The organism is Pantoea sp. X-Soil-MYKO-1289 (genome assembly GCF_059730625.1).
The window spans coordinates 171,040-227,557 of sequence record NZ_AP036004.1; the positions used below are offsets into that span (position 1 = coordinate 171,040).

The 56,518-nt window shown below is 61.5% G+C and carries 49 protein-coding genes and 1 pseudogene (2 of these 50 running past the window's edge); 31 read left to right on the top strand and 19 right to left on the bottom strand.

All coding sequences use genetic code 11. The features are described 5' to 3' along the window. From AC6I7Z_RS00790 to AC6I7Z_RS00800, 3 genes are all read right to left on the bottom strand, one after another. Positions 1-697: the 5' portion of a glutathione S-transferase family protein gene (locus AC6I7Z_RS00790; RefSeq protein ID WP_497812823.1), read on the bottom strand. Its footprint begins 245 nt before the window's first position; only the first 697 of its 942 coding nucleotides appear in the window; it begins with the start codon at positions 695-697; its stop codon lies beyond the left edge, outside the window. A gap of 76 nt (positions 698-773) precedes the next feature. Continuing rightward, a complete protein-coding gene (locus AC6I7Z_RS00795; protein WP_497812824.1) occupies positions 774-1,697 on the bottom strand; it encodes a LysR family transcriptional regulator in 924 nt (307 codons plus the stop codon). 39 nt (positions 1,698-1,736) lie between these two features. Beyond that, complete coding sequence (locus AC6I7Z_RS00800) at positions 1,737-2,561, bottom strand: oxidoreductase (RefSeq protein ID WP_497812825.1); 825 nt, start codon at positions 2,559-2,561, stop codon at positions 1,737-1,739. Between the two features lie 144 nt (positions 2,562-2,705). On the opposite strand from AC6I7Z_RS00800, the gene AC6I7Z_RS00805 reads away from it, so the two are divergent. Then, the gene (locus tag AC6I7Z_RS00805; protein ID WP_497812826.1) at positions 2,706-3,626 is read left to right on the top strand and encodes an AraC family transcriptional regulator; all 921 of its coding nucleotides are present in this window, start codon (positions 2,706-2,708) and stop codon (positions 3,624-3,626) included. A 73-nt stretch (positions 3,627-3,699) separates the two neighbouring features. Next, complete coding sequence (locus tag AC6I7Z_RS00810) at positions 3,700-4,824, top strand: GNAT family N-acetyltransferase (RefSeq protein WP_497812827.1); 1,125 nt, start codon at positions 3,700-3,702, stop codon at positions 4,822-4,824. Here AC6I7Z_RS00810 and AC6I7Z_RS00815 read toward each other — a convergent pair. Further along, on the bottom strand, positions 4,821-6,653 hold the full coding sequence (locus AC6I7Z_RS00815; protein WP_497812828.1) for an ABC transporter ATP-binding protein: 1,833 nt from the start codon (positions 6,651-6,653) through the stop codon (positions 4,821-4,823). The genes AC6I7Z_RS00810 and AC6I7Z_RS00815 overlap by 4 nt on opposite strands. Before the next feature lie 63 nt (positions 6,654-6,716). Between AC6I7Z_RS00815 and AC6I7Z_RS00820 the strand changes: the two genes are divergently transcribed. The 3 genes from AC6I7Z_RS00820 to AC6I7Z_RS00830 all read left to right on the top strand — a co-directional run bounded on the left by AC6I7Z_RS00820 (position 6,717) and on the right by AC6I7Z_RS00830 (position 10,413). Continuing rightward, on the top strand, positions 6,717-7,223 hold the full coding sequence (locus AC6I7Z_RS00820; RefSeq protein ID WP_497812829.1) for a GNAT family N-acetyltransferase: 507 nt from the start codon (positions 6,717-6,719) through the stop codon (positions 7,221-7,223). 520 nt (positions 7,224-7,743) lie between these two features. Next, entirely contained in the window at positions 7,744-9,135 is a 1,392-nt protein-coding gene (locus AC6I7Z_RS00825) for an MFS transporter (RefSeq protein WP_497812830.1), read from the top strand. Positions 9,136-9,249: 114 nt separating this feature from the next. Further along, a complete protein-coding gene (locus AC6I7Z_RS00830; protein WP_497812831.1) occupies positions 9,250-10,413 on the top strand; it encodes an HD-GYP domain-containing protein in 1,164 nt (387 codons plus the stop codon). Here the strand turns inward: AC6I7Z_RS00830 and AC6I7Z_RS00835 are convergent. Beyond that, entirely contained in the window at positions 10,410-12,500 is a 2,091-nt protein-coding gene (locus tag AC6I7Z_RS00835; RefSeq protein ID WP_497812832.1) for a TonB-dependent siderophore receptor, read from the bottom strand. The genes AC6I7Z_RS00830 and AC6I7Z_RS00835 overlap by 4 nt on opposite strands. After that, positions 12,497-13,594: an ABC transporter substrate-binding protein gene (locus tag AC6I7Z_RS00840; RefSeq protein WP_497815377.1), complete on the bottom strand. Its 1,098-nt coding sequence runs from the start codon at positions 13,592-13,594 to the stop codon at positions 12,497-12,499. Before AC6I7Z_RS00840 ends, AC6I7Z_RS00835 begins: the two co-directional genes overlap by 4 nt. A gap of 239 nt (positions 13,595-13,833) precedes the next feature. Here AC6I7Z_RS00840 and kdpF point away from each other — a divergent pair, with 239 nt between their 5' ends. Genes kdpF through AC6I7Z_RS00870 form a run of 6 tightly spaced genes read left to right on the top strand, consistent with a single transcriptional unit; the run spans position 13,834 to position 21,466 of the window. After that, a complete protein-coding gene (kdpF, locus tag AC6I7Z_RS00845) occupies positions 13,834-13,923 on the top strand; it encodes a K(+)-transporting ATPase subunit F (protein WP_033753373.1) in 90 nt (29 codons plus the stop codon). Then, positions 13,923-15,611, top strand: coding sequence for a potassium-transporting ATPase subunit KdpA (gene kdpA, locus AC6I7Z_RS00850; RefSeq protein WP_497812833.1), 1,689 nt, complete (start codon positions 13,923-13,925; stop codon positions 15,609-15,611). The genes kdpF and kdpA overlap by 1 nt, the downstream gene beginning before the upstream one ends. After that, positions 15,608-17,653, top strand: coding sequence for a potassium-transporting ATPase subunit KdpB (gene kdpB / locus AC6I7Z_RS00855; RefSeq protein WP_497812834.1), 2,046 nt, complete (start codon positions 15,608-15,610; stop codon positions 17,651-17,653). Before kdpA ends, kdpB begins: the two co-directional genes overlap by 4 nt. Positions 17,654-17,663: 10 nt before the next feature. Beyond that, the gene (kdpC, locus tag AC6I7Z_RS00860; RefSeq protein ID WP_497812835.1) at positions 17,664-18,227 is read left to right on the top strand and encodes a potassium-transporting ATPase subunit KdpC; all 564 of its coding nucleotides are present in this window, start codon (positions 17,664-17,666) and stop codon (positions 18,225-18,227) included. Between the two features lie 8 nt (positions 18,228-18,235). Further along, entirely contained in the window at positions 18,236-20,908 is a 2,673-nt protein-coding gene (gene kdpD, locus AC6I7Z_RS00865) for a two-component system sensor histidine kinase KdpD (protein WP_497812836.1), read from the top strand. 54 nt (positions 20,909-20,962) lie between these two features. Continuing rightward, positions 20,963-21,466 carry a TIGR00645 family protein gene (locus tag AC6I7Z_RS00870; RefSeq protein WP_497812837.1) on the top strand — a complete coding sequence of 168 codons (504 nt, stop codon included), beginning with the start codon at positions 20,963-20,965 and terminating at the stop codon, positions 21,464-21,466. 23 nt (positions 21,467-21,489) lie between these two features. Here the strand turns inward: AC6I7Z_RS00870 and AC6I7Z_RS00875 are convergent, their stop codons facing one another. Next, positions 21,490-22,431: a LysR family transcriptional regulator gene (locus AC6I7Z_RS00875; protein ID WP_497812838.1), complete on the bottom strand. Its 942-nt coding sequence runs from the start codon at positions 22,429-22,431 to the stop codon at positions 21,490-21,492. Positions 22,432-22,526: 95 nt separating this feature from the next. On the opposite strand from AC6I7Z_RS00875, the gene AC6I7Z_RS00880 reads away from it, so the two are divergent. The 4 genes from AC6I7Z_RS00880 (at position 22,527) to AC6I7Z_RS00895 (ending at position 26,587) form a co-directional block, all read left to right on the top strand. Beyond that, positions 22,527-23,735, top strand: a complete 1,209-nt coding sequence (locus tag AC6I7Z_RS00880) for an MFS transporter (RefSeq protein ID WP_497812839.1) — start codon at positions 22,527-22,529, stop codon at positions 23,733-23,735. 59 nt (positions 23,736-23,794) lie between these two features. Continuing rightward, complete coding sequence (locus tag AC6I7Z_RS00885) at positions 23,795-25,144, top strand: cation:proton antiporter (protein ID WP_497812840.1); 1,350 nt, start codon at positions 23,795-23,797, stop codon at positions 25,142-25,144. A 29-nt stretch (positions 25,145-25,173) separates the two neighbouring features. Beyond that, entirely contained in the window at positions 25,174-25,524 is a 351-nt protein-coding gene (locus AC6I7Z_RS00890; RefSeq protein WP_497812841.1) for a hypothetical protein, read from the top strand. Between the two features lie 166 nt (positions 25,525-25,690). Further along, positions 25,691-26,587, top strand: a complete 897-nt coding sequence (locus tag AC6I7Z_RS00895; RefSeq protein WP_497812842.1) for an alpha/beta hydrolase — start codon at positions 25,691-25,693, stop codon at positions 26,585-26,587. Here the strand turns inward: AC6I7Z_RS00895 and AC6I7Z_RS00900 are convergent, their stop codons facing one another. Further along, positions 26,588-27,502, bottom strand: a complete 915-nt coding sequence (locus tag AC6I7Z_RS00900; protein WP_497812843.1) for a bestrophin family protein — start codon at positions 27,500-27,502, stop codon at positions 26,588-26,590. A 235-nt stretch (positions 27,503-27,737) separates the two neighbouring features. Between AC6I7Z_RS00900 and AC6I7Z_RS00905 the strand changes: the two genes are divergently transcribed. Both AC6I7Z_RS00905 and AC6I7Z_RS00910 read left to right on the top strand, forming a co-directional pair. After that, complete coding sequence (locus AC6I7Z_RS00905) at positions 27,738-28,379, top strand: hydrolase (RefSeq protein WP_497812844.1); 642 nt, start codon at positions 27,738-27,740, stop codon at positions 28,377-28,379. Positions 28,380-28,519: 140 nt separating this feature from the next. After that, positions 28,520-29,426, top strand: a pseudogene (locus tag AC6I7Z_RS00910) (Rpn family recombination-promoting nuclease/putative transposase). Positions 29,427-29,465: 39 nt separating this feature from the next. Here AC6I7Z_RS00910 and gorA read toward each other — a convergent pair. Beyond that, complete coding sequence (gene gorA, locus AC6I7Z_RS00915; protein ID WP_497812845.1) at positions 29,466-30,818, bottom strand: glutathione-disulfide reductase; 1,353 nt, start codon at positions 30,816-30,818, stop codon at positions 29,466-29,468. Positions 30,819-30,942: 124 nt separating this feature from the next. Between gorA and rnz the strand changes: the two genes are divergently transcribed. Further along, the gene (rnz, locus tag AC6I7Z_RS00920; RefSeq protein WP_497812846.1) at positions 30,943-31,854 is read left to right on the top strand and encodes a ribonuclease Z; all 912 of its coding nucleotides are present in this window, start codon (positions 30,943-30,945) and stop codon (positions 31,852-31,854) included. Between the two features lies 1 nt (position 31,855). Here rnz and AC6I7Z_RS00925 read toward each other — a convergent pair whose 3' ends face one another. Then, a complete protein-coding gene (locus AC6I7Z_RS00925) occupies positions 31,856-32,698 on the bottom strand; it encodes a 23S rRNA (adenine(2030)-N(6))-methyltransferase RlmJ (RefSeq protein ID WP_033753328.1) in 843 nt (280 codons plus the stop codon). Between the two features lie 224 nt (positions 32,699-32,922). Here AC6I7Z_RS00925 and prlC point away from each other — a divergent pair, with 224 nt between their 5' ends. Both prlC and rsmJ read left to right on the top strand, forming a co-directional pair. Further along, entirely contained in the window at positions 32,923-34,965 is a 2,043-nt protein-coding gene (gene prlC, locus AC6I7Z_RS00930) for an oligopeptidase A (RefSeq protein ID WP_497812847.1), read from the top strand. 8 nt (positions 34,966-34,973) lie between these two features. Then, complete coding sequence (gene rsmJ, locus AC6I7Z_RS00935) at positions 34,974-35,726, top strand: 16S rRNA (guanine(1516)-N(2))-methyltransferase RsmJ (protein WP_497812848.1); 753 nt, start codon at positions 34,974-34,976, stop codon at positions 35,724-35,726. A gap of 53 nt (positions 35,727-35,779) precedes the next feature. Here rsmJ and uspA read toward each other — a convergent pair whose 3' ends face one another. After that, positions 35,780-36,217: a universal stress protein UspA gene (uspA, locus tag AC6I7Z_RS00940; RefSeq protein ID WP_081136391.1), complete on the bottom strand. Its 438-nt coding sequence runs from the start codon at positions 36,215-36,217 to the stop codon at positions 35,780-35,782. A 425-nt stretch (positions 36,218-36,642) separates the two neighbouring features. Between uspA and uspB the strand changes: the two genes are divergently transcribed. Continuing rightward, on the top strand, positions 36,643-36,978 hold the full coding sequence (uspB, locus tag AC6I7Z_RS00945) for a universal stress protein UspB (protein ID WP_033753315.1): 336 nt from the start codon (positions 36,643-36,645) through the stop codon (positions 36,976-36,978). A gap of 43 nt (positions 36,979-37,021) precedes the next feature. Here the strand turns inward: uspB and pitA are convergent, their stop codons facing one another. Continuing rightward, on the bottom strand, positions 37,022-38,524 hold the full coding sequence (pitA, locus tag AC6I7Z_RS00950) for an inorganic phosphate transporter PitA (RefSeq protein WP_497812849.1): 1,503 nt from the start codon (positions 38,522-38,524) through the stop codon (positions 37,022-37,024). Between the two features lie 241 nt (positions 38,525-38,765). Here pitA and AC6I7Z_RS00955 point away from each other — a divergent pair, with 241 nt between their 5' ends. The 5 genes from AC6I7Z_RS00955 to AC6I7Z_RS00975 all read left to right on the top strand — a co-directional run bounded on the left by AC6I7Z_RS00955 (position 38,766) and on the right by AC6I7Z_RS00975 (position 42,681). After that, positions 38,766-39,950, top strand: a complete 1,185-nt coding sequence (locus AC6I7Z_RS00955; protein WP_497812850.1) for a BaiN/RdsA family NAD(P)/FAD-dependent oxidoreductase — start codon at positions 38,766-38,768, stop codon at positions 39,948-39,950. A 214-nt stretch (positions 39,951-40,164) separates the two neighbouring features. Then, positions 40,165-40,362, top strand: coding sequence for a hypothetical protein (locus tag AC6I7Z_RS00960; RefSeq protein WP_033753308.1), 198 nt, complete (start codon positions 40,165-40,167; stop codon positions 40,360-40,362). Position 40,363: 1 nt separating this feature from the next. Continuing rightward, entirely contained in the window at positions 40,364-41,170 is an 807-nt protein-coding gene (locus tag AC6I7Z_RS00965; RefSeq protein WP_497812851.1) for a hypothetical protein, read from the top strand. Positions 41,171-41,279: 109 nt separating this feature from the next. Then, complete coding sequence (locus AC6I7Z_RS00970) at positions 41,280-41,942, top strand: SDR family oxidoreductase (protein WP_497812852.1); 663 nt, start codon at positions 41,280-41,282, stop codon at positions 41,940-41,942. 79 nt (positions 41,943-42,021) lie between these two features. Continuing rightward, positions 42,022-42,681 carry an epoxyqueuosine reductase QueH gene (locus AC6I7Z_RS00975; RefSeq protein WP_033753289.1) on the top strand — a complete coding sequence of 220 codons (660 nt, stop codon included), beginning with the start codon at positions 42,022-42,024 and terminating at the stop codon, positions 42,679-42,681. A 52-nt stretch (positions 42,682-42,733) separates the two neighbouring features. Here AC6I7Z_RS00975 and AC6I7Z_RS00980 read toward each other — a convergent pair whose 3' ends face one another. Continuing rightward, positions 42,734-43,225, bottom strand: coding sequence for a helix-turn-helix domain-containing protein (locus AC6I7Z_RS00980; protein ID WP_497812853.1), 492 nt, complete (start codon positions 43,223-43,225; stop codon positions 42,734-42,736). Positions 43,226-43,640: 415 nt separating this feature from the next. Between AC6I7Z_RS00980 and AC6I7Z_RS00985 the strand changes: the two genes are divergently transcribed. Then, entirely contained in the window at positions 43,641-44,663 is a 1,023-nt protein-coding gene (locus AC6I7Z_RS00985) for an alpha/beta fold hydrolase (protein ID WP_497812854.1), read from the top strand. Between the two features lie 57 nt (positions 44,664-44,720). Here AC6I7Z_RS00985 and hemB read toward each other — a convergent pair whose 3' ends face one another. From hemB to AC6I7Z_RS01005, 4 genes are all read right to left on the bottom strand, one after another. Further along, positions 44,721-45,698, bottom strand: coding sequence for a porphobilinogen synthase (hemB, locus tag AC6I7Z_RS00990; protein ID WP_048783308.1), 978 nt, complete (start codon positions 45,696-45,698; stop codon positions 44,721-44,723). 114 nt (positions 45,699-45,812) lie between these two features. Further along, a complete protein-coding gene (proP, locus tag AC6I7Z_RS00995; RefSeq protein ID WP_497812855.1) occupies positions 45,813-47,318 on the bottom strand; it encodes a glycine betaine/L-proline transporter ProP in 1,506 nt (501 codons plus the stop codon). Between the two features lie 328 nt (positions 47,319-47,646). Then, positions 47,647-48,603 (bottom strand): D-2-hydroxyacid dehydrogenase family protein, encoded by a 957-nt coding sequence (locus tag AC6I7Z_RS01000; protein ID WP_497812856.1) that lies wholly within the window; start codon positions 48,601-48,603, stop codon positions 47,647-47,649. Continuing rightward, positions 48,581-50,185 (bottom strand): EAL domain-containing protein, encoded by a 1,605-nt coding sequence (locus tag AC6I7Z_RS01005; protein WP_497812857.1) that lies wholly within the window; start codon positions 50,183-50,185, stop codon positions 48,581-48,583. Before AC6I7Z_RS01005 ends, AC6I7Z_RS01000 begins: the two co-directional genes overlap by 23 nt. Before the next feature lie 236 nt (positions 50,186-50,421). Here AC6I7Z_RS01005 and AC6I7Z_RS01010 point away from each other — a divergent pair, with 236 nt between their 5' ends. Together AC6I7Z_RS01010 and AC6I7Z_RS01015 are read left to right on the top strand one after the other, a co-directional pair. Beyond that, the gene (locus AC6I7Z_RS01010) at positions 50,422-51,186 is read left to right on the top strand and encodes a class II aldolase/adducin family protein (RefSeq protein ID WP_497812858.1); all 765 of its coding nucleotides are present in this window, start codon (positions 50,422-50,424) and stop codon (positions 51,184-51,186) included. Between the two features lie 9 nt (positions 51,187-51,195). Then, complete coding sequence (locus tag AC6I7Z_RS01015; RefSeq protein ID WP_497812859.1) at positions 51,196-52,143, top strand: ABC transporter substrate-binding protein; 948 nt, start codon at positions 51,196-51,198, stop codon at positions 52,141-52,143. 48 nt (positions 52,144-52,191) lie between these two features. Here AC6I7Z_RS01015 and uxuA read toward each other — a convergent pair whose 3' ends face one another. Beyond that, the gene (gene uxuA / locus AC6I7Z_RS01020) at positions 52,192-53,376 is read right to left on the bottom strand and encodes a mannonate dehydratase (protein WP_497812860.1); all 1,185 of its coding nucleotides are present in this window, start codon (positions 53,374-53,376) and stop codon (positions 52,192-52,194) included. A 167-nt stretch (positions 53,377-53,543) separates the two neighbouring features. Here uxuA and AC6I7Z_RS01025 point away from each other — a divergent pair, with 167 nt between their 5' ends. Continuing rightward, positions 53,544-54,227: a FadR/GntR family transcriptional regulator gene (locus tag AC6I7Z_RS01025; RefSeq protein ID WP_497812861.1), complete on the top strand. Its 684-nt coding sequence runs from the start codon at positions 53,544-53,546 to the stop codon at positions 54,225-54,227. On the opposite strand, the gene AC6I7Z_RS01030 is transcribed toward AC6I7Z_RS01025, so the two are convergent. Continuing rightward, positions 54,224-55,270, bottom strand: a complete 1,047-nt coding sequence (locus AC6I7Z_RS01030) for an AI-2E family transporter (protein ID WP_033753264.1) — start codon at positions 55,268-55,270, stop codon at positions 54,224-54,226. The two genes, AC6I7Z_RS01025 and AC6I7Z_RS01030, sit on opposite strands and share 4 nt — an antisense overlap. Before the next feature lie 320 nt (positions 55,271-55,590). Here AC6I7Z_RS01030 and AC6I7Z_RS01035 point away from each other — a divergent pair, with 320 nt between their 5' ends. Continuing rightward, positions 55,591-56,518 carry the 5' portion of an MFS transporter gene (locus AC6I7Z_RS01035; protein ID WP_497812862.1) on the top strand. 290 nt of this gene lie beyond the right edge of the window, so only the first 928 of its 1,218 coding nucleotides appear in the window; it begins with the start codon at positions 55,591-55,593; its stop codon lies off the right edge, out of view.

The following is a 56,518-nucleotide window of genomic DNA, read 5'->3' on the forward strand; positions in this document are numbered from 1 at the left end:
CCGTCTCGGTGACGCGCTCGCCGAACAGAAAGGTGCGGCCGTCCGCCAGTCGCGTTTCCAGCTCGCCGAGCTGCTCAAATACCTCGCTGTAGGCCTGTTGATAGCTGAGCTGGGTGGTGGCAAAACCGGCGCGGTAAACGCCGTTGTTCAGGCGCGGATAGATCGCCGCATTGAGCGTTTCAATCTCGTCGCGCAGCGCGTCGGGAAAGAGATCGACACGGTTATCGGCAAGATCGCCGAAACCGCTGTTAAGCATGCGCACAATATCCGCCGACTCGTTGTTGACGATGGTTTGCGTCTTTTTGTCCCACAGCACCGGCACGGTGGCGCGTCCGGTAAAATCGGCATCGGCGCGGGTGTAGATCTCGTGCAGATAGCGCGCGCCGTTGAGCGTATCGCGATCGGCGCCGGGAAAGTCGCCGAAGCGCCAGCCCTGTTCGCCAAGCTGCGGCTCAACCACCGAAACGCTAATAACCGACTTCAGCCCTTTCAGCTTGCGGGCGATCAGCGCGCGCGAAGCCCAGGGACAAATCAGCGCCACATAGAGGTGATAGCGATCCGGCTCGGCGGCAAAGGCGGTGCTGCCGTCGCTGCTGATCCAGTGGCGAAAACTCGACGTCTGGCGAACGAATCCGCCCTGTTTATCCGTGGCCTGAACCGGATGCCACTCCGCACTCCATTTACCTCTGACTAACATAACGCTGCTCCTCATGCTGATATAAGCAGCAGCTTATTACTCTTCCTGACGGCTGATAATCGGGTCAAAACGACAATCATTCTTTCCATTCTGGAAGGGATCGACCGGGCGGGAAACGATCAAAGTGATCCGCCAGAAAATCGACCAGCAGCCGCGTGCGCTGCGGCAGATGGCGCGCGGCGGGATAGAGCGCGAACAGGCCGAGAGGCGGCACGTCGTAGCGCGCCAGCACCGGCACGATATCGCCGCGCTGCAGCGCGGGCGCGGCGATAAAATCCGGCAGCCGGGCGATACCCAGCCCGGCGAGCGCCGCCTGCAGGCAGGCTTCGGTATTGGCAAAGCGCAGACGGCCGCGCACCGGCACGGTCACCGTCTCGCCCGTCTCGCTGACGAACGGCCAGTTCCAGGGATCGCGGAAGTTAGTGTCGGTAATGCACTGATGCTCGCTGATGGCGCGCCAGTGCTGCGGCGTGCCGTACTGCTGCAAATAGCGCGGCGAAGCGGCCAGCCGCACCGCTATTTCCCCCAGGCGGCGCGCAATCAGGCTGCTGTCGCTCAGGTTGCCGATGCGTACGGCGATATCAAAGCCTTCGTCCACGATACTGACCGGGCGATCGGAAAAGCTGACGTCCAGCTCGATCAGCGGATAGCGTCTGGCAAAGGCGGCCAGCACGCGCGAGAGCACCGCGCTGCCGAAGGTCACGGGCGCGCTGATTTTCAGCCGGCCGCTCGGGGTGCCGGCGCTTTCGCGTACGCTGACGTCGAGCGCGTCAAAGGCGTCAAGCAGCGTTTTGACCTGTTCGTAGTAACTGCGGCCGACGTCGGTGGGCGACAGCGCGCGCGTGCTGCGCTTAACCAGCTGCACGCCGAGCTGTCGCTCCAGCTTCGACACCAGCTTTGACGCCTGACCGCTGCTGACGCCGAGCCGCGCGGCGGCGGCGGCAAAGCTGCCCAGCTCCAGTACGGCGACGAACATTCGGTCGCAATCAAGCCGATCCATAGGGCGTTCCTGCAGATGAAAACGCCAATGTACAGGCTTTTAGCCGTCGGTTGAACGCGTGACGCTCTCCCATTCAGCCAGGCTGCTCTCAAGGCGGCGCAGCTTATCGCGCACCAGCTGCAGCGCGTCGCTGCCCAGCAGCAGGTGCGCCGGCGGCGCGGGATGGTCCAGCAATCCGAGGATCGCCAGCGCCGCTTTATGGGGATCGCCGTTCTGTCGGCCGCTTTTGGCGAGGCGCGCTTCACGCACCGGATCGAAGAGCGCGTCATAATCACTGATGACGCGCGGGCTGCGCACCATGGAACGGCCCGCCCAGTCGGTGCGAAACGAGCCTGGCGCCACGGCGGTCACGGCGATATTAAAACCGGCCAGCTCCTGACTCAGAGTTTCCGAAAAGGCTTCCAGCGCAAATTTGCTGGCGCAGTAGTCGCTGATGCCGGGCAGCGTAATAAAGCCGCCCATCGAGGTGATATTGATAATCTGCCCGCGTCGCCGCGCGCGGAAACGCGGCACCAGCGCCTTCATCATCGCGACCGCTCCCCAGACGTTGACGTCAAACTGGTGGCGCATCTCCGCCAGCGTCGCCTCTTCGAAAATACCCTCATGGCCGTAGCCCGCATTGTTGACGAGCGCGTCGAGCGGGCCGTGCGTCTCTTCAAACGCCGCCACTAGCGGGGCGATGCGTTCTACGTCGGTGAGATCGAGTATCGCGCCGTGGGCGCGCGTCGGATCCAGCGCCGTAAAGGCGTCCAGCGCCTGCTGGCTGCGCACGGTGCCGAAAACGCGGTGGCCCGCCGCCAAGGCCGCCTGCGCCAGCGCCTGACCAAAGCCGCTGCTGACGCCGGTGATCATGATCTGTTTCATCTGCTTTCCTCTCTGTGGGTGAGGCTTTAGCCTGCGCCCGTTGCCCGTAAAAGAGGATGCCCGTTCCTCTGTCATCCTTGCCTGTAACGCTGAATTTCAGGCGCGCCAGCGGTAAATCGCGCCGCAAACGTGCATAATCCTCTGATGAACGCTGACTCTCTTCGCCTGATCGCCGCGCTTGCGCCGCAGGAAGGCTACAACCTGACGCCGCTGCCCGACGTGCGGCTGCTGCGATCCAACCGTCCGCTGAGCCGCACGCCGGTGCTCTACGATCCCGGCATCGTGATCGTGCTGCAGGGCCGCAAGCGCGGCTATTTCGGCGATCGCGTCTATTGCTACGACGCGCAGCACTATCTGGCGGTCTCGGTGCCGGTGCCTTTTATCATGGAGACCGACGCCAGCGCCGAGGCGCCGCTGCTGGCGATCTATATGCATCTCGATCTGCCGGTAGCGGCGGAGCTGCTGCTGCAGATGGAGCAGGCGGGCGCGACGGTCACGCACCAGCCGGCCGGGATGGTTTCCACGCCGCTTGACGAGGCGATGCAGCGTTCGGTGACGCGGCTGCTGCACGCGCTGGGCGATCCGCTGCAGGCCGCGCTGCTTGGCCCGGCGCTGGTGCGGGAAATCTACTTTCACGTGCTGAGCGGCGAGCAGGGAGGCGAACTGCGCGCCGCGCTGACGCAGCAGGGCGCCTTCGGCAAAATCGCCCAGGCGCTGCGTCATATTCATCAGCACTATGCTCAGACGCTGGATATCGCCCAGCTCGCCCGCCGCGCCGGCATGAGCCATGCGACCTTTCACGCCCATTTTCGCGCCGTCACCCAGACGTCGCCGATGCAGTACGTGAAGTCGATCCGCCTGCATCAGGCGCGGCTGCTGATGGTGCGCCAGCAGATGACCGCCGCCGCGGCCAGCCTGGCGGTGGGGTATGAAAGTCCTTCGCAGTTCAGCCGCGAATTCCGCCGGCTGTTCGGCCTGTCGCCGGGCGAAGAGGCCAGGCGGCTGCGTGATAGCTTAGCGCTGCCGCCCGCTCAGCCAGGCGCGCGCTTCGTCGCTTCACATTAGGTGCCGTCGCCCTTTCGCTGTGCGGCAAAACCTGCTTGACTAGCTTTTCGCCCGTTTTGGTCTGGAGTTCTGCATGTCTCTGCTTCACCTTGCTTCGCTGGCGGATGTCGACGCCGCTGAATGGGACGCGCTGCTGCCCGACGATCAGCCCTTTTTACGCCACGCCTTTCTGCTGGCGCTGGAAGAGAGCGGCAGCGTACGCGCCGAAAGCGGCTGGCAGCCGGATCATCTGCTGTGGCGGGAAGCGGGCGCGCTGCGCGCGGCGCTGCCCGGCTACCGCAAGCGCAACTCATGGGGCGAATATGTCTTCGATCACGCCTGGGCGGACGCCTGCCAGCGCGCGGGCATTCGCTACTACCCAAAATGGCTGGGCGCCATTCCCTTCAGCCCGGTGACCGGCGCGCGCCTGCTGGGAGACGCGCAGGCCGCCGCGCAGCTGCTCGCCGCGCTGCCGGAGACGCTGCATCGCCAGGGGCTGAGCAGCGCCCATATCAACTTTACCGACGCGCGCGACGACGCGCTGCTGCGCCAGCAGCCGGAGTGGCTGATGCGGCTCGGCTGCCAGTATCACTGGCATAATCGCGGCTATCGCGATTTTCAGGACTTTCTCGACACGCTGATGTCGCGCAAGCGCAAACAGCTGCGCAAAGAGCGCGAGCTGGTGGCGCAGAGCGGCTTTGCATTTAACTGGTATCGCGGCGGCGAGCTGCGCGAGGATCAGTGGGATTTCGTCTATACCTGCTACGCCAACACCTATGCGGTGCGCGGCCAGCGCCCCTATCTGACGCGCGATTTCTTCAGCCTGCTGGCGGCGCGTATGCCGCACAGCATTCGCGTGGCGATCGCGCATCTGCAACAGCAGCCGGCGGCGATGGCGTTCTGTCTGGTGGATGGCGAGACGCTATATGGCCGCTACTGGGGCTGCCTGGCGGAGTTTGATCGCCTGCATTTCGAAACCTGCTTCTATCAGGGCATGGACTACGCCATCGCCACCGGCCTGAAGCGTTTCGACGCCGGCGCGCAGGGCGAACATAAGCTGGTGCGCGGCTTTGAGCCGCAGCTCACTACTTCCTGGCACTATCTGACGCATCCCGGCCTGCGCGACGCGGTGGCCGATTTTCTGCAGGAAGAGCGGGAAGGCGTGCGCGCCTGGGCCGATGAGGCGCGCGACGCCCTGCCGTATCGACGCGGCGATTAGTGGTCGCCGACGAATCCGCTGGTCTGATGGCGCCACAGCCGGGCATAGAGGCCGTTATGCGCCAGCAGCTCGCTGTGGTTGCCCATCTCGACGATATGTCCCTTATCCAGCACGATCAGGCGATCCATTTTGGCGATAGTCGACAAACGGTGCGCGATGGCGATAACCGTTTTGCCCTCCATTAGCGCGCCCAGGCTCTCCTGAATCGCCGCTTCCACCTCGGAGTCGAGCGCCGAGGTCGCCTCATCCATGATAAGAATCGGCGCATCCTTCAGCAGCACGCGGGCGATGGCGATGCGCTGACGCTGGCCGCCGGAGAGTTTCACGCCGCGTTCGCCGACGTGGGCGTCCAGCCCGGTACGCCCTTCGGCGTCGGAAAGGCGCGGAATAAACTCGTCGGCGCGCGCGCGACGAATCGCCGCCTGCAGCTCCTCTTCGGTGGCGTCGGGACGACCGTAGAGCAGGTTCTCGCGAATGGAGCGGTGCAGCAGCGAGGTATCCTGGGTAATCATGCCGATCTGGCCGCGCAGGCTCGCCTGCGTCACCTCGGCGATATTCTGATCGTCAATGGTGATGCGGCCGCCGTTCAGGTCATAGAGGCGCAGCAGCAGATTCACCAGCGTCGACTTACCCGCGCCGGAAGGGCCGATCAGAGCAATTTTCTCGCCGGGTTTGATGTTGAGGTTAAGGCGGTTAATCACCTGATGACCGCCGCCGTAATCAAAGCGGATATCCTCATAGCGGATCTGGCCGCGCGTCACCTTCAGCGCTTTCGCCTGCGGCGCATCCTGCACGCTGAGCGGCTGGGCGATAGTGTTGATGCCGTCCTGCACCGTGCCGATATTCTCGAAAATGCCGTTCACCACCCACATAATCCAGCCGGACATATTGACCAGGCGCACCACCAGACCGGTCGCCAGCGCGATGGCGCCGACGCTGATCAGCGACTGGCTCCACAGCCAGAGCGCCAGGCCGGAGGTCGAGACGATCAGCAGGCCGTTAAGCGAAGAGAGCGTCACGTCCATGCTGGTGACCATGCGGCTCAACCGCTGGTTTTTTTCGGTCTGCTCCTGCAGCGCTTCACGCGCGTAGCGCTTTTCCAGATCGTGATGCGCAAACAGTTTGATCGTCGAGATATTGGTGTAGCCGTCGACGATGGTGCCCATCAGCTTCGAGCGCGCCTGCGACGCCACCACGGAGCGCGCCTTGACGCGCGGCACGAAAAAGCGCAGCGAGGCGATATAGGCGACGATCCAGATCACCAGCGGGATCATCAGCCGCCAGTCGGCCTCGGCAAACAGCACCAGCGAGGTGATGGCGTAGATCAGCACGTGCCAGATGGCGTCGACCAGCTGCACCGCAGAGTCGCGCAGCGCGTTGCCGGTCTGGGTGATGCGCTGCGCGATGCGTCCGGCGAAGTCGCTGTGAAAGAAGTTCAGGCTCTGGCGCAGCACATAGTTATGCTGCTGCCACTGGATCATGCTGGTCATGCCGGGATTGATGCTCTGATGCACCAGCATGTCGTGCAGCGCGATAAACACCGGGCGCAGGATCAGCGCGACAAACGCCATCCACAGCAGAATAGGCCAGTGATCGGCAAACAGCGTGGCGGGCGTCGCGCCGTTGACCAGGTCGATAATGCGGCTGAGGTAGCTAAACAGCGCCACCTCAATCAGCGCCGATCCCAGTCCCACCACCAGCAGCGCCGCGAAGCTCGGCCATACCTGACGCAGGTAGTAAAAATAGAAGGGCCCGATACGGCCCGGCGGCGAATCGGATGGAGCATCCTGGAAAATATTGATAAAACGTTCGAAACGGCGATACAACATAACCACTCTCTTTACGCCTGGGGAGAGTAAACAGCTTAGTGCAACTTAAAAGGGATTACCGATATGGAATTGACCATCCGCGGTCGTGAACCCAGCGATGCCGCTGGCTATCAGCGTCTTTACAGCCAGCCTGAGGTCTATGGCTGGACCACGCAGCTGCCATTTCCCAGCGTGGCGACATGGCAGAAAAAATTCGAACGTATGGATAGCGAAGGCTACATCGGGTTTGTCGCGGAGCTGGACGGACAGATGGTTGGCGAACTGACGCTGTTCATTGAAAACCGGCCGCGCACCCGACACGGCCTGAGCTTCGGCATCGGCGTCGATCCCGCCTTCAGCGGACGCGGCATCGGCGAACGTTTAATCCGCACCGGCCTGGATTACGCCTTTAACTGGCTGGGCGCGACGCGCGTAGAGCTGGAAGTGTTTCACGACAACGCGCGCGCGCGGCGGCTCTATGAGCGCCTCGGCTTCGAGCAGGAGGGGGTGCGCCGCAAGGCCTGCCTGCGCGACGGCGACTATCACGACATTATTCTGATGGCGATGCTGCGCGAAAGTTATTCACAGTAGCGGCGCGATGCTGGCGACGGGGAAGACGAATTTCACTTTCCCGTGCTCTGTTTTGAGCGGAATAAACCGCATTGCTTCCTGATAAAAACCGGCGGCCTGATCATCTTTGGCCTCTACCATAACGGCGTAAATGCCGACAGCATTCGCCGCAGAGTAAGCGACGCGTAGCGCATCCAGCACCAGCTGGGCGCCAAATCCTGTTCCGGCGATGCGTTGATCGACGGCCAGGCGGCCAATAATAATGCAGGCCGCTGCGTTTCATAGCGCAGCGCGCCATGATTTCCTGGAGCTGGCGCACATTCCCCATGCGCCAGACGACGTTTTTGCCGCTTATGTGCGGCGCCGCAAGCTGCGTTGTGAAGGCTGCCAAAATCAGGGCCAGATAGCGCGCATGATTTCACCACTCGCCCAATGACCAACCCTTCGCCTGCTACCTATATTTCCTCCACAGGGCGTTCAACGCGGTATGCCTGATCGTTTTTTCCGGGGCGGAATGCCCTCTTTTTAAGGAATTTACCTTATGACAAAAGCGCACGCTGCCGCGCGGCCCACCCGCGTACGTATCTGGATCCTCTGCCTGATCCTGTTTCTTTCGGTGGTGGCCTATGCTGACCGCTCGATCCTGTCGATCTCCGGGTCGGCGATAAAAGATGAGTTTGGCCTCTCGGCGATCCAGCTCGGCCTGATCCTCTCCGCGTTTAGCTGGGCCTATGTGATCGGCCAGATCCCCGGCGGCCTGTTGCTTGACCGCTTCGGGGCGAAAAAAGTTTATGGCATCACGCTGGCGCTCTGGTCGCTGTCCACTATTGCGATGGGCTTCGTCGGCGAGCTGGCGGGCGGCATGACCGCCGCGCTGGTGCTGATGTTTACGCTGCGTTTTGCGCTGGGGCTGATAGAAGCGCCCGCCTTCCCGGCGAACGCGCGCGTGGTGATTATGTGGTTTCCCGGCGCGGAACGCGGCCGCGCCTCTGCGCTGTTTAGCACGGCGCAGTACTTTGCCGTGGCTATTTTCTCGCCGCTTTCCGGCTGGCTGGTGTCGCGCTTCGGCTGGGAGTGGCCCTTCTTCGTACTGGGCGGCATCGGCGTGCTGGCGGTGTTTGTCTGGGCGGCCTATATGCGCGAGCCGCGCAAGCATCCCGGCGTCTCCGAAAGCGAACTCAACTATATCGTCGAGGGCGGGGCGCTGGTGGATATCGATGCGCCCCATACCCTGAAAGCGCGGCCTGCGCTGAACAAAAAGATGTTCAAAACCCTGCTCACCAGCCGCATGCTCTGGTGCGCCTATCTCGGCCAGTACTGCACCATCGCGCTCAGCTACTTCTTTATTACCTGGTTTCCTATCTATCTGGTACAGGCGCGCGGCATGAATATTATGGACGCCGGTTTCGCCACTATCGCGCCCGCGCTGTTCGGCTTTCTCGGCGGCATCAGCGGCGGCTATATCTCCGATATGCTGATCAAACGCGGCTGGAGCCTCTCCTGGGCGCGCAAAACGCCGTATATCATCGGCATGTTAATGGCGGCGTCGCTGGTGATGGCGGCGGTGATCCCGAGCAACCTCGGCATTATCGCCATTATGTCTTTCGCCTTCTTCGGCAAGGGCGTCGCAGCGGGCGCAGGCACCTGGACGGTGATTAGCGATACCGCGCCGAAAGAGGCGGTCGGCCTTGCAGGCGGCATCTTCAACGGCGTCAGCAATATCGCCGGCTTCGTCACCCCGCTGCTGTTCGGCGTGATTGTCGGGCTGACCGGCAGCTACAGCATCGGGCTGGGATTTGTCGGCGCGCACTGCGTGGTCGCCGCGCTGCTGTTCCTGTTCGTGATGGGGCCGATCGCGCGCGTCGGCGAAACGCAGACGCCGGAAGCGGCGCGCGAGGCGCAAAAAGCGGCGCACGGCATCAAGGCGATATAAGATTCCCACCAGGTCGGCGCGCTGCGCCGACCACCGACCACTGCATTCCCACTGAAGAAAATTTGCTCACTTGCCGATACCTCTCTACCAGAAGCGATCTTTAGGAGAGATATCGTGATTAAACAAATCACCGTCGACGAGCTGCGGCCAGGGATGTTTATCCATAAGCTCGAAGTCTGGTGGATTAAAGATAAGCGCATCTGCAATCAGATGCTGGTCACCGATCCGCGGCAGATCGCGATGCTGCGCAATGAAGGGATCCAGCGGCTCTGGATCGATCTGAATCGATCGGTGCAGGCGCCCGCCGCGCCGTCGGCGCATAAAAAACCTGTCGCCCGCACGCCCTTTTTTCAGGAGCTGGACCAGGCGCAGCAGATTTTTCAGCAGGGCAAAACCCAGGTGATGGCGATGTTCAACGAGGCGCGCCTCGGTCATCGTCTGAACCTGGCGGGCACGCTGGATCTGGTGGACGAGATCGCCGGCTCTATCCGGCGCGAACCGACCGCGCTGCTGAGCGTGGCGCGCCTTAAAAACCATGACGATTACACCTGGCTGCACTCTATGGCGGTTTGCGGGCTAATGATTACGCTGGCGCAGCAGCTCGGGCTGGATGACAAACAGGTGCGGCGCGTCGGCATGGGCGGGCTGCTGCATGACGTCGGCAAGGCGGCGGTGCCGCTGGCGATCCTCAACAAGCCCGGCAAGCTCAGCGACGAAGAGTTCGAGGTGATGCGCCAGCATCCGGTGGTGGGCGCGCAGATGCTGATGGAGGCGGATGCCGACGCCGATCTGCTGGATATCGCCCTGCATCATCACGAAAAGGTTGACGGCAGCGGCTATCCGCACCGGCTGAAAGGCGACGAAATTTCGCTTTACGCGCGTATGGCGACCGTGTGCGACGTTTATGACGCCCTGACCTCGACGCGCGTCTACCGCAAGGGCTGGACGCCCGCCGAAGCGATGCACAATATGCTGAACTGGCGCGGCCATTTCGACCAGCAGATCCTGCACGCCTTTGTGCGCGCCATCGGCATCTACCCGGTCGGTTCGCTGGTGCGGCTGGCGTCAGGGCGCGTCGCGCTGGTGGTAAAGGCGGGCGAGCAGTCGCTGCTGAAACCGGTGGTGCACGCCTTCTGGTCGCTGCATGCGCAGCGCGAAGTGAAGCCGGAGCGTATCGATCTCGGCGACAGCTTCTGCACCGACAGCATTATCGGCGCAGAAGAGAGCCCGCTGTGGAAAGACGCCGATCTCAATCGCGTCTGGGCGCTGGCGAGTTAAAAATCGACGCTGGCGCGCAGCACGATCTCGCGCGGCTCGCCCACCGCGACGCGCAGGTTATTGCCGCTCGACGGATAATAAGTTTTATCAAACAGGTTGTTGACGTTGACCTGCCACTTCAGGCGGTAGCCGTTCAGCGGCGTTTGCCAGGCGACAAAAGCGTCCGCCACCGTGTAGTCATCCAGATAAAAGCTGTTGGCCGCATCGCCGGGACGGCGGCCGACGTAGCGCGCGCCGACGCCGGCGCGCAGATCGTCCGCCGCCAGCAGGCCGGTGGATCCGAAGTCGTTGGTCAGGAACAGCGCGGCGGTATGGCGCGCGGTATTGCTCATGCCGTTGCCGTTATTGGCCGGATCGGCGGTGACGCGCGCGTCGGTCCAGGCGTAGCTGCCCACCAGGCTGAGCGCGTCGGTCAGCTTGCCCGCCAGATCCAGCTCAACGCCCTGCGAACGCACCTTCCCGGCGGTGCGCGTTACGCTCTCGCCATCCACCAGCTCATCCACCATCACGTTGCGCTTCTGAATATCGAACAGCGCCAGCGTGCCGGTCACGCCGTTGGGCAGGTCGATCTTGCCGCCGACTTCCCAGGCTTTGCCCAGCTCCGGCGGCAGCGCGCCGATCTCGGTGGCGATAGAGGAGTTGGGCTTAAAAGATTCGGTGTAGCTGGCGTAGAGGCTCGACCAGCCGTTGAGGTTATAAACCACGCCGGCGCGCGGCACCAGCCGGCTGTCGGAACTGCGGGTGCGGGCCACGAACGGACGGCCTTTGCCCGCCATCACGTCGAAGCTGTCGTAGCGCAGGCCGCCCAGCAGCAGCCAGTTCGGCGTCAGGCGGATCGCATCCTGCAAAAAGAGGCCGCGGCTATCGATATTCTCGCGCTGATCGCTGTCGGCGGCGCTCACCGTAGAGCTGGATGACATCTCGTCATACACCGGATGCCAGATATTGAAGCGGCTGTTTTTCTTGCCGCGCAGCATATCGCCGCGGAAGGTGCGGTCAGCTTCGTAGTCGAATCCCGCCAGCAGCTGATGATTGACGCGGCCCCAGTCGACGTCGCCGTTGAGCGTCAGCTGCACCAGCTGCGAGCGGCTCTGCGCGTCGCCGGTGGCGTCGGCCTGGCGCGTCAGCACGCCGGTATCGGCGTTGAAAGCGGTGGCGCGCGCCTGATGGTCGCTGTAGGTGTTGCGCGTAAAGCTGTAGTTGAGATGCGCCGTCCAGCTGTCGTTAAGAATCCGATCGGCAGCCAGCGTCAGGGTATCCTGATCGCCGCGCGTGGCGTTGAAAGGTTCGTCGAAGCGCTCTTCGCGCGGCGTATTCACCGGCTTGCCGGTTTTTGGGTTGATCACCGTGCCGCGATCGAACGGCACCAGATACTCCATATGCTCCCAGGCGACGCGCAGGGTGGTGCTCTCGCCAAACCACATCAGCGACGGCGCGACCACCGTCTGGCGCGTGCGGCCGAAATTACGCCAGTAATCGGTTTCGTCGTGATCGACGATCAGCCGTCCGGCAAAGCCGCTGGTGCCGAGCGGGCCGGTCACGTCGAGCTGCCCGCCGCCGCCGCCGAAGCTGCTGTAGCGGCCTTCCAGATGCGCCTGCGGCGTCAGCAGCGGCTTCTTGCTGATGATGTTGACCAGTCCGCCCGGCTCGTTCATGCCGTAGAGCATGGAAGAGGGGCCTTTTAGCACCTCGACGCGCTCGCTGGTGGGGGTGAAGTTGCGCGCCTGAATCGAACGCACGCCGTCGCGCAGAATAGAGCCGTCGCGGTTATCGCCGAAGCCGCGCTTGATCAGCGCATCCTGCGTGCCGCCCAGCGTATTGGCCTGGGTAATGCCGCTGACGAATTTTACCGCGTCGTCGAGATCCTGCGCATCGCTGTCCTGCAGCACCTGCTGCTGCACCACGGTAACGTTCTGCGGCGTGTCGATAATCTTCGCCGGCGCGCGCGTGGCGGTCACGCTGCTGTGCGGCTGGTAGCCATCTTCCTGCGACGCTGCGTCCTGCGTGACCAGCAGCGTGGTTTCCTGCGCCTGCAGGCTGCCGGAGAGCAGCGCGCCGCCCAGCAGAAGAGAAGAGAGGGGTTTCATTGCGGTAACTGGCTCCAGAAGGTCCCTGATAAATTCAGCGGCAGAAAGCGCTGATAAAGTTGTTCCAGCGTGCGGTGCGGATCGAGGTCGGCGAACAGCTGCGGGTAGAGCGCTTTGGCGAAGAGCTCTACCGCGACCACGTGCCACGGGCTGAGATAAAAGTTGTGCCACAGGCCGTACGCGCGGCGGTTTTTCACCGCCTCGAGCTGGCTGAGAACCGGCTGCGCGGCGAGCAGCCTTTGCAGGCTGGCGGCCGCCCGATCGGCGTCGATTTCCGGGCCGAGCTGCAGCCTGCTGTCGCTGTACGCATCCGCCATCCCGGTCGCGATATAGACCTGCGGCGGCTGGGCCAGCGCCTGTTCGGGATTGATCTCGCCGAACACCCCTTTTACCGCGCCGGCGGCGATATTGTCGCCGCCGGCAAAGGCGAGCAGCTGGCCGAGATTGCCGTTGACCGCCGTGGTGCAGCAGGTGTCGCGGCGGCCCAGATGCAGATGGAGCATCACGCGGGTTTTTGCGCCCTGATAGCTCGCCAGCCGGGCGCGCACCCTATCCATATGCTGCTGATAAAAATCGATAAACGCCTGCGCGCGCTGCGGCTGGTCGAACACCTCGCCGAGAATTTTCAGGCTGGGCACCGTGTTGTTGAGCAGATCGACGCGCAGGTCGACATAAATCACCGGAATATTGACCTGCTGCATTAGCTGGCGGAAATGCGCCTCTTGCGCGCCGCTTTTCGCCAGGCGCGGCAGGATAATCAGATCGGGCTTCAGCCTGAGCACCTGTTCGGGGTTAAGGTCGCGTAGCGCGCCGGCGCCGAGCTGCGGCACCGCCTCGATCGCCGGGAACGCGGTGGTGAACTGGCGCCAGCTTTGCGGATCGTACTTCGCCATATCCGCCGGCCAGCCTGCGATGCGCGCCGCCGGGTTGCCGGGCACGATCAGCGCCAGGGTATAGAGCATGCGGCTTTCGCCCAAAATGATGCGCTGGGGACGATCGGGCAGGGTCACGCGCTGGCCGGTGATATCGACAATCGATTTGGCGAAGCAGGCGCCGCTGCACAGCAGCAGCAGCAGAGAAAAAAGAAAACGCATCACAATTATTTCGCAAGGAAATCGAAATGATAATGAATATCAATCGTCTTCACAATGGCGACAGAGTCGTTGCGCCTCGCCGCCGGGTTTTATAACTAAAAAAGGCGGCAGGGCGCACTCATCAGGCTGTTTTTCAGCCATTTTTATAACTTTTTTACGCCGGCCCTCCGCAATTTAACCGCTTCTTTATACCGATGCGCGCAGGCTAACGCGAAACCCTGATCCCTCTGGAGGTCGCTGTGAGCGTGGGCGTAATAACCGGCATCGTGCTGGTGTTTTTGTTACTGGGCTACCTGATCTATGCCCTGCTGAATGCGGAGGCGTTTTGATGGCCGCCAACGCGTTTTTACTGATTGCGGTATTTCTTGCGGCATTAATGGCGCTGGCGCAGCCGCTGGGACGCGGACTCGCGGCGCTGATCGCCGATAAGCCGCTGCTGCCGGGCGTCGAGCGTCCGCTCTGGCGTCTGCTCGGCGCGGAGGCGCCGACCATGCGCTGGCCGCACTACCTGCTGGCGATCCTGCTGTTCAACCTGCTCGGCCTGCTGCTGCTGACGGCGATCCTGCTGCTGCAGGATCGGCTGCCGCTCAACCCGCAGCAGCTGCCCGCGCTGAGCTGGCATCTGGCGCTCAATACCGCCATCAGCTTCGTTACCAATACCAACTGGCAGTCCTACAGCGGCGAGAGCACCCTGAGCTACTTCAGCCAGATGGTCGGCCTGACGGTGCAGAACTTTGTGTCGGCGGCGACCGGCATCGCGGTGGCGTTCGCGCTTATCCGCGGTTTCGCCAGCCGCGCCGCCGATTCGCTCGGCAACGCGTGGCGCGATCTGACGCGCATCACGCTCTACGTGCTGCTGCCGATCAGCCTGCTGATGGCGCTGCTGTTCGTCAGCCAGGGCAGCATCCAGAACTTCCTGCCCTACCACGCCGTCACCACGCTGGAAGGGGCGCAGCAGACGCTGGCGATGGGGCCGGTGGCGTCGCAGGAGGCGATCAAGATGCTGGGCACCAACGGCGGCGGCTTCTTTAACGTCAACTCGGCGCATCCGTTCGAAAACCCCAACGCGCTGACCAACTTCGTGCAGATGCTGGCGATATTCCTCATTCCGGCGGCGCTCTGCTTCGCCTTCGGCTATGCGGTGCGCGACCGTCGCCAGGGCCATATGCTGCTGTGGGCGATGTCGCTGATGTTCGTGGTGGCGGTGGTGGCGGTGATGTGGGCGGAAACGCGCGGCAACCCGCACCTGCTGGCGCTCGGCGCCGACAGCGCCCTCAATATGGAGGGCAAAGAGACGCGCTTCGGCATTCTTAACTCCAGCCTGTTTGCGGTGATCACCACCGCCGCGTCGTGCGGCGCGGTGAATGCGATGCACGACTCCTTCACCGCGCTGGGCGGCATGGTGCCGATGTGGCTGATGCAGCTGGGCGAGGTGGTGTTCGGCGGCGTCGGCGCGGGCCTGTACGGCATGCTGCTTTTCGTGGTGCTGGCGGTGTTTATCGCGGGCCTGATGATCGGCCGCACCCCGGAGTATCTGGGTAAAAAGGTCGACGTGCGCGAAATGAAGATGACCGCGCTGGCGATTCTGGTGACGCCGACGCTGGTGCTGCTCGGCACCGCGCTGGCGATGATGACCGACGCGGGCCGCGCTGGCATGGCCAATCCCGGCATTCACGGCTTCAGCGAAGTGCTCTACGCCGTCTCGTCCGCCGCCAATAACAACGGCAGCGCCTTTGCGGGGCTGAGCGCCAACACGCCGTTCTGGAACCTGCTGCTGGCGTTCTGCATGCTGGTCGGCCGCTTCGGCATCATCATTCCGGTGATGGCGCTGGCGGGCAGTATGGCGGTGAAAAAGGCGCAGCCGGTGGGCAACGGCACGCTGCCGACGCACGGCCCGCTGTTTATCGCGCTGCTGATCGGCGCGGTGCTGCTGGTGGGCGCGCTGACCTTTATTCCCGCTCTGGCGCTGGGCCCCGTCGCCGAGCATCTGCAACTTCTTCAGGGTACGCACTCATGAGTCGTCAACAACAGGCGCTGAACGGCGCGCTGATGCGCGTCGCGCTGGTCGACGCGCTGAAAAAGCTGGATCCGCGCGTGCAGTTCCGCAATCCGGTGATGTTCGTGGTCTGGCTCGGCAGCCTACTCACTACGCTGCTGGCGCTGGGCATGGCGGGCGGCTGGCTCGACGGCCGCGCCAGCTTTACCGGCGCCATCGCGCTCTGGCTCTGGTTCACCGTGCTGTTCGCCAACTTCGCCGAAGCGCTGGCGGAAGGGCGCAGCAAGGCGCAGGCGAGCAGCCTGAAAGGGGTCAAGAAAACCAGCTTTGCGAAAAAGCTGGCTGAGCCGCGCCATGGCGGCCAGTGGCAGCAGGTCTCTGCCGACAGCCTGCGCAAAGGGGATATCGTGCTGGCGGAGGCGGGCGATATTATTCCCTGCGACGGCGAAGTGCTGGAGGGCGGCGCCTCGGTGGACGAGAGCGCCATCACCGGCGAATCCGCGCCGGTGATCCGCGAGTCGGGCGGCGACTTCGCCTCGGTAACCGGCGGCACGCGCATGCTTTCCGACTGGCTGGTGATCCAGTGCAGCGTCAATCCGGGAGAGACCTTTCTCGATCGCATGATCGCCATGGTGGAAGGGGCGAAGCGGCGGAAAACCCCTAACGAGATCGCGCTGACCATTCTGCTGGTGTCGCTGACCATCGTGTTTCTGCTGGCGACCGTCACCCTGTGGCCCTTCTCGGCGTGGGGCGGCGCGCCGGTCAGCGTCACGGTGCTGGTGGCGCTGCTGGTCTGTTTGATCCCGACCACCATCGGCGGTCTGCTCTCCGCCATCGGCGTGGCGGGCATGAGCCGCATGCTGGGCGCCAACGTGATCGCCACCAGCGGGCGCGCGGTCGAGGCGGCGGGCGACGTCGACGTGCTGATGCTGGACAAGACCGGCACCATTACGCTCGGCAACCGCCAGGCGACGCAGTTTCTGCCCGCGCCGGGCGTTAGCGAAGAGCAGCTGGCCGACGCGGCGCAGCTCGCCTCGCTGGCGGATGAGACGCCCGAGGGGCGCAGCATCGTGGTGCTGGCGAAACAGCGCTTCAACCTGCGCGAGCGCGACCTTAACAGCCTGGGCGCGAGCTTTATTCCCTTCTCGGCGCAGACGCGCATGAGCGGCGTCAACGTGCAGAACCGGCTGATCCGCAAAGGCGCGGTGGACGCGGTGAAACGCCATATCGAAGCCAACAGCGGCCGCTTCCCGGCGGAGGTCAACGCGCTGGTGGAAGAGGTGGCGCGCGCCGGCGGCACGCCGCTGGTGGTGTCGGAAGGGGCGAAGGTGCTGGGCGTGGTGGCGCTAAAAGATATCGTGAAAGGCGGCATCAAAGAACGCTTCGCCGAGCTGCGCAAGATGGGTATCAAAACCGTCATGATCACCGGCGACAACCCGCTGACCGCCGCGGCGATCGCGGCGGAAGCGGGCGTCGACGACTTTCTTTCGGAAGCGACGCCGGAAGCCAAGCTGGCGCTGATCCGCCAGTATCAGGCGGAGGGGCGGCTGGTGGCGATGACCGGCGACGGCACCAACGACGCCCCGGCGCTGGCGCAGGCTGACGTGGCGGTGGCGATGAACTCCGGCACCCAGGCGGCGAAAGAGGCGGGCAACATGGTGGATCTCGACTCCAACCCCACCAAGCTGCTGGAGGTGGTGCATATCGGCAAGCAGATGCTGATGACGCGCGGCTCGCTTACTACCTTCAGCATCGCCAACGATGTCGCTAAATATTTCGCCATTATCCCGGCGGCCTTCGCGGCGACCTACCCGCAGCTCAACCTGCTGAACGTGATGCATCTGCATTCGCCGGCGTCGGCGATCCTTTCGGCGGTGATTTTTAACGCGCTGGTGATCGTCTTCCTGATCCCGCTGGCGCTGAAGGGCGTGAGCTACCGGCCGCTGAGCGCCGCGGCGCTGTTGCGCCGCAACCTGCTGATCTACGGCCTGGGCGGGCTGCTGGTGCCCTTTATCGGCATTAAAGCCATCGATCTGCTGCTGGTGCTGCTGGGTCTGGCATAAGGAGAAAAAAATGAGTCAGTTACGTCCGGCAATGTTAGTTTTACTGCTGCTCACCCTGGTCACCGGCGTGGGGTATCCTTTACTCACGACTGGCCTGGCCCAGTGGCTGTTTCCGGCGCAGGCCAACGGCTCGCTGATCGAAGCGCGCGGTTCGGCGCTGATCGGCCAGAACTTTACCCGGCCCGGCTATTTCTGGGGGCGGCCGTCGGCGACCGGCGACGCGCCCTATAATCCGCTGGCGTCGAGCGGCAGCAATCTGGCGGCAAGCAATCCGGCGCTGGACAAGGCGGTGGCGGAACGCGTCGCCGCGCTGCGCGCCGCCAATCCGCTCTCGCCGCAGGCGGTGCCGGTCGATCTGGTGACCGCCTCGGCCAGCGGGCTGGATCCGGCGATTTCGCCCGCCGCCGCACACTGGCAGGCGCCGCGCGTCGCCACGGCGCGTCAGCTGCCGCTGAAAACGGTGGAGGATTTAATCGATGCCAACACGGAGCGGCCGCTGCTCGCCTTTAGCGGCGATCCCACCGTCAACGTGCTGCGGCTTAATCTGGCGCTGGACGCGCTGACTCAACCCTGAAGGACGCAATGAACGACGAACGCGAACGCCCCGATCCCGACGCGCTGCTGTTGCAGCAGGCCGACAGCCATCGTGGCAAGCTGAAAATCTACTTCGGCGCCTGCGCGGGCGTAGGTAAAACCTACGCCATGCTGCAGGAGGCGCAGCGGCTGCGCGCGCAGGGGCTCGACGTGCTGATCGGCGTGGTAGAGACGCACGGTCGGGAAGAGACCGCCAGCCTGCTGCATGGGCTGGCGGTGCTGCCGCGGCGCGCCACCGGCCGCTCGCGTCATGCCGAGTTCGACCTTGACGCGGCGCTGGCGCGCCATCCGGCGGTGATCCTGATGGACGAGCTGGCGCACACCAACGTGCAGGGATCGCGCCATCCCAAGCGCTGGCAGGATATCGACGAGCTGCTGGACGCGGGCATTGACGTGATCACCACCGTCAACGTGCAGCACCTTGAAAGCCTTAACGACGTGGTGGGCGGCGTCACCGGCATTCGCGTGCGCGAAACCGTTCCCGACCCCTTTTTCGACAGCGCCGATGAGGTGGTGCTGGTGGATCTGCCGCCGGACGATCTGCGCCAGCGCCTGAAAGAGGGTAAGGTCTACGTCGGCGATCGCGCGGAGCGCGCCATCGAAAACTTCTTTCGCAAGGGCAACCTGTTCGCCCTGCGCGAGCTGGCGCTGCGGCGCACCGCCGACCGCGTGGACGATCAGATGCGCGCCTGGCGCGACCAGCAGGGCCGCGACCGCGTCTGGCACACGCGCGACGCCATTCTGCTCTGCATCGGCGACGACTCCGGCAGCGAAAAGCTGGTGCGCACCGCCGCGCGGCTGGCGGCGCGGCTCGGCAGCGAGTGGCACGCGGTCTACGTGGAGACGCCGCGCCTTAACCGGCTGCCGGAAGCACGGCGGCGCGCCGTTCTGAAAACCCTGCAGCTGGCGCAGGAGCTGGGCGCAGAAACCGCCACGCTCTCCGATCCCGACGAGGCGCAGGCGGTGCTGCGCTACGCCCGCGAACATAACCTTGGCAAGATCGTGACCGGCCGTCGCCCGCTGCGGCGCTGGCATCGCGACAGCTTCGCCACGCGCCTCGGCAAGCTGGGGCCAGATCTCGATCTGCTGGTGGTGGCGCTCGACGAGCCTGCCGCCGAGGCCTCGACGGTAGCGGATGCGCGCACCGGCGGCGACCGCTGGCGCCTGCCGCTGCGCGGCGTGCTGATGGCGCTGCTGCTCTGCATTGTGGTCACCGCCGCCGGACGCTGGCTGCTGGCCGGCTTCGATACCGCCAACGGCGTGATGATCTACCTGCTGGCGGTGGTGATTATCGCGCTGCGCTACGGGCGCTGGCCGTCGGTGATCGCCACGGTAATGAATATTCTCGCCTTCGACCTCTTTTTCGTCGCGCCGACCGGCACGGTGGCGGTCTCCGACTTGCAGTATCTGGTGACCTTCGCGGTGATGCTGGCGGTGGGGGTGATTGTCGGCAACCTGACCGCCGGCGTGCGCTATCAGGCGCGCGTGGCGCGCTACCGCGAGCAGCGCGCGCGTCACCTCTACGAGATGGCGAAGTCGCTGGGCAGCGCGCTGACGCCTGAAGATATCGCCGCCACTACTCAGCGCGTTATCGACGTCACGCTGCAGGCGCGCAGCCTGCTGCTGCTGCCGGACGAGCAGGGCGAGCTGGTGGCGACGGGCGCGGCGACGCCGGGCAGCGAGCCAGATCGCGCCATCGCCAAATGGAGCTACAGCAAGGGCCAGCCCGCAGGCGCGGGCACCGATACGCTACCCGCCGTGCCCTACCAGATACTGCCGCTAAAGAGCGGCGCGCACTGCCGCGGGCTGCTGGTAGTAGAGCCGCAGAACCTGCGCCAGCTGATGATCCCGGAGCAGCAGCGGCTGGTGGAGACCTTTACCGTGCTGATCGCCAACGCGCTGGAGCGGATGGCGCTGTCGCAGAGCGAAGCGGCGTCGCGGCTGTCAGCGGAGCGCGAACAGCTGCGCAACGCGCTGCTCTCCGCGCTGTCGCACGATCTGCGCACGCCGCTCACCGTGCTGTTCGGCCAGGCGGAGATGCTGATGCTGGACCTGGCCAGCGAAGAGTCGAAATATGTGACGCAGGCGAACCAGATCCGCGAGCAGACGCTGAGCACCATCCGGCTGGTGAGCAACATGCTCGATATGGCGCGCATCCAGTCGGGCGGTCTGAACCTGCGCGAAGAGTGGCTGGCGCTGGACGAGGTGATCGGCGGCGCGCTCAGCAGCATGGCGCCGTCGCTGAAAGGGCACGGCGTCACGCTCGACCTGCCGTCGGATCTGGTGCTGATCAAAGGCGACAGCGCGCTGCTGGAGCGGGTGCTGACCAACCTGATCGAGAACAGCCTGAAATATGCCGGCAACAGCGCGCCGCGCGGCATTCGCGCCTGGCGCGACGGCGAGCGGCTGGAGATGGCGGTATGGGACAACGGGCCGGGCATCGCCGACAAAGACCTGACGCGTATCTTCGACAAGTTCGCGCGCGGCGATAAAGAGTCGTCGGTGCCGGGCGTCGGGCTGGGGCTGGCGATCTGCAAAACCATCGTCGAGAGCCACGGCGGCCGCATCTGGGCTGAAAACCGTATTGAAGGCGGCGTGGCTTTTCGCCTCTCTTTGCCGCTGCCGCCCGCACCGCAAATTTCTGAAGAGGCGCTGAAATAACTTCACTCAGGATGGGTTATACTGCCTTACCTGTCTGATTACCTGTGGGAAATTATGGAACGTTTTACCGAAAACCTGATGTATGCGTCGCGCTGGTTGCTGGCTCCGGTTTACATTGGACTTTCGCTGGGTTTGCTGGCGCTGACGATTAAGTTTTTCGAAGAAATTTTTCACCTGCTGCCCAATATTCTCAGCATTGCGGAAAACGATCTGATCCTGCTGCTGCTGTCGCTGGTCGATATGACGCTGGTGGGCGGCCTGCTGGTGATGGTGATGCTCTCAGGCTATGAGAACTTCGTCTCTAAGCTCGATATCGACGAACATAAAGAGAAGCTGAGCTGGCTCGGCAAGATGGATTCCAGCTCGCTGAAAAACAAAGTCGCGGCCTCGATCGTCGCCATCTCCTCTATCCATCTGCTGCGCGTGTTTATGGAAGCGCGCAACGTGCCCAACGACAAGCTGATGTGGTATGTGATTATCCATCTGACCTTTGTGCTGTCCGCTTTTGTGATGGGCCTGCTGGACAATATGTCGAAAAACGAGAAAAAGTCCGCGTAACGACTAACAGGCGGCTGCGCCTGTTAGCGCTTAAACGTCCCGGCTGGCCGCGTGCCGGTCAGCTGCGGCATCACTTCCCGCACCATCTCGAAAAACTTCTGCAGGCGCGCCGGATAGTAGCTCGCCCAGGGATAGGTGAGCCAGACCGGCAAAGGCGGCGCCTGCCACTGCGGCGTCAGCTGCACCAGTTCGCCGCGCGCTAAATCTTCCTGCACCACCCATGACGACATAATCGCCGCGCCCATTCCCATTAATGCCGCTTTGCGCACCGCGTAGAGGCTGTCGCTGCTCAGGCGCGGCGCAATCGCCATATTGACCGGCTGGCCGTCGTCAATCCGCTGCAGCGCAATCTCGTTACGATAAAAGCTGGTCAGCGCCAGCCAGGGCAGCGTCGCCAGCTGCTCCACGGCGTCGACCGGCGCGTGCCGCGCCAGCAGATCCGGCGAGGCCACCACGATGCGCGGCACTTCCGCCAGCAAAATCGCCACGATAGCGGGATCGCTCAGCGCGCCGACCTGAATCGCGCAGTCGACATTCTCGGCGATAAAGTCGGGCGTGCGATCGTTGAGCATCCACTCGACGTCAAGGCGCGGGTAGCGCATCAGGTATTCCACCAGCGGCGCGACCAGCTGATCCTGGCCGAAGGCGTGCGGCGCGCGCACCCGCAGCGTGCCGATGGGTTCGTCGTTGGCGTGGGTCAGCTCATCCTCCAGCGCGTGCCAGGTTGCCAGCAGCTGGCGCGCATGGGCGTAGCAGCGCTCGCCGTCGTCGGTCAGCTTGAGCGCGTGGGTGGTGCGCATGATCAGCTTCAGCCCAAGGCGCTGCTCCAGCGCCTGCAGCCGACGGCTGATGGTGGGCTGAGTGGTGTTGAGCTGCGCGGCCGCGGCCGACAGGCTGCCGCTCTCCACGATGCGGATAAAGGTCTGCATCAGTTCAATACGATCGGGACTGGATAAGTTGTTCATACGTTCCACGCATAACCGTTTTTCCTTTTATCAGTCTACCGCGTATGGCGGCAATCCGCTTTACTAAGCGCCATACCCCTGTGGAGATGATGATAATGTCAGCGATTAACAGCATTGCGGCCAGTCCGGCCGAAAGATTGCCCGGTCCCCTGGTCTTTACCCTTGCCGCAGGCGCAGGGTTGAGCGTGGCCTCGATTTACTACAGCCAGCCGATGCTGGATATCATCGGCAAGCAGTTCAACGTCGGCGTCGGCGCGGTCGGCATGGTGCCGATGCTGACGCAGATGGGCTATGCGCTGGGCATCCTGCTGCTGGCGCCGCTGGGCGACCGTCACGATCGCCGCGCCATTATCCTGATTAAAGGGCTGCTGCTGGTAGCGGCGCTGTTGCTGTGCGGCTTCTCCGGCGGCCTGAACGCGCTGCTGATCGCCAGCTTCGCCACCGGCCTGACGGCGACGGTGGCGCAGGATATCGTGCCGGCCTCCGCCGCGCTGGCGCCCGAGCGCAGCCGCGGCAAGACGGTCGGCACGGTGATGACCGGCCTGCTGGTAGGCATTCTGCTGTCGCGGGTGGTGAGCGGCGTCGTGGCGGAGTATTTCGGCTGGCGCGCCATGTACTGGCTGGCGGCGGCGCTGGTGCTTTTCATCAGCCTGGCGCTGTGGCGCGCGCTGCCGCGCTTTACGCCCGGCACCTCGGTAAGCTATCCGCGGCTGCTGCTGTCGCTGGCGCATCTCTGGCGGCATCATCAGACGCTGCGTCGCGCGGCGCTGGCGCAGGGCCTGTTGTCGGTCGGTTTTAGCGCCTTCTGGTCGACGCTGGCGCTGATGCTTAGCGATCGCTTCCACCTCGACAGCGCGGTCGCAGGCGCCTTCGGCCTGGCGGGCGCGGCGGGCGCGATGGCCGCGCCGCTGGCGGGCAGCATCGCCGACCGTATCGGCCCGGCGCGCGTCACCATCGTCGGCGCCGGACTGGTCACCGTCTCCTTCGCGCTGATGTTCCTGCTGCCTGCGCTACCGATCCCGGCCCAGCTGGCGCTGATCGTGCTCAGCACCATCGGCTTCGACTTAGGCGTGCAGGCCACGCTGGTGGCGCACCAGACGCTGGTTTACAGCCTGGCGCCGGAAGCGCGCAGCCGCCTTAACGCGCTGCTGTTTACCGTGGTGTTTATCGGCATGGCGACCGGCGCCGCGCTGGGCAGTCTGGCGCTGGCGCGCTGGGGCTGGAACGGCGTCGTGACGCTCGCCACGCTGGCCGGCGCCGCCAGTTTCGCGCTTCGCCTGGCGAGCCGGCACCTGAAGAACTGATCCCGCTTTCGCGCTCTTGTGCCAGGATTAAACATAATCTTTAGGGAAAACGGAGCGTTATGAACTTTCTTGCCTGGATGGCGGCCACCGGCTGCCTTCTGTTATTAATGTCGCTGGCGTCGGGATGGATCCATCGCGGGCCGGTGACGTCGTTTGGGCTTTACCTGTTAGCCGGGATCCTCTGCGGGCCCTGGGTATTCGACGTCGTGCAGATCGATATTCTGAAACATTCGGAAGCCGCCGCGCATATCACTGAAATCACCATGGCGGCATCGCTGTTTATCACCGGGCTGAAGCTGCGCCTGCCGCTGCGCGCGCACAGCTGGCGCCTCGGCATGCGGCTCGCCTTTCCGGCAATGCTGCTGACGGTCGGCGGCATGACGCTGCTGGCGCACTGGCTGGTGGGCTTCGACTGGCCGCTGGCGCTGGCGTTCGGCGCTATCGTCGCGCCGACCGATCCGGTGCTGGCGAGCCTGATTTCCGTTAACGACGCGCGCGACGACGACGCGCTGCGCGTGGCGCTCTCCAGCGAGGCGGGCATGAACGACGGATCGGCGCTGCCGCTGCTGGTACTGGCGCTGCTGCTGTTTAACGGCGAAAGCCTCAGCTGGAGCAGCGTTGGACACTGGACGGCGGTTGAGGTGATTTGGGGCATCGGCGGCGGACTCGGGCTGGGCTTCGGGTTTGGTCGTCTGGTCGGCCTGCTGGCGACGCGGCTGCGCAGCGCGCACGGCGACGTGGCGCCTAACGACTTTCTCGCGCTGGCGCTGATTGCGCTGAGCTATGCGGCGGCCGAGGCGATCGGCGCATCCGGCTTTCTGGCCACCTTCGCCGCTGGCGTCGGGCTGCGTCGCGCCGAACTGCGCGTGTTTAAAGCCTACCCGCCGGAAGAGCTGAGCGACGAGCAGCGGGTGTTGCCCGCTGAAGCGCTGGTCAATCCTAATAATCGTCTGGAGCATGCGGGCGAAAGCGGCGGGATGATAAAATCGGTCGGGCTGGTAGTCAGCGACGCGCTCTCGTTTGGTGATACCATTGAGCGGTTGCTGGCGGCGGCGATGATGGTGGTGCTGGGCGTGACGCTTGCCCACCACTGGAACCTCGACGGCATCCTGTTGGGGCTGGCGTTATTTATTGTGGTGCGGCCGCTGGCGGTATGGCTGACGACGCTGCGCTGCGGCATTCCGCCGGTGCGCCGTCTGCTGATCGGCTGGCTGGGCATTCGCGGCATCGGCAGTATTAACTACATCGCCTTCGCCTGGGTACACGGCATGGCGGGACAACAGGCCGAAACAATGGTTGATATGGCGCTGACACTGGTGGTGTGCAGCATCGTCATTCATGGCGTGACGGTCACGCCGCTGCTGAACTGGCGCTCGGCGCGCCTTTCCGCCCGGCAGAACGAAGAGTAGACCGTCACCAGGTTAAAACAGGAGTGGATATGAAAAAGTCGTTATTGATTTTACTGGGGATGCTGGCGTCGTCCGCCGCGCTGGCCGCTGACGATGAGAGCAACATCCCGCAGGAGAACGTCTATGCCAGCAAGCTGTGCCATATCGTCAGCGGGGAGACCCAGGTCGGCACGGCGGATGCCTACGTGCAGAAAATGAAGAGCTATACGGCGATGAGCAAATCCTCCAGCGCGATGAATCAGCCGGAGTTTGATGAAGATATTGCTAACGAGGTGGCCAACGCCTGGCTGCAGCTGGGCGAAGACGAGCGCGGCAAACTCCGCGCCGACGAGCAGCTGTGCGAGCAAACGGTGATGACGCAGTTTCAGCAGGAAGATTAAGCCGCTTATCTGCTCCGCACAAACGCGCCTCAGGGCGCGTTTTTTTGTGGCATTTTGTGCCGAATTGCGTACATAATCGCCAGTAATTGATATGCGTCACATAATAACAGCGCCGCCGCAGACAGGCGCGTCTGAATCAGCTACTGGCATTGACTCAACGGGCATCATGATCACGCGTCGACACTTTCTTTTGGGTTCCGGAGCCCTCCTTCTTTCCATGACCGCAGGCAAACTCTTTGCCCGCGATGAGGTCATTCCGCTGTGGCCGGATGAACCGCCGGGCGGCGGCGGGCCGTCCGGGCCGCTGCGCGTCAACAAGCACGGCTCCTGGTCCAATATTGTCAGCCCGGCCATCCAGCGCTTTAAACCGGAAAACCCCAACGGCGAAGCGGTGCTGATCGCGGCGGGCGGCGGCTATAAGTTTATCGGCATGGGCCGCGAGGCCTGGCCGGTGGCGCGCTGGCTCAACAGCAACGGCTATACCGCCTATGTGCTGAGCTATCGCCTGCCGGAAGAGAAGTGGCAGGCGGGCCATCTCGCGCCACTGCAGGATGCGCAGCGCGCCATTCGCCTGGTGCGATCGCTGGAGCGCAAAGTGCACGTGCTGGGCTTCTCCGCCGGCGGGCATCTGCTCGGCATGGCGGCGGCGCGTCCAGATTTTCGCTCCTATGAACCGCAGGATGAGCTGGATCAGGTGGTGCCGAAGGTCGACAGCGTCGGTTTGATCTATCCGGTGATTACCCTGGAAGCGCCCTATACCCATACCACCACGCACCGCATTCTGGTGGGCAACGGCGCGACGCCGGCAGAAGAGGCGAGCTGGTCGGTGCAGAATTACGTGACGCGCCGCTATCCGCCCACCTTTCTGGCGCAGGCGGAGGATGACCCTGTCTCCAATCCTTACAACACTGAACTGATGCGCGATACCTGCCGACGCAACCGCGTGCCGGTGGAGCTGATCGAGATCAGCCGCGGCGGCCACGGCTTTGGCCTTGGCAAAGCGGGCACGCCTGCCGCTCTGTGGGATCAAGCCTACGCGCGCTGGCTCGACCGCCTCAGCTGATCAGGTCAATATCCGGCGGCTGTCGGGCTGCAGCGACGGCGGCAGCGGGAAGTCGTCGTTCATCTCCCGCAGGCTGCGCTCGATAGTGACGCAAATGGCGTTCAGCGGCAGGTCGTTCGCCTCGACGCCGAAGGGATCCTCCAGCTCTTCCGACACCGACTCCAGCGCCAGAAAGGTGTAGGAGATAAACATCGAGACCAGCGGCGTCATGCCGTGCAGATCGCTGACCAGCGCAAAGGGCAACAGCGTGCAAAACAGCGACACGGTGCGATGCAGGATCAGCGAGTAGGCAAAGGGGATCGGCGTGGAGGCGATGCGTTCGCAGCCGCCCAGCACCAGCGACAGCCGGTTGAGATTTTCATCCATGCTCTGCCAGAGAATATCGGACAGGTTTCCCTGCTGGCGCTGCTCGCCCAGCCATTTGCCCAGGCAGAGCAGCGCGCGGCTGGCGGGCATCGGGCTGTGCAATACCTCCTCGCGCCAGCGTAGCGGCAGCAGGCGCGTCAAATCGTCGCGCGGGTCGCTGTCGCGCAGCTGATGCTTCATGCTGAAGCTGAATGCCATTTGCAGCGCCGCGAACTCATGCGCCTTTTCCGCCTCCAGCGGCACGCTCTTGATCTGACGCAGCAGCGAACGGTGGGTGATAAGCATGCTTCCCCACAGCGTGCGCGCTTCGGTAAAACGCGCGTAGCTGGCGTTGTTGCGGAAGCCGAGGAAGATCGCCAGCGCCACGCCGAGCAGGCTAAAGGGCGCGGTGGTCAGATGCACGCCCAGCGATTCGTACCACTGAAAGCAGACGATGGCGATAATCGACATCAGCAGGTTTAACGACAGGCGGAAGCCGATTTTCGGCAACACCGAACCGTGCCAGCCCAGCAGCCGACGGAACCAGTGTTGGTAAGGACGAACAATCATAGTGAATGCGATGTAGAAGTTATTTTTGTGTGTAAAGCCTACGCCGACCGCTGAGTGAATGCGAATTTTCGCGTGCTTTTTGCGGTTTTTATCTTTAAAAGACTATAACTATCAATCATCTAAAATAAATTTTAATAAGTTGTAAAATTCTTTCCGTTATCTCTTAACAGGCAGGCTGCGTACAGTTCATCTCAACGGAAACACAACATTCAACCCCGCTGAGAGGAACAACATTATGTCTAAATTCGACCTGCTGGACCCGCAAAACTCAACGCTGATTTTCATCGACCACCAGCCGCAGATGTCTTTCGGCGTGGCAAACATCGATCGCCAGCAGCTTAAAAATAATACTGTCGCCCTGGCCAAGGCCGGAAAAATCTTTAACGTGCCGGTGATTTATACCTCGGTCGAAACCGAAAGCTTTAGCGGCTATATCTGGCCGGAACTGCTCGCAGTCCATCCCGAGTCGAAGCCGATTGAGCGTACCTCGATGAACTCCTGGGAAGACGCGAAATTCGTTGAGGCGGTAGAGAAAACCGGGCGCAAGAAGCTGATTATCTCTGCACTCTGGACGGAGGTTTGTCTGACGTTCCCGGCGCTGATGGCCATGAAAGAGGGTTACGAAGTCTATGTGGTGACGGACACCTCCGGCGGCACCAGCGTCGACGCCCATGAGCGCTCGGTGCAGCGTATGGTGCAGGCCGGCGCCATCCCGGTGACCTGGCAGCAGGTGCTGCTTGAGTACCAGCGCGACTGGTCACGCAAAGAGACCTATGACGCGGTGATGGATCTGGTGCGCGAACACAGCGGCGCATACGGCATGGGCGTTGATTACGCCTACACCATGGTGCATAAAGCGCCGGCGCGTCTGGCCTGAGCGCGACAGAGTAAATAATCCGTGGGAGAGGGCCATTTACTGGATTTCTCCCTTTATTATCTGTGAGTTACCGGTCTCGCTAATGACTCTTTTTTATCGCTGTGGCAGGCTTTGCGCAGGTTTTTTCAGAGCCAGCAAAGATGAAGAAAAAGAGCACGCCGACTCCGCACGACGCCGTCTTCCGCCAGCTTCTCAGCCAGCCGGACGTGGCGCGCGACTTTATGGAAATCCACCTTCCGCCTCAGCTCCTTGCGCTCTGTGACCTCAGCACGCTCAGGCTGGCCTCCGGCTCTTTCGTGGAGGATGATTTGCGCCCTTACTTCAGCGATGTGCTCTACAGCATGAAAACCCGCAGCGGCGACGACGGCTATGTGCAGATGCTGATTGAGCATCAGTCGACGCCGGACAAACAGATGGCGTTTCGGCTGCTGCGCTACGCGGTGGCGGCAATGAAGCGCCACCTCGACGCCGGACATAAGAGGCTGCCGCTGGTGATACCGGTGCTGTTTTACGCCGGTCAGCGCAGCCCTTATCCCTGGTCAACCTGCTGGCTGGATGGGTTCGCCGACCCGGAGCTGGCCGCCGTTTCTCTACGGCAAGGCTTTTCCGCTGGTCGACGTTACCGTCATTCCCGACGATGAGATCGTGCAGCATCGTCGTATGGCGGCGCTGACGCTGCTGCAAAAACATATTCGCCAGCGCGATTTAGCAGAGGTAATGGACCTGCTGGTGGCTGCTTTGCAGGCGGACAAATCTTCATCACAAACACGCTCGCTGGTAAACTATATTATTCAGGCAGGCGAAACCACAGACGCCGACGCCTTTTTTTGCGAACTGGCACAGCGAATGCCGCAACAGGAGGTCCCACTGATGACAATTGCAGAACAGCTCAGGCAGCAAGGCCGTATCGAGGGCGAGCTTAAGGGCAAGCTTGAGGGAAAACTCGACGTCGCGCGCAACCTGCTGAAAATGCAGCTGCCGCGCGAGACGATCTTGCAGGCCACCGGGCTAACAGAAGATGAGCTAAACCGCATTCAGCCCGTCTGATGAACATTTTTAGGGCCAGCATCCGCTGGCCCTGCCAGATCAGCGCATCGTCACAAACTCTTCTGCCGCCGTCGGGTGGATCGCCACGGTATTGTCGAAATCTTTCTTCGTCGCGCCCATCTTCAGCGCCACCGCAAAGCCTTGCAGCATCTCGTCCATGCCGGAACCGATACCGTGAATGCCGACGATCTTCTCCTCTGCGCCGACGCAGACCAGCTTCATGCGGCACGGCTGGCGGTGCTGCGTGACGGCGGTATACATGGCGGTAAACGAAGATTTATAGACCTTCACCTGATCGTCGCCATATTGCTCGCGCGCCTGCGGTTCGGTCAGGCCAACGGTGCCGATTGGCGGATGGCTGAACACCACCGTCGGCACGTTGCTGTAATCCAGATGCTCGTCCGGTTTGTTGTTGAACAGGCGCTCTGAGAGACGGCGACCCGCCGCGACCGCGACCGGCGTCAGCTCGACCGCGCCGGTGTTGTCGCCGACCGCATAGATGCCGTCGACGTTGGTGTTCTGATACTTATCGACCTTGATATAGCCTTTTTCATTCAGCGCCACGCCGGTCACCGCCAGGTTCAGGTTATCGGTCGCCGGTTCGCGGCCGATGGCCCATACCAGGCAGTCGACGGTCTGCTCGCGCCCGTCTTCCAGCTGCAGCGTCAGGCTGCCGTCGGCGTTCTTCACCACCGCTTTCGGCACGGCGTGGGTATGCAGCGTCGGGCCTTCGGCGTTCATCACTTCCACCAGCGTATCGGTGATCAGCGGATCGAAGCTGCGCAGCGGCGCATGCTTGCGCACGAACAGATGCGTTTCGGAACCCAGCGCGTTCACCACGCCCGCCAGCTCAACGGCGATATAGCCGGCGCCGATGACCGCGGTGCGCTTCGGCAGCGCCTCTAGTTCGAAGAAGCCGTCAGAGTCGATGCCGTATTCCGCGCCCGGTACGTCGGGATGGCTCGGACGGCCGCCGGTAGCGATCAGAATGTGGTCAGCGGTAATGCGCTCGCCGTTCACTTCCACGGTATGGGCGTCGACGAAGCGGGCGAAGCCCTTGATGACGTCAACGTTGTTTTTGCCCAGCACGTTATCGTACGAGGTGTGAATGCGATCGATGTAGGCGCTGCGGTTTTTCACCAGCGTCTTCCAGCTAAAATGGTTAACCGTGGTATCGAAGCCGTAATCCGGACCGTAGAGATGAATAGCCTCGGCGATCTGCGCCGCGTGCCACATCACTTTCTTCGGAACACAGCCCACATTCACGCAGGTGCCGCCCAGCTCTTTGGCTTCAATCAGGGCGCATTTCTGGCCATACATGGCGGCACGGTTAATCGAGGCGATGCCGCCGCTGCCGCCGCCAATGGCGAGATAGTCATAATGTCGTGTCATGGTGTGTCCATCCGGTTGCAAGAGTTTGGTCAGGATTGTAACGCTGAGAGGCGAGACGGCGCAAAGATTGCGCCTATGATTGTAATAGGGTTGAATTCTCTCCTCACTGACAGGGAAGCATAGCATGCAGCTTACATTTCTCGGCACCGGCGGCGGCGCGCCCAGCCTGCAACGCAACGTTACCTCCATTGCTTTTACGTATTCGCCGCGCGGCGACACCTGGCTCTTCGACTGCGGCGAAGGGACGCAGCTCCAGTACATGCGTTCGCCGCTCAGGCCGGGACGCATGAACAAAATCTTTATTACTCATCTGCACGGCGATCATATTTTCGGCCTGCCCGGTTTGCTCACCAGTCGCTCCATGGGCGGCATTACCGAGCCGCTGACCATCTACGGGCCTGAAGGTATCCGGCGCTTTGTCGAAACCGCGCTGTCGCTCAGCGGCTCCTATACTGACTATCCGCTGGAAATCGTTGAGATTGAAGCGGGGCCAGTGCTCGACGACGGCGAGTTCCGCGTCAGCGCCTGGCCGCTGGTGCATCCGCTGACCTGCTTCGGCTATCGAATCGAGCAGTACGATAAACCGGGCTTTCTCGACGCCGCGCGTTTGAAAGAAGAGGGCGTGCCGCGCGGCCCCTGGTATCAGCAGCTAAAAGCGGGAGAGAGGGTGACGCTGGAGGATGGGCGGGTGATTAACGGCGCGGACTATCTCGGCCCGGCGACCCGAGGCAAAACCCTGGCGATTTTTGGCGATACCGCGCCGACGCCGATGGCGCTGCAGCTGGCGGCCGATGTCGATCTGATGGTGCATGAAGCGACGCTGGAGGCGGCGTTGCAGGAGAAAGCCAACGGGCGCGGCCACTCTACGACGCTGCAGGCGGCGCAGGTGGCGAAAGAGGCGGGCGCGAAGCGCCTGATCGCCACGCACTTCAGCTCGCGCTATCTGCCGCGCGACATGCAGCGTTTGCTGGACGAGTGCCGCTCGGTATTTCCCGACACCGAGCTGGCACAGGATCTGGCGGTATTTACGCTATAGCTTATTCCGCGACGAGCTGCGTCACGGTGGCGTGACCGGTTCCGGCAGGCACCAGCTTCTGGTGCAGCCAGGGCAACAGCTCGTTCATCTGCTGCGCCAGCTTCCACGGCGGATTGACGACGATCATGCCGGACGCGGTCATGCCGCGCTGATCGCTGTCCGGGCGCACCGCCAGCTCGATCTGCAGAATATTGCGGATGCCGGTCGCTTCGAGATCGCGCAGCATATGCTTGATCTGCTGACGCAGCACGACCGGATACCAGAGCGCGAAAACGCCGGTGGCAAAGCGCTTGTGGCCCTCATGAATCGCCTTCACTACCGCCTGATAATCGCTTTTCAGCTCATAAGGCGGATCGATCAGGATCAGGCCGCGACGGGTCGGCGGCGGCAGTTTCGCCTTCAGCTGCTGATAGCCGTCGGCGCGCTCTACGCGGGCGCGGCTGTCTTTCAGGAACTCGCCGCGCAGCAGCGGGTAGTCGCTGGAGTGCAGCTCGGTAAGCTGCAGCTTATCCTCTGCGCGCAGCAGATAGCGCGCGATCAGCGGCGAGCCGGGATAATAGCGCAGCGTGCCGTTGGGGTTCAGATCGCGAATCGCGTTGAAATAGGGCTTCAGCAGCTCCGGCGCGTCCGGCTGCTGCCAGATGCGTGCGATGCCTTCCAGATATTCGCCGGTCCGCTCGGCATGCTCGCCGCTCAGCAGATAACGGCCTGCGCCGGCATGGCTGTCGAGGTAGAGGAACGGCTTTTCTTTCTCTTTCAGCGCGCTGATGATCAGGCTCTGTACGGTGTGTTTCAGCACGTCGGCGTGGTTGCCGGCGTGAAAACTGTGGCGATAGCTCAGCATAACAGTGGAGATTCCGCGGTTGGCGTAAAAAGGCGTACTGCAAGTTAGCGGGATTATACCTGCTGAAGGCGAAAAATGCTGGCCGATTCTCCGTCGCCCGCTCGCCCGACGCGTTTCTTCGCCGCTCAGGCTGGCCGCCATTGATTTTCGCTACACTTAACCGCATGTTAGTAAGATTGCGTTGCGCGCCTCGCGCGCCCCATACATTGAACAAGGACTGCGCTATGACCAATCCATTACTCCAGCCTTTTACGCTGCCGCCTTTCTCCGCCATTCAGCCTGAGCATGTGGTGCCTGCCGTGACCGAGGCGCTGAACGAATGTCGCGCGGCGGTGGAAAAGGTGGTGGCGCAGGGCGCGCCCTACACCTGGGACAACCTGGTGCAGCCGCTGGCTGAAGTCGACGATCGTCTCGGCCGCATCTTTTCGCCGGTCAGCCATCTCAACTCGGTGAAAAACAGCCCGGAGCTGCGTCAGGCCTACGAGCAGACGCTGCCGCTGCTGTCCGAATACAGCACCTGGGTCGGCCAGCATGAAGGGCTTTACCAGGCCTATCGCGATCTGAAAGAGGGCGAGAGCTTCGCCGCGCTCGACGTGGCGCAGCAGAAAGCGGTCGATAACGCGCTGCGCGATTTCGAGCTTTCCGGCATCGGCCTCGATAAAGAGAAGCAGCAGCGCTACGGCGAAATCGCCGCGCGTCTCTCCGAGCTGGGATCGGCCTACAGCAACAACGTGCTGGACGCGACCATGGGCTGGAGCAAACTGATCACCGACGAAAGCGAACTCTCCGGCATGCCGGAAAGCGCGCTGGCGGCGGCGAAAGCGCAGGCTGAAGCCAAAGAGCTGGAAGGCTGGCTGCTGACGCTGGATATTCCAAGCTACCTGCCGGTGATGACCTACTGCGACAACGCCGCGCTGCGCGAAGAGATGTATCGCGCCTATTCGACGCGCGCCTCCGATCAGGGACCGAACGCCGGTAAATGGGACAACGGCCCGATCATGGCGGAAGAGCTGGCGCTGCGTCACGAGCTGGCGCAGCTGCTGGGCTTTGACTCCTACGCCGACAAATCGCTGGCGACCAAAATGGCGGAAAACCCGGCGCAGGTGCTCGACTTCCTGAACGATCTGGCGAAACGCGCCCGTCCGCAGGCGGAAAAAGAGCTGGCCCAGCTGCGCGCCTTCGCTGAAAAAGAGTACGGCGTCAGCGAGCTGAATCCGTGGGATCTCACCTACTACGGCGAAAAACAGAAGCAGCATCTCTACACCATCAGCGACGAACAGCTGCGCCCTTACTTCCCGGAAGCGCGCGCCGTCAACGGCCTGTTTGAGGTGGTTAAGCGCATCTACGGCATCACCGCCAAAGAGCGCACCGACGTCGATGTTTATCATCCTGACGTGCGTTTCTTCGATCTGTTCGATGAGAGCGGCGAGCTGCGCGGCAGCTTCTATCTCGACCTCTACGCGCGCGAGCACAAGCGCGGCGGCGCCTGGATGGATGACTGCGTCGGCCAGATGCGCAAAGCCGACGGCACGCTGCAAAAGCCGGTCGCCTATCTCACCTGCAACTTCAACCGTCCGGTGAACGGCAAGCCCGCGCTGTTTACTCACGACGAAGTCACCACGCTGTTCCACGAATTTGGTCACGGCCTGCACCATATGCTGACGCGCATCGAAACCCCAGGGGTTTCCGGCATCAGCGGCGTGCCGTGGGATGCCGTCGAGCTGCCGAGCCAGTTTATGGAGAACTGGTGCTGGGAGCCGGAGGCGCTGGCCTTTATCTCCGGCCACTATGAAACCGGCGAACCGCTGCCGAAGGAGCTGCTCGACAAGATGCTGGCGGCGAAGAACTACCAGGCGGCGCTGTTTATCCTGCGTCAGCTGGAATTCGGCCTGTTCGATTTCCGTCTGCACGCCGAGTTCGACCCGGCGAAAGGCGCGCAGATCCTTGAAACCCTGCGCGAAGTGAAAAAGCTGGTGGCCGTGGTGCCGAGCCCGGAATGGGGCCGTTTCCCGCACGCCTTTAGCCATATTTTCGCCGGCGGCTATGCGGCGGGCTACTACAGCTATCTGTGGGCGGACGTGCTGGCGGCAGACGCCTATTCGCGCTTCGAGGAAGAGGGCATCTTCAACCGCCAGACTGGCCAGTCGTTCCTCGACAACATCCTGACGCGCGGCGGTTCGGAAGAGCCGATGGAGCTGTTCAAACGCTTCCGCGGCCGCGAGCCGCAGCTGGATGCGATGCTGGATCATTACGGCATCAAGGGATAACGGCTGCAGTGAAAATCTGTTTGATTGATGAATCGGGCGCCGGAGACGGCGCCTTGTCGCATCTGGCGCAGCGCTGGCAGCTGGAGCATGACGAAGGCTGCGTGCTGGCGCTGGTGCAGACGCCGACGCACCTTGAACTGCGCAAGCGCGACGAGCCGAAGCTGGGCGGCATTTTCGTCGACTTCGTCTCCGGCGCGATGGCGCACCGTCGCCGTTTCGGCGGCGGACGCGGCGAGGCGGTGGCGAAAGCGGTTGGCGTGAAGAGTGGTTATCTGCCGGACGTGGTAGACGCAACCGCCGGTTTAGGGCGCGACGCCTTCGTGCTGGCGGCAATCGGCTGCCGCGTGCGCATGCTGGAGCGTCATCCGGTGGTGGCGGCGCTGCTGGACGACGGGCTGCAGCGCGGCTATCAGGATGCGGAAATCGGCGGCTGGCTGCGCGAGCGGCTGACGCTTATCCATGCGCCCAGCGCGCAGGCGCTCGGCGATATTACGCCTGCGCCTGACGTGGTCTATCTCGATCCGATGTATCCCCATCGGCAGAAGAGCGCCATGGTGAAAAAAGAGATGCGGGTGTTTCAGTCGCTGGTCGGCGCCGACGAGGATGCCGACGCGCTGCTGGAGCCGGCGCGCCGTCTGGCAAAAAAGCGCATCGTGGTGAAGCGTCCCGACTATGCGCCGCCGCTGGCGGGGGTCGCGACGCAGTCGGCGGTGGTGACCAAAAGCCATCGCTTCGATATTTATCCGCCGCTCAATCCTTAAAAGATAAAAAAGCCGGTCAGCACCGGCTTTTTAGCATGGCTACGCTGTGCCGCTTATTCGTCGTCCGCGTCGCGCAGCGGAACGATCAGCATATCGATATGCACGGTGTTGATCAGCTGGCGCGCCGACGACATCAGCTTGCTCCAGAAATCCTGATGGTGGCCGCACACCACTAAATCCACGTCATATTTTTTAATCGCGTCGACCAGCACCTGGCCAAGATCGCCGCTGCCGCTCAGGGTCTCGCTGATAGGGTAACCTGCCGCATCGGACAGCCCGCGCAGCGCGGTATGCGTCTCTTCCGAGATACGCTTCTGCATATCGCCCAGATTGACGTCAATCAGGCCGGTATAGAGATCGGAATAGTTCACATCGACGTGAATCAGCGAAATTTTGGCGTCATAGGGACGCGCCAGCGAGACGGCTTTATCCACCAGCAGCTGGCTTTCGGGAGAAAGGTCTACCGCAATCAGGATATGTTTATAAGCCATGATATAACTCCTTTCACAAGATTCAGGATGGCGACCTGTCTTCCTCTCGCGTCATTGCCTGCGCAATCCTTTACGCGAACGGGCGATATTTGTCACCAGTTGCTCTGGCGGTGTTCCCGACAGATAGTTGTTATGCCTTTAGTATAGCGGCGACGGTTAACAAATGCTGCGGTACAGGCTTCGGTTGTGAATAAGATCAAGGCTTAGCGCCTTTTTCGCTCGCGGCGAACGAAAATCATCGCTGGAAAAGAGTTAAAATCTTCTCCTACACTACAAATTAACGGTGGTACTTCTCAGGTGCCGACCGCCTAAGCTTGCTAAAAAACAGAGATCTCTTCAGGTCATTCAGTGGTCGGCTTTTCCCGTGGAGCATGAAGCGCAGCCGCGCTCCAGCCTGTCTCCGCGGCTCCAGCTGGGAGGGAAATATGATCAGCACTATCGCGCTTTTCTGGGCTCTTTGTGTGGTGTGTATTGTGAATATGGCGCGCTACTTTTCTTCTTTGCGCGCGCTGCTGGCGGTGCTGCGAGGCTGCGATCCCTTACTCTATCAGTATGTCGACGGGGCCGGCTTTTTTACCTCGCATGGTCAGCCGAGCAAACAGGTGCGGCTGGTGCGCTATATCTGGGCGAAACGTTATCTCGATCATCATGACGAGGAGTTTATTCGTCGCTGCGAGCGGGTGCGCGGTCAGTTCATTTTAACCAGCGCCTTGTGCGGGTTAGTGATCCTCAGCCTGATTTGTCTGGCGATCTGGCACTAGAAATAAAAAGGGCGACCTGCGTCGCCCTTTATTTTTGCGTGGCTTACACCAGCTTCAGCGCCAGCCAGTAGAGGCTGCCCGACAGCACAATACAGACCGGCAGCGTAAACACCCACGCCATGGCGATATTCTTGATGGTGCGGCTTTGCAGACCGCCGCCGTCCACCAGCATGGTGCCCGCCACCGATGACGACAGGATATGGGTGGTCGAAACCGGCATGCCCGTATAGCTGGCGATGCCGATGGAAACCGCCGCGGTGACCTGCGCCGACATGCCCTGCGCGTAGGTCATGCCTTTTTTACCAATCTTCTCGCCGATGGTGGTCGCGACGCGACGCCAGCCGATCATGGTGCCGATGCCGAGCGCCAGCGCGACCGCCATAATGATCCACACCGGCGCATACTCGATGGTGCCCAGCAGATCGGTTTTCAGCTTGCCGAGGAAGCGTTTATCGTCGGCGCTGGTTTCCGGCAGCTTGGCCGCCTTATCGGCGGTATCGGCGATGCACAGCAGCAGGCGACGCATCTGGCTGCGCTGCTCGACGCTAAGCTGGTCGTAGCTTTGCAGGTTGGTGTTCAGCAGGCTCTGCGCGCGCTGTACCGCCTGCAGCGCACGGGCGCTGTCGCAGTGGAACTCTTTCGGGCCGGACGGCGTCTCTTCCGGCGTCGGCAGCGCAGGCGGCGCCATCTGAATGATGTGCGTCAGCGCCTCGCTGTGCTGCTGATAATACTGTTCGAGGTGATTGACCGCGTCGCGCGTGCGCGTGATGTCGTAGCCGCTGGCGTTCATATTGACCACGAAACCTGCCGGCGCGACGCCGATCAGCACCAGCATAATCAGTCCGATGCCTTTCTGGCCATCATTGGCGCCGTGCGAGTAGCTGACGCCGATTGCTGAGACGATCAGGGCGATACGCGTCCAGAACGGCGGCTTTTTCTTGCCGTCGATTTTTTCGCGGTCAGCGGGCGTCATATGGATGCGCGCGCGCTTTTTAGTGCTGCTCCAGTAGCGACGCAGCAGGAAAATCAAACTGCCTGCGACGATCAGACCGACAATCGGCGACAGAATCAGCGACAGGAAGATATTGATGACTTTCGGGATATTAAGCGCGTCGATCACCGAGGTGCCGGTCATCAGCGCGTTGGTCAGGCCGATGCCGATAATGGCGCCAATCAGCGTGTGCGAACTGGAGGCCGGCAGACCGAGATACCAGGTGCCGAGGTTCCAGATAATCGCCGCCAGCAGCATGGAAAAGACCATCGCCAGCCCGTGCGCGGAACCAACATTTAATAACAGATCGGTAGGAAGCATATGCACGATAGCGTAAGCGACGCTTAAGCCACCAAGCAGAACGCCAAGGAAGTTAAATACGCCCGCCATCACCACAGCAAGCTGCGCGCGCATCGCGCGGGTATAGATCACCGTGGCAACTGCGTTGGCCGTGTCGTGAAAGCCGTTGATTGCTTCATAAAACAATACAAACAGCAGGGCAAGAACCAATAACAGGCCGGTACTGAGGTCAAGACCAGCGAACAAATGTAGCATACACATTACGCCATTTTGAGGACATGAGCGCGGCGCATTATCTGCGACAACGCAGGGTATGGGAAAGCAAAATATAGCCTTGTTTTGACTTAAGAATGTCTAAAGTTGACTGGATTCTCCTAAAAGTGCCATAAAATGAACCGTTTACATTATGACATAATTACGACAAATTTTTGACGCTGGCGTCACGCAGAGCAGACCTCTACAATCAGCGCCTCTTAAAACAGGCGGGGCGAAGGCAGTGGAAAAGTTTGACGTTATTATTATCGGCGCCGGCGCGGCGGGACTGTTTTGCGCGGCGCAGGCCGGGCAGCGAGGCCGACGCGTGCTGTTGCTGGATAACGGCAAAAAGCCTGGGCGTAAGATCCTGATGTCAGGCGGCGGGCGCTGCAACTTCACCAATATGTACACCGATCCGGCCGCCTATCTGTCGCACAATCCGCACTTCTGCAAATCCGCGCTGGCGCGCTACACCCAGTGGGATTTTATCGATCTGGTTAATCGCCACAAGATCGCCTACCACGAAAAGACGCTGGGGCAGCTCTTCTGCGACGACTCGGCGGCGCAGATTGTCGATATGCTGATGGCGGAGTGCGAAAAGGGCCAGGTGACGCTGCGTCTGCGCAGCGAGGTGCTGAGCGTGACGCGCGATGCGTCGAGCTATACGCTGCAGCTCAACGGCGCGGCGGTGCAGGCGGAAAAGCTGGTGATCGCCAGCGGCGGACTCTCTATGCCGGGCCTGGGCGCCACGCCGTTCGGTTATAAGATTGCCGAGCAGTTCGGTCTGAAGGTCTATTCGACCCGCGCCGCGCTGGTGCCCTTTACCCTGCATAAGCCGCTGCTGGAGCGGCTACAGACGCTCTCCGGCGTCGCGATCGACACCACCATCGAGGCGCAGGACGGCACGCTGTTCAAAGAGGCGATGCTCTTCACCCACCGCGGGCTGTCCGGTCCAGCGGTGCTGCAAATCTCCAGCTACTGGCAGCCGGGCGAGCAGGTTACCATCAACCTGTCGCCTGCCACCTCGATTGAAGAATTCATCCACGCGCAGCGCGAGGCGCATCCGAACCTGAGCCTGAAAAATAGCCTGGCGAAGCTGCTGCCGAAACGTCTGGTAGAGGTGTTGCAGGAGCTGGGGCAGGTGCCGGACGTCACGCTGAAGCAGCTGAACGGCAAGCAGCAGGCGGAACTGGCGCAGACGCTGCACCAGTGGCGCGTGCAGCCTAACGGCACGGAAGGCTATCGCACCGCCGAGGTGACGCTGGGCGGCGTCGATACCAGGCTGCTCTCGTCGAAAACGATGGAAGCCCGCGACGTGCCGGGACTCTATTTTATCGGCGAGGTGGTGGACGTGACCGGCTGGCTGGGCGGCTATAACTTCCAGTGGGCGTGGAGTTCAGCCTGGGCTTGCGCGCAGGCGCTGTAACCCGCGTCGGGCGTCGATATCGGGCTGCGTTGCGGCCTGATCGACGCCTTTTTTAAAGCCTGTTTTGCCCCGCATTAACGCCGCTTCACCCGCTTTCTCTCCCTCTGCCGCTTCGCTAATTCTCTGACCTGAAACACTTTTAGACTAATCCGCCTGGCGCGTTTGCCGCCCCGATTTCATACTTCTGATTTACCACAGAGGAGATCCGCCCCCAATGCTCACCTTTATGCGTTCCCTGTTTTCCAGCCCCGAGAGCTTTATCAGAGGCATGTCACGTCAGGATCTGAATGAATCCATCGCCGACGGCGAGCGCATCATTATCGATGAAGACGGCAACGCTTCGGTAAACGTGCTGAGTGAGGAAGTGCATGAGGATTTCGCCCGCCACGTCGAAACGCTAAAAGGAGTTTAAGATGGGTACGGCGATATTTATGGTGCTGATGGTCTGCGGCTACTGGTACACCAGCCGCGATCTCTCCAGCCGGTTTAAAATCCGTCGCAGCTTCGGCTGGGATGTCTATTTTCTGGTGGCGCTCTACGGCTGCATTTTTGTCCTGCAGGGCATGCTGGCGACCGCCATTATCTGGCTGCTGCTGTTGATAATTTCCAGCGTCGCCAACGCGCTGCAGGTGGTGCCCGGCGAACATCTGCGCTGGCAGATGGAGTTTATGAACTGGAGTTTCCTTGGCATCCAGGCGCCGGTTGTTGTGATGCTCGCCTTCGCGGTGCTGTTCTGCATGTACCGCTCAAACTGGTCGGCGAGCGCGCGCCTTAACAGCAGCGGACGCCAGGATCTCTATCAGCAGCTCTCTAAATCCAACGGCGTCGAGCAACTGCTTTATCAGTGCATGCAAGAGGGCGAACTGGCGTGGATTACCCTCAAGTCGCGCCGTATCTATATCGGGATGGTGCATGCCGCTACCTTTGAATATGAAAACACCGCCAACATCGTGATTATTCCTATGCTTAGCGGCTACCGCGACAGTAAAACGCTGAGCATGTCGATTGAACATAACTACAGCCGCTGGTACGCCGAGCACGGCATCACGCTCACGTCCGAGCCGAAAAACGCTATGGCGTTCCGTAAGGTGCTGATGGTGGATCAGATTGAGAGCCTGTCGCTATTTGACCCGGCCAGCGCCAGTTCGCTGGCGATGACGCACCATGACGGCGTGCCGATGGAGATCGAGGGTTCCTTTACGCCACATTCTCCGCCGTAAACGGCCAAAGAGCGACGTTGCCCTCTCGCCAGTTATCGGGCGGGCAGCCGCTCTGCAGGCCGGCGGCTACTCCTTTAGCTGTTTAAATCACTTCATCAGAGAGGAACATATGGCAGGCAAAGCATTAGTTATCGGCGCCTCGCGCGGCATCGGTCTGGCGGTGGTCAAGGCGCTGGCGGCAAAGGGCTGGCAGGTCACGGCCACCTGGCGCAGCAGCGCGCCGGAGGCGGACGCCCAGTGGCACGCGCTGGATATGACCCATCAGGACGAGGTGCGTCAGCTGGCGGAGCGGCTCAAAGACGAGACCTTCGATGCGATCCTGATTAACGCCGGCATTTCCGGCCCGTCGCATCAGAACCTGCTGCAGAGCAGCGACGAAGAGCTGGCGCAGCTGTTTTTGACCAACGCCATCGCGCCGGTGCGCAGCGCGGAAGCGCTGCTGCCGCTGCTGGCGAAGCAAAACGGCGTCATCGGCTTCACCACTTCGATTCTCGGCAGCCTGAACGAGAACGATACGGCGGCGATGCCGATCTACTCCGCCAGCAAGTCGGCGCTCAATATGCTGAGCCGCGCGCTGCTGCCGCAGATTAATCAGCATAACGCGACGCTGCTGTCGCTGCATCCAGGCTGGGTGAAAACCGATATGGGCGGTGACTCCGCGCCGGTCACGGTCGAGCAGAGCGGCGAAGGTCTGGTGCAGCAGCTGGAGGCTTATCGCGGACGCGGCGGCCATCACTACGTGGACTACGCCGGACAGCTTTTGCAGTGGTAAAACAGGGCGCGTCAGCGCCTTTTTTGCATCTGCATCGGCGAAACACTACACTCGCGGCATAGTTTGACAAGGAGTTAGTATGTCTCAGTCCCTTCAGCGTAAGCCGCTGCCGCTGCCTGGCGGCCATAACAAAGTCCTGTTGCATTCCTGCTGCGCGCCCTGTTCGGGCGAGGTTATGGAGGCGATGCTGGCGTCCGGCATCGATTACACCATTTTCTTCTACAACCCCAATATCCATCCGCTGAAAGAATACGAGCTGCGCAAAGAGGAGAATATCCGCTTCGCAGAGCAGTTCGGCGTGCCCTTTGTCGACGCGGACTACGATCGCGACAACTGGTTTGAGCGTGCAAAAGGCATGGAGTGGGAGCCGGAGCGCGGCGAGCGCTGCACCATGTGCTTCGACATGCGTTTCGAGCGCACCGCGCTTTATGCCCATGAACATGGCTTTCCGGTGATCACCAGTTCGCTGGGCATTTCGCGCTGGAAGAATATGCAGCAGATCAACGACTGCGGCGCGCGCGCCGCAAATCGCTATCCCGATATGATCTACTGGGATTTCAACTGGCGTAAAGGCGGCGGATCGGCGCGCATGATTGAAATCAGCAAGCGCGAGCGTTTTTATCAGCAGGAGTATTGCGGCTGTATCTATTCGCTGCGCGACAGCAATCGTCATCGCGTGGCCAGCGGGCGTGAACGCATTAAGATCGGCGTGCAATATTATACGCCGGACGAAGAGTAGAGAAATAAAGGGCGCGAGAGTCGCCCTTTATTTCCAGCGGCAATGGCAGAATTTAGCGCAGGCCATTGCAGGCCTCAGCAGCGTCGATATTGCGAATATCCAGACGTGAAGCGGTAAAGCGTTTATGGGTGTTGACGGCGGGCTGCGCCTGTTGGCAAAGCTCGCACGGATTGATATTGCCTTCCAGCTGCGCCTGGGTTTCGGGATCTAACTGACGTTTGCGACAGACGTAAGGCGTACATCCCATCACCTGTTTAAAAGAGCGCGTAAACGACTGCTGGCTCTCGAAATGGTACTTCATCGCCAGCGTAATAATCGGCGTATTGCTGCTTTTCAGGGTATGCACGCAGGCCGCCAGCTTTCGCTTGCGAATATAGCGCGCCAGCGTCTCGTTGCGGCAGCGGGCGAATAGCTTCTGCAGATACCATTTGGAATAACCTGATTTCTCTGCAATATCATCAATGCTGAGCCGCTGATCGAGATGGTTGTTAATCCACTCGGTAACGCTATCAATCACTTCTTCATTATATTTTTTCTCACGCATAATCCACCTCATTAAACAATTGCGCATAGTGTAGGGATTTTAATCTTTCGCTATGCCCGGCTTGGGTAAAGAAGTATCAGAAAATGCATGTTTATTTTTTTGCAAGAGGAGCGAAATATGGATTTTTTACCAAAAAAAGCTGGGTGTTGGTTTTTGGTTGTGAAAAATAAATAAAAGCAATAAATAAACGTAACTTATTTTCTTCGCGCCACGGAGAATATTTAGAATTTTTGTAATATTAATTGCGGAAATTGATCGGCGCAGGTGTCTGTCGCGCTGCTGGCTGACAGGCAAAATGATACAGGGCCCGCTACGCTTCATTTACTAAAAAACCTTTACATGACACAGCGCAACAATACGAGCGTCCTGCGCGCGTGTCACACTGCCGCTCTTTTGCTCATATGGAGATTTTCGCATGCGTCCGACCTCTGGCCTGAAAAAACCGCTCCTTGCCTTATTCGCCTCGATAACCCTGTTTAGCGCTGCGCCCGCTGTATCCGCCGCGACCTATGGCGAGCAGCTGGAGGGCTTTCACTATCCTTTCCCGCTGCAGCGTTTTGATTTTTCCTCGCAGCAGCAGTCGCTCAGCATGGGCTATATGGATGTAAAACCAGCAGGCAACGCTAATGGCCAGACCGTGGTGCTGCTGCACGGCAAGAATTTCTGCGGCGCGACCTGGGAAGAGAGCATACGCGCCCTGAGCCAGGCGGGCTATCGCGTCGTCGCGCCGGATCAGATCGGTTTTTGCAGCGCCAGTAAACCCGATAATTATCAGTACAGCTTCCAGCAGCTGGCGGACAATACGCATCAGCTGCTGGCGCATCTCGGTATAAAGAAAGCGGTGATTGTCGGCCACTCTACCGGCGGCATGCTCGCCACGCGCTATGCGCTGATGTATCCCGCCGAGACGCAGCAGCTGGTGCTGGTGAACCCGATTGGCCTGGAGGACTGGAAAGCCAAAGGCGCGCCCTGGCGCAGCGTCGATCAGTGGTATCAGCGCGAGCTGAAGCTCGACGCGGCAGGCATCAAAAAGTATGAGCAGCACACCTACTACAGCGGGCAGTGGAAGCCGGAGTATGACAAATGGGTCGATATGCTGGCGGGCCTGAACGCCGGTCCCGGACATAAAAAGGTGGCGTGGAACTCGGCGCTGATCTACGACATGATTTTTACCCAGCCGGTATTTTATGAGTTCGGCGATCTGAAGGTGCCGACCACGCTGATGATCGGCACCGCCGATACCACCGCGATCGGCAGCGATATCGCCTCGCCAGAGGTGAAAGCGAAACTGGGCCATTATGAGGTGCTGGGCAAAGAGGCGGCGAAGCGCATTCCCGGCGCGCGCCTGCTTGAGTTCCCAGGCATGGGGCATGCGCCGCAGATGGAGTCGCCGGCCAGATTCAATCAGACGCTGATCGAGGCGTTAGCGCAGCGCTAACGGGGCAGGGGCCAAAAGCTATCCTGCCGCCGCTGCGGCGGCAGGATGCTGCGGCGATCAGAGGATTTTCTGTTCTGCCAGATCGAGGGCGAAGTAGCTGAAAATCAGGTCAGCGCCGGCGCGTTTAATCGCACCCAGGCTTTCCAGCACGACGTTACGCTCGTCAATCGCGCCGGCCTGAGCGGCAAATTTGATCATCGCGTATTCGCCGCTCACCTGATACGCCGCCAGCGGCAGCTCGGTGCGGTCACGGATTTCGCGCAGCACGTCGAGGTAGGCGCCGGCCGGTTTCACCATCAGCGAATCCGCGCCTTCTGCCGCGTCGATCAGCGACTCGCGAATCGCTTCGCGGCGGTTCATCGGATTCATTTGATAGGTTTTGCGATCGCCTTTCAGGGCGGTGCCGGCCGCTTCGCGGAACGGGCCGTAGAAGGACGAGGCGAACTTGGTGGAGTAGGACATGATGGCGGTCTGGGTAAAGCCCGCCGCGTCCAGCGCCTGGCGGATCGCCTTGACCTGGCCATCCATCGCCGCCGACGGCGCGATAAAGTCCGCGCCCGCCGCCGCCGCGACTACCGCCTGTTTGCCGAGATTGATCAGGGTCGCGTCATTGTCGACGCCGTGATCGCACAGCACGCCGCAGTGGCCGTGGCTGGTGTATTCGCAGAAGCAGGTGTCGGACATGACGATCATTTCCGGCACCGTCTCTTTACAGATGCGCGACATGCGCGCCACGAGGCCGTTTTCATTCCAGGCGTCGCTGCCGGTGGCGTCGGTGTGGTGCGAAATGCCGAAGGTCATCACCGAGCGGATGCCCGCTTTGGCGATGCGCTCGATTTCATAGGCGAGACGCTTTTCCGGAATGCGCATCACGCCCGGCATTGCTTCAATCGCTTTGTAGTCGTCAACGCCTTCCTCAACGAAAATCGGCAGCGCCAGATCGTTCAGGCTGAGGGAGGTTTCCTGGAAGAGTTCACGCATCGCCGGGCTGGAACGCAGCCTTCTTGGACGCTGGATCAGAGAAAAGTCAGACATATTCATTCTTACGCAGGTGAAAAAAGTAGCGTTAGTCTACTCCTTTTAACGCGCGAGTATGAAGATTGTGTGCGGCGTAAAAAAAAGCCCGCCGAGCGGCGGGCTTTAAACGGATTACTCGTTGATGTCGGGATGCTGCTGCACCAGATTCTTACGCTTCGCCTCAAGACGGGCGATCTCCTCGTCGATATCTTCGATCTTCTGTTCGATGTTGTCGTGATGCTCCTGCAGGATTTCACGCGCCTCGTCGAGGTCGGATGCGGCAGGCGTCGCGCCGCGCAGCGGTTTGTTCGCCGTCTCTTTCATATAGATGCCGGTAATCAAACCGATCACCGCCACCACCATCAGGTAGTAGGCTGGCATATAGAGGTTGTTGGTGGTTTCCACCAGCCAGGCGGCGAGGGTCGGGGTCAGACCGGCAATCAGCACTGAGATGTTAAAGGCGCTCGCCAGCGCGCTGTAGCGGATATGCGTCGGGAACATCGCCGGCAGCGACGACGCCATCACGCCGGTAAAGGCGTTGAGGATCACCGCCATCAGCAGCAGACCGGCGAAAATCAGCCCCAGCACGCCGCTGTTGATCAGCATAAAGGCCGGAATGGCGAAGATCAGCAGGGCGATACTGCCAATGATCACGAACGGACGACGGCCGAAGCGGTCGCTGAGCATCCCCATCACCGGCTGCACAAACAGCATGCCGAGCATAATAGCGATGATGATCAGCACGCCGTGATCTTCCGAGTAGTGCAGGTTATGCGACAGATAGCTCGGCATGTAGGTCAGCAGCATGTAGTAGGTGACGTTGGTGGCGATCACCAGACCGATACAGGCAAGCAGGCTTTTCCAGTGCTTAGTGGCGATCTCTTTAAACGACACTTTCGGGCCGTCGCGCAGACCTTCGCGGTCGCCCTGCTCCAGCTTCTCAACGTGCTGCTGGAAGGCAGGCGTCTCTTCCAGCGCGTGGCGCAGGTAAAGACCGATAATGCCGAGCGGCAGCGCGAGGAAGAACGGCAGGCGCCAGCCCCATTCCATAAATTTCGCTTCGCCGATAATCGCCGAGATCAGCACCACGATGCCCGCGCCGAGCACGAAGCCGGCGATAGAGCCGAAGTCGAGCCAGCTGCCCATAAAGCCGCGCTTGCGGTCGGGCGAGTATTCGGCGACGAAGATCGAGGCGCCGGTATACTCGCCGCCCACCGAGAAGCCCTGCGCCATCTTGGCGAGCAGCAGCAGGATCGGCGCCCAGATGCCAATCGAGGCGTAGGAGGGGATCAGGCCGATACAGAAGGTACTGATCGACATAATCACAATGGTGATAGAGAGAATCTTCTGACGACCATACTTATCGCCCAGCATGCCGAAGAAGAGGCCGCCCAGCGGGCGAATCAGGAAGGGAACAGAGAAGGTACCGAGCGCGGCGATCATCTGCACGCCTGGCGACGCGTCAGGGAAAAAGACCTTACCCAGCGCATAGGCGACGAAGCCGTACACGCCGAAATCGAACCACTCCATCGCGTTGCCCAGCGACGCCGCCGTAATGGCTTTGCGTAGACGGGTGTCATCGATAATCGTGACGTCATCCAGCCCAATAGGTTTGACACGCTTCCTACGTAATTTCATAGAGTTACCCTGTAATAGCACATGAAAGTCCTCAAGGTCGCGAACCGGTTGAACGATGCAGTCCGCGGCATTGAGAAAATTTAAGCATAGCCGTTCGGCAGAATTTTCCACTGGCTACTGTGCGCAATAATTAGTGTTGAAATTATTGCAACAAGTGGCAGAGTATACCGTTTTTCATTGATATTTGTCATGTTTGGTCTGATAGCGGCCTTTTTTGCCGACGATAGCAGATTGAAACGCCGTCTGAAAAGAGGTTAAAAAGCGGCTTCACGCCGCTGATTTTTGCAAAATTTTGCGGCGCGTAGCGCAAAGAGAAGAGAAGGCGGCGCTAAAGCAGCGATCGCAGCGGCTGGTGCTGCAGCCAGGCGGCAATATCCTCGACCGCCTGGGTGAAATAGCGCCGGTAGTTGCTGTCGGCGACATAGCCGAGATGGGGCGTCGCCAGCACGTTCGGCAGCTGCCGCAGCGGATGATCGGCAGGCAGCGGTTCGACGTCGAACACGTCCAGCGCGGCGCCCGCCAGCTGGCCCGCGCGTAGCGCGGCGATCATCGCCTGCTGATCCACCAGGCCCGCGCGCGCGGTATTCACCAGCAGCGCGCCTGGCTTCATCTGCGCCAGCGCGGCGGCGTCGAGCAGATGACGCGTGCGCGCGCTTAACACCAGATGCAGCGACACGATATCGCTCGCCGCCAGCAGCGCCGAAAGCGACGGCATCAGCGTCGCGCCGCACGCCGCGGCGCGTTCGGCGGTCAGGTTCTGGCTCCAGGCACACACCCGCATGCCGAACGCCTGCGCGACTTTCGCCATGCCGCCGCCGATCTTGCCCAGGCCAATCAGACCCAGGGTTTTGCCTTCCAGTCCGATGCCGAGATGCTGCTGCCACGGGCCGCCGCTGCGCAGCGCCTGATTCTCCGGCACGATATGACGCGCCAGCGCCAGCAGCAAACCCCAGGTCAGCTCCAGCGGCGGCGCGCTGCTGCTCTCGGTGCCGCATACCGCGATGCCGCGCGCGCGGCAGGCATCCAGATCGATAGCGGCATTGCGCATGCCTGAGGTCACGATAAGCTTCAGCCGCGGCAAGCGCGCCAGTCGGGCTGCGGTGAGCGGCGTGCGCTCGCGCATCACCACGATAATATCGCTGTCGGCCAGCGCGGCGATCAGCGCGTCGTCGTCGTCGACAGGCTGATGCAGCGCTCGGGTTTGCACGGCGGGCCGCAGGGACGCCCAGTCGGCCAGCGACAGGGCGACGTTCTGGTAGTCGTCAAGAAGGGTGCAGTTGAGCATCGTCAGCGTCCTCTGTGTGCATCGGCTGATGCGCATGCTCTGCGAGCCAGGCGATGAACGCGCGGTTATCCAGGGGGAAAGCATAATAGTAGCCCTGAATAAAGGTCACGCCGCGCTGGCGCAGGTAGAGATACTGCATTTCGGTCTCCACCCCTTCGCCCAGCACCTCCAGCTTCAGCTTGTGGCTGAGGGCGATAATCGCATCCAGCACCGGCGTTTCGCCCGATAGCGACTCGATGGCGTTGATAAAGCCGCGATCGATTTTCAGGTAGTCCAGCGAGAAGGTTTGCAGATAGCTGAGCGAGCAGTGTCCGGTGCCGAAATCATCAATCGCCACCTTCATCCCGTCGGCGCGCAGGCGATCGAGTTTTCTCGCCACATCTTCGCCATCTTTAATCAGGCTGCGTTCGGTGAGTTCCAGAGTGATTTGCAGCGACGTCTGCTTAATTTTATCGGCGAAGCTGAGCATATCCTCCACGAAGGCTGGATGTTGCAGATGCTCGGCGGCGACGTTGATGCCGATATGAAAACCAGGCTCGACCTGCCACTGCTGAACATCTTCGGCGATCAGGTCGAGCAGATGACGCGTCAGCGGCACAATCATGCCTTCCGCTTCGGCGGCGGTGATAAAGATATCGGGCCGAACCGCATCGCCGTTCGGCAGCGTCCAGCGCAGCAATGCTTCGGCGCCGGAACAGGTCTGCGTGTGGTTGTTATAAACCGGCTGGTAGTAGACCGAAAAGCGGCGCGCATTGATGGCGCGGCGGATCTCATCGCGCCAGGAGATACGACGCTGCAGCCAGTTGGCGGTCAGCACCATCAGCAGAATTGAGAAAATGGCCGTCATCGGCAGGAAAATAAAGGTCACCTGACGCCAGGCGTGCATGATCTCCGTGCCCGGCGTCTCGATGGTCACGCTGATGGGATAGCGGCGCGATTGCGCCTGATAAATCTGGACGCTAAACAGGCTGGCGTGGGGCGGCGTCGACTGGCCGACGGAAATCGGCGCGCCATCGTTGAAGCGTATGCTGAGCCGATAGCCGCGCGTTTCACCGATAGCGCTCATAAAGTCCATCAGATACTGGCCGTCGATAATCGCCCAGAAGCCCTCGTCATCTGCCAGCTGCCGCACGAAAATCACTGCCGGACGCTGCGGGACGCCAGCCGTGCCGGCAAGCGAGAGGCTCCACCAGGCTTTGCCGGTTACGGGCGGCGCGCGTAGCATCATGTCGCTTAACGAGCCGGGGTTCATGCCGTAGGCCGAGGAGCAGGTGATTTTCACGCCCTCTAGCTTGCCGATGGCGCGGAAATAGGCGTTGAGGTTGCCTGCGCGCTGTAGTTCGTCTTCGAACTGGTTGCAGGGCTGATAGTGAAAACGGCGTAGCCAGGTGATCATATCCCAGGCGCTGTCGCTCATTTTTTCCGCCTGCAAGAGCAGCGTGCTGGCGGCGCTGATCTGCTGCTGCTGAACGGTGTGCCGCGCGTCGATAGCCGTAAACAGGATGCCGAGCAGTAAGGGCAGCATCCCGGACAAAATAATAATTATTCTTGCGTAGTCGCGTTTTTGTTTTAACGGCGGCACCGCGAATTCCTCTGAATGTTAAAGCGTCTGTGAGGAGGTGCGAATGTAATCCGCGCAGCATAGCACGCCCTCAGGCCGTGCAGGGTAGCGTTTTGCTCAGGCTGACAAGTGATGCAGATCAAGTATCGACCGCACTTTGCATTTATTAGCGTTGTTTTGCCGTTTTTGGCATTTCCCTGCGGCGAAAACAGTGTGTAACAGTGACGCCACACTGAACAGCGTAATAAGAGGCGTCTATGAGTACCGCAACCCTGGCATCTTCTTCTCTTCAACAGCGTATTTCCGATGCGGAATGGCAGGCGCGCGTCAGGCTGGCGCAGGCCTATCATCTGGCGGCGAAGCTGCGCTGGACCGACCATATCTACACCCACTTTTCGCTGCGCGTGCCGGGCGATCGGCCGCACTTCCTGATTAATGCATACGGCCAGACTTTTGACGAGATCCAGCCGGAAACCCTGGTGAAGATCGACATCGACGGCAATATCATCGACGATCCTACCGGGCTCGGGATCAACCCGGCGGGCTTCGTGATCCACAGCGCTATTCATCGCGCCCGGCCAGATGCGCATGCGGTGCTGCATACCCACACGGCGGCGGGCATCGGCGTGTCGGCGCAAAAGGGCGGGCTGCTGATGATTTCGCAGCACAGCACGCGTTTTCACCAACGCGTCGGCTATCACGACTACGAAGGGATCGCGCTCGATCTCGACGAGCAGCAGCGCATCGTCAAGGATCTCGGCAGCCTCAACGCGCTGATCCTGCGCAATCACGGTCTGCTGACCGCCGGTGGCAGCATCGAAGAGGCCTTTTATAACCTCTATTATCTCGAACGCGCCTGCCAGGCGCAGCTGGCCGCGCAGTCGGGCGGCGCGGAGCTGATTATTCTGCCGGACGCGGTGTCGGAAAAAGCGGCGCAGGCGTTTGATGCCAGCATTCGCAACAAAAAGTATCAGCTGCACTGGGACGCCTATATTCGCCAGCTCAACCGCAACGCCCTGTAAGGAGCTGCCATGAACAAACTTAAAGCATTCGCGGCGGCGCTGCTGCTGAGCGCCAGCGCGATGGCGCAGGCGGCGCCCGATCTCAGCGAGGTTACGCTGGTGCTGGGCGACCAGGCGCGCAATCTGCGTTCGCTGATGGAGGCCTCCGGCGTGCTGAAGGATGCGCCATGGCGCTATCGCTGGGCTAACTTTCAGGGCGCGGCGCCGTTGTTCGAAGCGCAGCGCGCCGGCGCGGTCGATACCTCTTACGCGGGCGATCTGCCGGTGCTGATGGCGGCGTCCGGCGGCGTGCCGCTGAAAATCATCGCCACCAACGTCGGCGACGCCGGGTCGAACGGACTGATCGTGCCGGCCGATTCGCCGGTGCGCAGCGTAAAGGATCTGGCGGGCAAGGAGGTGGTGATCTCCTCGGCGCGCGGCAGCATCTCGCAGCATCTGCTCTATGAGGCGCTGGGGGAAGCGAAGGTGCCGCGCGACAGCGTGCCGGTGCGCTTTGTGCTGCCGACCGACGCCAGCGCCGCTTTTAATTCCGGGCAGATTGGCGCCTGGGCGACCTTCGATCCCTATCTCGGCATCGCCGAGCAGCACGGCGCGCGGCTGCTGCGCGACGGCAAAGGGCTGACCACCGCGCTGTCGTTCGTGACCGCCACCCAGCAGTCGCTGGACGATCCCGGCAAGCGCGCGGCTATCGCCGATTTCGCTCAGCGGCTGGCGAAAGCGCGCGCCTGGGCGCTGGCCCATAAAGAGGAGTACAACCAGGTGTATGCGCAGCTGACGCGCCTGCCGCCGGCCGACGCGGAGAAGATCACCGCACGCATCTCTCACGGCATTCGCGCCGTCACGCCTGAAGATATTGAAAAGGTGCAGAAGGTGTCGGATCTCTTCAGCGAGCTGAAGATTCTGCCGAATAAAGTGGATGTGGCGGCGATTACCGACCGGAGCCTGTTTACGCAGTAACAGGGCAAAAGGCTGCGCTATATCGCCCATGCCCTGTTTTGCTCTGTCTCAATCGTTAAACAGCGTCTGGCGCAGCGCCAGCTCGACGCCGCGCAGCTCCGCCAGCCCTTTCAGGCGACCTATCGCCGAATAGCCTGGATTGGTGCGCTTGTGCAGGTCGTCGAGCATCTGATGGCCGTGGTCGGGACGCATCGGGATCGCATGCTTCTCGCCCGCGCGACGACGGCGCTGCTCCTCCGCCAGAATCACCCTGATCACGCCGACCATATCGACATCGCCCGCCAGATGCGCCGCCTCATGAAAGCTGTTGGGGTTGGCTTCGCGCTGCGTGGCGCGCAGATGGATAAAGTTGATGCGATCCGCGAACCGCGCCGCCATCTGCGTCAGGTTATTGTCGGCGCGCACGCCGTAAGAGCCGGTGCAGAAGCAGAAGCCGTTATGCAGGCTGTCTACCGTCTCTTTTAGCCACTGCATATCCTCTTCCGTGGAGATAATGCGCGGCAGGCCGAGGATCGGGCGCGGCGGATCGTCCGGATGCACCGCCAGCTTGATGCCGACCTCTTCGGCGACCGGCACGATGGCGCGCAGGAAGAACGCCATATGTTCGCGCAGCTTCGCTTTGTCGATGCCGTCGTACTGCGCCAGCTGCGCGCGGAACTGATCCAGCGTATAACCCTCTTCCGCGCCCGGCAGGCCGGCGATAATATTGCGCGTCAGCAGCGCCTTATCCTCGTCGCTCATGGCGGCGAAACAGCGTGCGGCCGTCTCTTGCTCCGCCGCTGAATAATCCTGCTGCGCGCCGGGGCGCTGCAAAATATGCAGCTCGAAGGCGGCGAAGGCGTCAGCGTCGAAGCGCAGCGCTTTGGCGCCGTCCGGCAGCGTCCAGGCGAGATCGGTGCGCGTCCAGTCGAGCACCGGCATAAAGTTGTAGCATACCGTCTCGACGCCGCAGGCCGCCAGATTGCGTATCGACTGCTGATAGTTGGCGATATAGCGCTGATAGTCGCCGCGCTGCGTTTTGATCGCCTCGTGCACTGGAATGCTTTCTACTACCGACCAGACCAGATTCTTTTCCGCCAGCAGCGCCTGACGCGCTTTAATTTCCTCTACCGGCCAGACGTCGCCGTTGGGAATATGGTGCAACGCGGTGACAATGCCGGTCGCGCCCGCCTGGCGCGCATCGTCTAACGAAACCGGATCGTTGGGGCCATACCAGCGCCATGTATGTTCCATTTTTACTCCTTAGCCGCAAATTTGGCCCAGTGGTCAGGCCGCTGGGCCAAGAGTATGCTAGCCTGACGGGAAAGGCCGTGATCGCGATCGCAGCGCAGTGAATTGCGTCTGTCGGAAAGGGCGTGCGGCCTGTGCTACGCTGCACCGCTGCTGACAGGAGAAAAAACATGGCGCTGCCTGTGCTAAAAACGGAACGTCTTTATCGCCAGATCGCTAACGCGATCGTGGAAAGCATTCAACGCGGCGAATTCGCCCCAGGCGCGGCGCTGCCGCCGGAGCGCGAGCTGGCGAAGCAGCTTGGGGTCAGCCGCTCCTCGGTGCGCGAGGCGCTGATTGCGCTGGAGATGACCGGCTGGGTGGATATTCGCACCGGCAACGGCGTTTTCGCGATGCAGCCGCTGCCGACCGCCAGCACGCCCGCGGCGGAGGCGGATTACAGCCTTGAAGATCTGTTGCAGGCGCGTCTCGCATTCGAGGGCATGCTGGCGGAGATGGCGGCGCGCAACGGCAGCCCGATGCAGCGCGAACAGCTGCGCGCGCTGGCCGATACGCTGCTGCGCTACCGCGCCAACGACGCGGAATTTCTTGAGCAGGACAAAAACTTTCATCTGCTGATTGGCGAAATGAGCGGTAATGAGGTGCTGCGCGAGATGATGGAATTTCTCTGGAACAAGCGCGACAGCGCGCGCTTCCGGCGGCTGGAGCGCCATTTTGCCGACAACGCCTTTACCGATGAGATGAACCGCGACCATCAGCAGATCGCCGCGGCTATCTACGCAGGCGACGCCGCCGCCGCGCGCGCCGCGATGGAGAGCCATCTGGCGCAGGTGAAGCGGCGGCTGCTGGGCTAGATTTTATGCCGTTTGGGGCGACCGGCGCCGAGCATAATCGCCAGTCGGCTGCCGCCCGGCGTGGTCTCCATCAGGATCTTAGTGATGCTGGTCAGCGGCACCGAGAGCAGCATGCCGACCGGGCCGAGCAGCCAGCCCCAGAAAATCAGCGACAGAAACACCACCAGCGTCGAGAGCCCCAGGCCGCGCCCCATCACGCGCGGCTCCAGCATATTGCCGAACACCATATGAATCGCGGTGAACAGCGCCGCCACCAGCATCGCGTCGTAGGGGCTGTTGAGCAGCAGCGCCTGCAGCACCGGCGGAACGCCGGCGATAATCGGGCCGATATTGGGAATGTAGTTAAGAATAAACGCCACCACGCCCCACAGCAGCGCGAATTTGATATCGAGCAGAAACAGGCAGCCCCATACCGACACGCCGGTAATCAGGCTGATCAGCGTCTTCAGCGCCAGATAGTGCGTCACGCCTTTCAGCGCCCGGTGCAGCCCGGCAATGCGGATCTGCGGGTTGGTCAGGGCATTACGCATCTTATAGGGCAGGTGATGCACTTCGAACAGCATAAAGACCACGGTCAGGATCAGCAGCACGAAATTGCTCATCATGCCGGAGAACTGCGTCAGCGCGACGGTGGCGAACGACATCAGCATATTGGGATCGAAGCGCTGCACCAGCGTATTGGTGGAAACGTGAATGCCGATACCTGACGCCAGGTGCTGCACCACGCTCATCTTCTGTTCCAGAGTGGCGCGCAGCTGCGGGTAGATATCGGAGAATTCGCTCACCGAACTGGCCAGCACCGCCACCAGCAGCAAAATCACGATAAATATCACCGTAATCACCACCGTGATCGCCAGCCCGCGCCGCCAGCCGCGCCGCATCAGGAAGGTAACGATAGGATTGAGCACGATGGCGAAAAAGGCGGCCAGTAAGAAGGGCACCATAATATCGGAGGCGGCGCGGATCCCGGCGAGAATAATCACCAGCATCGCCAGCTTAGTCAGAATATTTTGCCCAATTTTTTCCTGCTGTAGTTCGCTCATTCCCTCTCCTGAAAAGCCAGACCGCAGAGAATAGTGTAGCTGAACGGTAATTAAACGCCTGATTCTTCTATGAAAGCGCAGCGATAATCAGACTCTTTCACCCTGGTCAGGATGCCGTTGCCGATCGCTTATCTGGCGGTGGCAGGCCCGCCGATGTTGAGGATCTCCGCGCAGGCGCGGCGACGCGCAGCTGAAAACTCAGGAGCGCCAGCAACGACCCATGACTAAAACTGCCTTCCGGAGGCGGCGGCGGCTCGAAATATTCCGCTTATGGTGGCAAGCTGTAGAGTAAATTCAGTCAACCACGAGCGCACTTTGTCATGCCAGATCAACCTGCAGCGGAACCGGCTCATAAGGGTATCGGTTTAACCCTGCTGATTATCTCTATCGTGATCTACAACTTCGCCAGCTACCTCACCATCGGCCTGCAGCTGGCGGTGCTGCCGGGCCTGGTGCATGACCAGCTCGGCTACAGCGCCTTCTGGGCGGGCGTCGTGATCAGCCTGCAATATGTGGCGACGCTGCTGAGCCGTCCTCATGCCGGACGCTACGCCGATATTTGGGGACCGAAGCGCATCGTGGTGCTGGGGCTGGCGGGCGTGCTGCTCAGCGGTCTCTGCTATCTGCTGGCGACCTGGCTTGCCGCCTCGCCTGTCGCCAGCCTGGCGCTGCTCTGCACGGGACGCGTGATTCTTGGCGTCGGCCAGAGTTTTACCGGTACCGGCACCTCGCTATGGGGCGTGGCGCGCGTCGGCTCGCTGCATATCGGCCGCGTCATCTCATGGAACGGCATCTGCACCTATGGCGCGATGGCGCTGGGCGCGCCGCTTGGCGTGATTATCTATCGGCAGGGCGGGCTGCTGCTGCTCTCGGTGATTATTATCGCCATCTGCGCGCTGGCGATAGCGCTGGCGCTGCCGCGTCCGGCGGTAAAGGGCAGTCGCGCGCGGCCGCTGCCGTTTCGCGACGTGCTCGGCAAAATTTACGGCTTCGGTCTGATTCTGGCGATGGGATCGGCGGGGTTCGGCGTCATCGCCACTTTTATTACACTCTTCTATCAGGCGAAAGGCTGGGACGGCGCCGCCTTCGCGCTGACGCTGTTTAGCGCCGCCTTTGTCGGCGCGCGGCTGCTCTTTCCCAACGCCATTAACCGCTTCGGCGGGCTGCGCGTCGCGGCTGCCTGTCTGGCGGTAGAGGCGGTTGGTTTGTTTCTGGTGGCGGGCGCGTTCGAGCCCTGGATGGCGAAAA

Bases quoted from the DNA above. Each gene is read 5' to 3' on its own strand.
- AC6I7Z_RS00795 (WP_497812824.1), bottom strand. From the start codon at position 1,697: ATGGATCGGCTTGATTGCGACCGAATGTTCGTCGCCGTACTGGAGCTG.
- AC6I7Z_RS00800 (WP_497812825.1), bottom strand. From the start codon at position 2,561: ATGAAACAGATCATGATCACCGGCGTCAGCAGCGGCTTTGGTCAGGCG.
- AC6I7Z_RS00805 (WP_497812826.1), top strand. From the start codon at position 2,706: ATGAACGCTGACTCTCTTCGCCTGATCGCCGCGCTTGCGCCGCAGGAA.
- AC6I7Z_RS00810 (WP_497812827.1), top strand. From the start codon at position 3,700: ATGTCTCTGCTTCACCTTGCTTCGCTGGCGGATGTCGACGCCGCTGAA.
- AC6I7Z_RS00815 (WP_497812828.1), bottom strand. From the start codon at position 6,653: ATGTTGTATCGCCGTTTCGAACGTTTTATCAATATTTTCCAGGATGCT.
- AC6I7Z_RS00820 (WP_497812829.1), top strand. From the start codon at position 6,717: ATGGAATTGACCATCCGCGGTCGTGAACCCAGCGATGCCGCTGGCTAT.
- AC6I7Z_RS00825 (WP_497812830.1), top strand. From the start codon at position 7,744: ATGACAAAAGCGCACGCTGCCGCGCGGCCCACCCGCGTACGTATCTGG.
- AC6I7Z_RS00835 (WP_497812832.1), bottom strand. From the start codon at position 12,500: ATGAAACCCCTCTCTTCTCTTCTGCTGGGCGGCGCGCTGCTCTCCGGC.
- AC6I7Z_RS00840 (WP_497815377.1), bottom strand. From the start codon at position 13,594: ATGCGTTTTCTTTTTTCTCTGCTGCTGCTGCTGTGCAGCGGCGCCTGC.
- kdpA (WP_497812833.1), top strand. From the start codon at position 13,923: ATGGCCGCCAACGCGTTTTTACTGATTGCGGTATTTCTTGCGGCATTA.
- kdpB (WP_497812834.1), top strand. From the start codon at position 15,608: ATGAGTCGTCAACAACAGGCGCTGAACGGCGCGCTGATGCGCGTCGCG.
- kdpC (WP_497812835.1), top strand. From the start codon at position 17,664: ATGAGTCAGTTACGTCCGGCAATGTTAGTTTTACTGCTGCTCACCCTG.
- kdpD (WP_497812836.1), top strand. From the start codon at position 18,236: ATGAACGACGAACGCGAACGCCCCGATCCCGACGCGCTGCTGTTGCAG.
- AC6I7Z_RS00870 (WP_497812837.1), top strand. From the start codon at position 20,963: ATGGAACGTTTTACCGAAAACCTGATGTATGCGTCGCGCTGGTTGCTG.
- AC6I7Z_RS00875 (WP_497812838.1), bottom strand. From the start codon at position 22,431: ATGAACAACTTATCCAGTCCCGATCGTATTGAACTGATGCAGACCTTT.
- AC6I7Z_RS00880 (WP_497812839.1), top strand. From the start codon at position 22,527: ATGTCAGCGATTAACAGCATTGCGGCCAGTCCGGCCGAAAGATTGCCC.
- AC6I7Z_RS00885 (WP_497812840.1), top strand. From the start codon at position 23,795: ATGAACTTTCTTGCCTGGATGGCGGCCACCGGCTGCCTTCTGTTATTA.
- AC6I7Z_RS00890 (WP_497812841.1), top strand. From the start codon at position 25,174: ATGAAAAAGTCGTTATTGATTTTACTGGGGATGCTGGCGTCGTCCGCC.
- AC6I7Z_RS00895 (WP_497812842.1), top strand. From the start codon at position 25,691: ATGATCACGCGTCGACACTTTCTTTTGGGTTCCGGAGCCCTCCTTCTT.
- AC6I7Z_RS00900 (WP_497812843.1), bottom strand. From the start codon at position 27,502: ATGATTGTTCGTCCTTACCAACACTGGTTCCGTCGGCTGCTGGGCTGG.
- AC6I7Z_RS00905 (WP_497812844.1), top strand. From the start codon at position 27,738: ATGTCTAAATTCGACCTGCTGGACCCGCAAAACTCAACGCTGATTTTC.
- gorA (WP_497812845.1), bottom strand. From the start codon at position 30,818: ATGACACGACATTATGACTATCTCGCCATTGGCGGCGGCAGCGGCGGC.
- rnz (WP_497812846.1), top strand. From the start codon at position 30,943: ATGCAGCTTACATTTCTCGGCACCGGCGGCGGCGCGCCCAGCCTGCAA.
- AC6I7Z_RS00925 (WP_033753328.1), bottom strand. From the start codon at position 32,698: ATGCTGAGCTATCGCCACAGTTTTCACGCCGGCAACCACGCCGACGTG.
- prlC (WP_497812847.1), top strand. From the start codon at position 32,923: ATGACCAATCCATTACTCCAGCCTTTTACGCTGCCGCCTTTCTCCGCC.
- uspA (WP_081136391.1), bottom strand. From the start codon at position 36,217: ATGGCTTATAAACATATCCTGATTGCGGTAGACCTTTCTCCCGAAAGC.
- uspB (WP_033753315.1), top strand. From the start codon at position 36,643: ATGATCAGCACTATCGCGCTTTTCTGGGCTCTTTGTGTGGTGTGTATT.
- pitA (WP_497812849.1), bottom strand. From the start codon at position 38,524: ATGCTACATTTGTTCGCTGGTCTTGACCTCAGTACCGGCCTGTTATTG.
- AC6I7Z_RS00960 (WP_033753308.1), top strand. From the start codon at position 40,165: ATGCTCACCTTTATGCGTTCCCTGTTTTCCAGCCCCGAGAGCTTTATC.
- AC6I7Z_RS00965 (WP_497812851.1), top strand. From the start codon at position 40,364: ATGGGTACGGCGATATTTATGGTGCTGATGGTCTGCGGCTACTGGTAC.
- AC6I7Z_RS00970 (WP_497812852.1), top strand. From the start codon at position 41,280: ATGGCAGGCAAAGCATTAGTTATCGGCGCCTCGCGCGGCATCGGTCTG.
- AC6I7Z_RS00975 (WP_033753289.1), top strand. From the start codon at position 42,022: ATGTCTCAGTCCCTTCAGCGTAAGCCGCTGCCGCTGCCTGGCGGCCAT.
- AC6I7Z_RS00980 (WP_497812853.1), bottom strand. From the start codon at position 43,225: ATGCGTGAGAAAAAATATAATGAAGAAGTGATTGATAGCGTTACCGAG.
- AC6I7Z_RS00985 (WP_497812854.1), top strand. From the start codon at position 43,641: ATGCGTCCGACCTCTGGCCTGAAAAAACCGCTCCTTGCCTTATTCGCC.
- hemB (WP_048783308.1), bottom strand. From the start codon at position 45,698: ATGTCTGACTTTTCTCTGATCCAGCGTCCAAGAAGGCTGCGTTCCAGC.
- proP (WP_497812855.1), bottom strand. From the start codon at position 47,318: ATGAAATTACGTAGGAAGCGTGTCAAACCTATTGGGCTGGATGACGTC.
- AC6I7Z_RS01000 (WP_497812856.1), bottom strand. From the start codon at position 48,603: ATGCTCAACTGCACCCTTCTTGACGACTACCAGAACGTCGCCCTGTCG.
- AC6I7Z_RS01010 (WP_497812858.1), top strand. From the start codon at position 50,422: ATGAGTACCGCAACCCTGGCATCTTCTTCTCTTCAACAGCGTATTTCC.
- AC6I7Z_RS01015 (WP_497812859.1), top strand. From the start codon at position 51,196: ATGAACAAACTTAAAGCATTCGCGGCGGCGCTGCTGCTGAGCGCCAGC.
- uxuA (WP_497812860.1), bottom strand. From the start codon at position 53,376: ATGGAACATACATGGCGCTGGTATGGCCCCAACGATCCGGTTTCGTTA.
- AC6I7Z_RS01025 (WP_497812861.1), top strand. From the start codon at position 53,544: ATGGCGCTGCCTGTGCTAAAAACGGAACGTCTTTATCGCCAGATCGCT.
- AC6I7Z_RS01030 (WP_033753264.1), bottom strand. From the start codon at position 55,270: ATGAGCGAACTACAGCAGGAAAAAATTGGGCAAAATATTCTGACTAAG.